This is a genomic window from Subtercola sp. PAMC28395, from assembly GCF_018889995.1.
Lineage (GTDB): Bacteria > Actinomycetota > Actinomycetes > Actinomycetales > Microbacteriaceae > Subtercola.
In genome coordinates this window covers 2,922,683-2,980,353 of the sequence record NZ_CP076547.1, presented here as the reverse complement: position 1 = coordinate 2,980,353, position 57,671 = coordinate 2,922,683, and the positions used below count along the sequence as shown (strand labels likewise).

Below are 57,671 nucleotides of genomic sequence, written 5' to 3'. Positions count from 1 at the left end.
CGCGAGGCCACAGGGATCACTGTCGACGATGTGGCCAAGAGGCTCATCGACTACGGCTTTCACGCTCCGACGATGAGCTTCCCCGTCGCCGGAACGCTCATGGTCGAACCGACCGAGAGCGAGGACCTGCCGGAGATCGATCGTTTCATCGACGCCATGATCGCGATCAAAGCCGAAGCCGACGCCGTGGCGGCCGGGGAGTGGCCGGTCGACGACAACCCGCTGGTGCACGCTCCTCACACTGCCGCATGCATCGCAACCGGCGAATGGGCCCACGCCTATTCGCGTGAGCGCGCTGTCTTCCCGGTTGCAGGCCAGGCCAGGCACAAATACTGGCCGCCAGTGCGTCGCGTCGACCAGGCATACGGTGACCGCAATCTGTTCTGTGCATGCCCGCCACCTGAAGCATTCGAGTAGGAGGGCGGCGGTTGGGTCGCAGCACCCGGCCCCTCGAAAGCGAGACAGGCTCACTACAGTACGATCGAGTGATGAATGGTTCTGCTCGTTCTCGATGGGCGATCGGGGTGGCGGCCCTGGTCGCCCTGCTGGTGTGTGGTTTCTCGATACTCGCAGTGCCGGCCGTCAGCGCTCAGGCGTTCACCAGCGGCACGTGTGTCATCAATCGCAGTGTCGATGGCCCTGTTGCAGGCGGCAGCAGGTGCGCAGGTGCAGACCTGAGCGGTGAACACCTGGCGCAGTCGGATTTTGATGGCGCCGATCTGTCTGGTGCGAGCCTGAAGAATGCCGACGTTCAGGCTTCGACATTCGCGGGTGCCACCCTCACCGGGTCGGATTTCACCGGAGCAAGGGTGGTCGGTGCAGACTTCACTGGGGCCGGAATCGTACCGGGGCACCTCGATGTCGATGCCACCGACACCAGCGGGGCGGCCGCGTCGTTCGACCCGGCCCTTCCCGCGGGCCTCACGCTGGTGGGCTGCGGAATCGCGGGGGAGCCGGTGGCGTCTGGTGCGATCTTTCCCCTCGGCACGACCGGGGTGCTCTGCTCGTTCGCCACCTCACGAGCGAACGAAGTCGCAACAGCAGTGATCACGATCACGGTGGCATCGCCGCACACCAGCGCGCCGCCCGTTCCCATCTTCACCCAGACGGCATCGGCGGCCCCCGCTGCACCTCCGACCCGCGGAATCAGCGGTGACACGATGACCGTGCTCCTCGTGGGAGCGGGGGCGGTCGTTCTGCTCGGCATCGTGGGGTTGATCATCCGCGCCGTGCTGGCTCGTCGTGCGCTCCGCAAGCGCCCGCCGGGGGGAAGAAAGTCTGGCCGAGGCGCCTACTGAGCCATCGGCACCGGATCGGCAGTGCTTGTTCGCCAGTGCTGTTTCGCCAGTGCAGTTCTTTCAGTGCAGTTCTGTCAGTACGGTTGCTTCACCGCAGTTCTGCACTGACGTTCTGCACTGAAGTTCTGCACTGTCGGTCCGTCAGCTCTGCCGTTCCGTCCGTGACGCTGTTTCGCGACTACTTCGGGCTGCCGAACAGACCGGGGAAGGTCGACACGGCCCACGCGTAGCCGACGAATGACGCGATGTCGAGAATCCAGTGCGTGATCACCAAGGGCACCGTTCGGCCCCAGCGCGTGTAGAACCATCCGAAGACGACGCCCATCACGAAGTTGCCGAAGAACGGCCCGATGCCCTGGTAGAGGTGATAGCTGCCCCGCAGAGCTGCCGAACTCACGATGATCGTCCACTTTCCCCAGCCGAGACGCCCGAGGCGCTCGTAGAGGTAGCCGACGACGATGAGTTCCTCGGTCAGTGCGGCGCGAAGGGCTGAAAGTACGAGCACCGGCACCGTGTACCACGCAGCGTCGAGGGGAGCGGGAATGACGTCGACGGTGAATCCGAAGGCGCGACCGGCGAAATACAGGGCAAGGCCCGGAATACCTATCAACACGAGCAGGAAAAGACCTCGGCGCAGGTCGCGAAGAGGTTGCGAGGCGTCGAAGCCGAGCCTGGTGAACGGATTCGAGCCCGAGAGCCAGAGCAGATAGAACGCCAGGGCGACAGGGATCAGCGCGAAGAAGATCGCCAGGAGCTGGTATGTGAGATCGAGCCACGCGCGGTCGCTCAGGGTGCCGTTGATGGTGGCGGTCTGCGAGCCGAGCGGCGTGTCTCGGGTGAGCCGGTCGAGAAGCTGAACGACGGAGTAGACGGCCGAAGCGCCGAGCGAGAGCCCGAGAACGATGAGGATTTCGAGCCCGAACATCGGGCGTCGCTGGGGGCTCCCGGTGAACCCACTTCGGGGGTCAGGAGGGGTTTGGGCCATGCCGCCGCTTTCTTGCGTCTGGAGCTATGAATCCGCAGAGATTGTGCAAAGAGCACAACAATCCGGTGATTTTAGTTTCTAGTATGTAACTTTTTTCACACGCATTTGGTTCTTCGCGCCACCCCTTTTAGGGTACTCGGTAGTCATCGAGCGCGCCGATCACCTCAGCGTGCCCGATTTGCGAGGCTTCACACGCATCGTGAGCGACACATTCGATTCGAGACTTCGGCCACGAGCCGCGGATTCGAAATTCCCAGTTTGCACAGGAGGAAACCTTGAGAATCAGTCGTATTGGAGTGGGCGTCGTCGCTCTGGCAGCAGCCAGCGCGCTCGTGCTCACAGGATGCGCAAGCGGGGGCAGCAGCACGCCCACCGCGAGTGCCAACACGTCAGCGATCATCACCACGAACGGCTCTGAGCCGCAGAACCCGCTGATCCCGACCAACACCAACGAGACCGGTGGCGGCAAGATCACGGACAACATCTTCGCTGGACTCGTCTACTACGACGAGAAGGGCGCTCCGCAGAACGATGTCGCCGATTCCATCACGACGACCGACTCCACCACGTTCACGATCAAGATCAAGCCGAACGAGAAGTTCACGAACGGTGAGGCCGTCACCTCTGACTCCTTCATCAATGCCTGGCAGTACGGCGCGCTCCTCAGCAACGCCCAGTTGAACAGCTACTTCTTCGAGGACATCGTGGGCTTCAGCTACGACGCAGACTCACCCCTCACCGGTCTGAAGAAGGTCGATGACACGACCTTCACGGTCACCCTGAAGGCGCCGCACTCGGACTTCCCGCTCCGCCTCGGCTACACGGCCTTCATGCCGCTGCCCAGCGTCGCGTTCACCGACCTGAAGGCATTCGGCGAGAACCCGATCGGAAACGGCCCCTACATGCTGGCCAAGGCCGGCGCGTGGCAGCACAACGTCAAGATCGACCTCGTGTCGAACCCCGAGTACACCGGTGGCCGCAAGCCGCTGAACGGTGGCCTGACCATCACGTTCTACCCGACGGCAGACGCGGCCTACGCCGACCTGCAGGCGAACAACGTCGACGTGATCGACCAGATCCCCGACAGCGCCTACGCCACGTACAAGAACGACCTCGGCGACCGTGCCGTGAACCAGCCGGCTGCGATCTTCCAGTCGTTCACGATTCCGGACCGCTTGGCTCACTTCGGCGGCCAGGAAGGCCAGTTGCGTCGCCAGGCGATCTCAGAAGCGATCGACCGCGCGACCATCACGAAGGTGATCTTCGAAGACACCCGTACGCCGGCCGCAGACTTCACGTCGCCGGTCATCGACGGCTGGTCGGACTCGATCTCGGGCTCAGATGTTCTGAAGTACAACGCTGAAGACGCCAAGAAGCTGTGGGCACAGGCGGACGCCATCTCACCGTGGACCGGCACCTTCCAGATCGCGTACAACGCAGACGGTGGCCACCAGGGCTGGGTCGACGCAGTTGTGAACAACCTGAAGAACAACCTCGGTATCGACGCCTCCGGCGCTCCGTCACCGACGTTCAAGCAGGTTCGTACGGCCATCACCGACCGCTCGATCCAGACCGCGTTCCGCACCGGATGGCAGGCCGACTACCCCGGCCTGTTCAACTTCCTCGGCCCGATCTACGCGACCAACGCCGGCTCGAACGACGGGGACTACTCGAACCCGGCCTTCGATGCACTGCTGACGAAGGGCTCGAGCGAGACCGACTCGGCCGCTGCGATCAAGGACTACCAGGACGCCCAGACAATCCTGTTCAAGGACCTGCCTGCAATTCCGCTGTGGTACTCAAACGTGACCGGTGGCTTCAGCACCGCAGTGTCGAGCGTGCACTTCGGCTGGAACTCGGTACCGCTGTACTACGAAATCACCAAGGGCTAACACCAGCCCAGACATCTGCAGGGGCGGTGGCGTTGAGCTACCGCCCCTGCGGTGTGATTCCGACAGTTATGCCGGCCGCGGGGTTTCGAACGAGTAGCCTGTTCCAAAGCCCGTGGCCCGTCACAGTAAGGTCAACTTCTCCATATGTGCATCCAATCCGAAGTCCAGGCCAGTTAGGCCATGGCCGGTTATATCTTCCGCCGCGTTCTGCAGGCGATACCCGTCTTCCTGGGAACCACGTTCCTCATCTACTTCATGGTCTTCGCGATGCCCGGCGACCCCATCGTCGCTCTGTTCGGGGACAAGACTCCGAACCCCGCCGTTGTCGCCCAGCTCCGCGCGCAGTACCACCTCGACGATCCCTTCCTGATCCAGTACTTCCGCTACATCGCGGGCATCTTCCAGGGCAACTTCGGTATCTCCTTCTCGGGTGAACCCGTGAGCCAGGTGCTCGCGAGAACCTTCCCCGTGACCATCCGGCTGGCGATCATGGCGCTGCTCATCGAGACCATCGCCGGTATCTTCGTCGGCTTGGTCTCCGGCCTCCGCAAGGGCAAGCTCTTCGACAACTCGTCACTGGTGATCAGCCTCATCCTGATCTCGCTGCCGATCTTCGTCATTGCTTTCGTCGCGCAATTCGTCTTCGGTGTGCAATTGGGCTGGGCCCGAACCACTGTGAGGCCAGATGCACCGATTGTCGACCTCATCCTGCCCGCCATCGTGCTGGCGAGCATCAGCTTCGCCCAGATCATCAGGCTGACCCGATCATCGGTGATCGAGACGTCGAGCCTCGACTTCGTTCGCACGGCCTACGGCAAGGGGCTCGGGCGACGGCGCATTGTGCCGGTGCACATTCTGCGCAACTCCCTGATTCCCGTCGTCACGTACCTCGCCACCGACTTCGGAGTCCTGCTCGTCGGTGCGACAGTCACCGAAGGTATCTTCAATGTTCCAGGCGTCGGCAACACGCTCTATCAGGCCATCATCAGGGGTGAGGGGCCCACGGTCGTCTCCTTCGTCACCGTGATGGTGCTGATCTACCTCGTCGTCAACCTCGTCGTGGACCTGCTGTACGGCCTGCTCGACCCAAGGATCCGCTATGTCAAATAACATCATCGACACACCCGAAGCGCCCGGCTCCGACGCCCCGCGCTCTGCAGACCACTTCGTCGCGCCCCTCGAGGAGACGCCGCTGGTCGCCATCGACGTGGTGAACGTCGCCGAGAAGCCCAGCAACCTGTGGATCGACGCCTGGCGTGACGCACGGCGGCGCCCGATCTTCTGGATCTCGGGCGCGCTCATCCTGCTCGTGATCGTCGTCGCTCTGTTCCCGTGGCTCTTCACTCAGACGCCTCCCAACAACGGCTGCGATCTTCACTTCAGTAATGGCGGCCCCACCGACGGGCACCCCCTCGGCTTCACGAAGCAGGGCTGCGACGTCTACTCGCGCATCATCAACGGCACCTCGACGTCTCTCGCGGTCGGCATCATCGTCATTGTTCTGACGACAGTGCTCGGCATCGTCTTCGGGGCGTTCGCCGGTTTCTACGGTGGCGCGATCGATGCGACCCTGTCTCGCGTCGGTGACATCTTCTTCTCGATTCCCTACATCCTCGCGGCGATCGTCGTCATGTCGGTTCTCGCGCAGTACCGGAGTGTGTGGACGATCTCGCTGGCGATCGGTATCTTCGCGTGGCCCTCAACGGCCAGGGTGCTGAGAGCCGAGATACTCCGGGTGAAGAACTCCGACTTCGTGATGGCGTCGGAGGCGCTCGGTGTGTCGAGATTCCGGATCCTCTGGCGCCACGTCATGCCCAACTCGATCGCACCTGTCATCGCCATCACGACGATCTCTCTCGCGGGAGCCATCGTGGCCGAAGCGACACTGTCGTTCCTCGGCGTCGGGCTCGGCAGCGACATCATGTCGTGGGGCAACGACATCAACCAGGCCCAGCGCGACATCCGCACCAACCCGCAAACCCTGATCTACCCCTCGATCGCTCTCTCTGTCACTGTCTTCTCGTTCATTCTCATGGGCGAAGTCATCCGAGATGCGCTCGACCCGAAAGCGAGAGCACTCCGATGAGTTCAAGCCAGGCTTCACAGAAACCGGATGCCCACGCCCCGCTGCTCGAGATCAAGAACCTCCAGGTCGGCTTCCGCACGACCGGCGGTATCGTTCCTGCGGTTCGTGGTGCAAGCCTGACCCTGCATGCAGGCAAGACCCTCGCCATCGTGGGGGAGTCGGGGTCAGGAAAATCGACGACCGCTCACGCCATCATCAACCTGCTTCCCGGCTCTGGTCTGATCACAGGCGGCGAGATCCTCTTCGAGGGTCGCGACCTCACTACGTTCAGCGAGCGCGAGATGGAGGAGGTCCGGGGCAAGCTGATCGGTTTCGTGCCTCAGGACCCGATGTCGAACCTGAATCCCGTCTGGAGCATCGGGTTCCAGGTCGAAGAGGCCATCAAGGCCAACGGCGTCGCCAAGGGCCGCAAGGAGATCAAGAAGCACGCCATCACGGTGCTCAGAGAGGCGGGCCTCGCCGACGCCGACAAGCGACTGCGCCAGTTCCCGCACCAGTTCTCGGGCGGTATGCGCCAGCGCGTCCTCATCGGCATGGGGCTCTCGTCCCGGCCGAAGCTGCTCATCGCCGACGAGCCGACCTCGGCCCTCGACGTCACAGTGCAGCGCACCATTCTCGACAACCTCGAGAAGCTGACGAGGGAGACCGGCACAGCGCTCCTCTTCATCACACACGACCTCGGCCTCGCAGCTGAGCGTGCCGAGCAGCTCGTGGTCATGTACAAGGGCCAGATCGTCGAATCGGGCCCTTCGCGCGAGATTCTCGCCAACCCGGTCCACCCCTACACCCAGCGTCTCGTGGCCGCGGCCCCCAGCCTCGCCTCGCGTCGCATCCAGTCGTCGGTGCACAAGCTGACCGATCTGGACTACTCGGCGACGAAGGTGACAGAGGGTCTCGACCTCATCGAGACCGCCGAGGCTCGCGCAGAAGCGGTGGCCGCAGCCCCGGCGAAGGCGCCGGCCATCGTTGTCGAGAACCTGACCAAGGTCTACAAGATCCGTGGAAGCAAAGAGCCTCTCACTGCTGTCAACGATGTCTCGTTCGCCATCGAGCGCGGCACGACGACCGCTCTGGTCGGCGAGTCGGGCTCTGGCAAGTCGACTGTCGCCAAGATGCTTCTGCGCCTTGAAGATGCCACGGCAGGGAAGATCCTGATCGATGGAACCGACACGGCTCCGCTCAAGGGGCGCGAGTTGCTCGCCCTGCGCAGAAAGATGCAGCCGGTCTTCCAGGATCCATACGGCTCGCTCGACCCGCTCCGTAACATCGGCAATACCATCAGTGAGCCGCTGCACACCCACAAGGTCGGTGACGCTCAGTCGCGCCGCGATCGGGTGCATGAGCTGCTCGACCAGGTCTCGCTGCCCCGCACGTTGTCGTCACGGTACCCGAACGAGCTCTCCGGCGGCCAGCGCCAGCGTGTTGCGATTGCCAGGGCCCTCGCACTCAAGCCCGACATCGTCATTCTCGACGAAGCTGTGTCGGCGCTGGATGTGCTCGTACAGGCCCAGATCCTGCAGTTGCTGTCTGACCTCCAGACCGAACTCGATCTCACCTATCTCTTCATCACGCACGACCTCGCCGTCGTCCGGGTGATCGCAGACAACGTCTGTGTCATGCAGCGCGGAAAGATCGTCGAGAAGGCCACGACAAACGAGGTGTTCGACAACCCGCAGATGGAATATACTAAAGAGTTGCTGAACGCGATCCCCGGGGCCGGTATCGCCCTCGGAGTTTAACGCCGCGTTCACAACCTGCGTGTATTCTCCTGCTGGGCGAGCCCCGGCGAAGAACACATTCCTGAGGGCGTCGCTGCCCCAACCCGTTTATTCGTCGGGCTCGCCACCAGTTTGAGTCCGCATTACATTGAGGACGATCATCCATGGCGTCAGCCACCCGCGATGACCTACGTAACGTAGCCATTGTTGCCCACGTCGACCACGGCAAGACCACGCTCGTCGACGCGATGCTCAAGCAGACCAACTCATTCGACGCCCACTTCGAGGGCGAAGACCGCATGATGGACTCGAATGACCTTGAACGCGAAAAGGGCATCACCATCCTCGCGAAGAACACTTCGGTGCTCTACAGCGGAAAGCACGCCAATGGCAAGAACATTGTCATCAACGTCATCGACACCCCAGGCCACGCCGACTTCGGTGGTGAGGTCGAGCGCGGCCTCTCCATGGTCGACGGTGTCGTGCTGCTCGTCGACGCTTCGGAGGGCCCACTGCCGCAGACGCGATTCGTGCTGCGCAAGGCGCTCGAGGCGAACCTCCCGGTCATCCTGCTCGTGAACAAGACCGACCGGCCCGATGCGCGCATCGACGAGGTCATCGCTGAGTCCCAAGACCTGTTGCTCGGCCTTGCATCTGACATGTCGGATGATCACCCCGACCTCGACCTCGACGCCGTGCTCGACGTGCCGATCGTCTACGCCTCAGGCCGTGCCGGCGCCGCGTCGAACAACAAGCCCGAGAATGGCACTCTGCCCGACAACGACGACCTCGAGCCGCTCTTCGAAGCGATTCTGAAGCACGTTCCGGCTCCCGTCTACGACGACGAGCACCCCCTGCAGGCGCACGTCACCAACCTCGACGCTTCGCCCTTTCTCGGCCGCCTTGCGCTGCTGCGAATCTTCAACGGCCACATCAAGAAGGGCCAGCAGGTCGCCTGGGTGCGCCACGACGGCTCTGTTCAGAACGTCAAGCTCACCGAACTTCTCATCACGAAAGCCCTTACCCGCTTTCCGACAGAGACTGCCGGCCCCGGGGACATCGTCGCCATCGCCGGTATCGACGAGATCACCATCGGTGACACGATCAGCGACCCCGAAGATGTTCGGCCCCTGCCGATCATCACGGTCGACGACCCTGCGATCTCGATGACGATCGGCACCAACACCTCGCCGATGATCGGTCGCACCAAGGGGTCGAAGGTCACCGCCCGCATGGTGAAGGACCGCCTCGACCGCGAACTCGTCGGTAACGTCTCGCTGAAGGTCGTCGACATCGGCCGCCCCGACGTCTGGGAGGTGCAGGGCCGCGGCGAACTCGCCCTCGCCATCCTCGTCGAGCAGATGCGCCGCGAGGGCTTCGAGCTCACCGTCGGCAAGCCACAGGTGGTCACCAAGCAGGTCAACGGCAAGACCCACGAGCCGTTCGAGCACCTTACGGTCGACGCTCCCGAGGAGTTCCTCGGCGCGATCACCCAGCTGCTCGCCTCCCGCAAGGGCATGATGGAGACCATGCAGAACCACGGCACCGGCTGGGTTCGTATGGAGTTCATCGTTCCCTCGCGTGGGCTCATCGGGTTCCGAACCGAGTTCCTCACCACGACCCGTGGTACCGGTATCGCCAACGCGATCTCGCACGGCTACGCAGCGTGGGCCGGCCCCATTGTCACCCGCAACAACGGCTCGATCGTTGCCGACCGCTCCGGTGTCGTCACACCGTTCGCCATCGTCAACCTGCAGGAGCGCATGTCGTTCTTCGTGGAGCCGACGCAGGAGGTCTACGAAGGTATGGTCATCGGTGAGAACTCGCGCGCCGACGACATGGACGTGAACATCACCAAGGAGAAGCAGCTCACCAACATGCGCCAGTCGACGTCTGACACGTTCGAGCGCATGACCCCGTCGCGCAAGCTGACCCTCGAAGAGAGCCTCGAATTCGCCCGCGAAGACGAGTGCGTCGAGGTCACGCCCGAGTGGGTGCGCATCCGCAAGGTCGAGCTCTCCGCCCAGGCCCGCCAGCGCAGCGCAAGCCGCGTGAAGAGCCAGAACGCGAACGCCTAACCGGCACCTGCGCGTCCGCTCCACTGTGTGAGGCGGTTGCGACGCGGTGAGACACGTCTACGTGCCTCACTTTCGTTGCAACCGCCTCACAACTCGTTAAACCCCACAGCGCGAGCCGGATGACGAGACTGCGTCACGCGCGCCAAAGGCACGTCGGCTGGTCCTCGATTGTCAGGCCGCGTCGGCGTAGGAGTCGACGATGGATACGTCGAGCGGCACAGTGAGCGGGAACTCGCCGAAGAGCAGCTTCGTGGCGCTGGCCGAAGCGGAACGCAGGGCATCGGCCACGGCCTCGGCCAGAGACTCGGGCGCATGCACGATGACCTCGTCGTGGAGGAAGAACACGAGGTGCGGAACTGTGCCGAACGGTTCGGCGGCCCGGCCTGGTCCATGCGCTGTTGCGAGGGCCGCTGTTCCGAGTGCCGCTGTTCCGAGTGCCGCTGTTTCGAGGGCCGCTGTTCCGAGATCCGCTGTTCCGAGTGCCGCTGTTCCGAGAGCCGCTGTTCCGAGAGCGCAGAGGCGCCGCCGCAGGTCGGCCATCCAGCACAGCGCCCAGTCTGCCGCGCTGGCCTGCACGACGAAGTTGCGAGTGAAGCGGCCCCAGTCCCGCGCCTGTTGCCGAGCGCGCTGCCGCTCACGCTCCGACCCGGCACCTTCTCGCGCCGCAGCCTGCGCTTCCCACCAGTCTTCCCCTGGCCGAGGTGAACTCCGGCCCAGTCTCGAGGTCACGACTTCGCCGCGTTCGCCTGCACGGGCCGCGTCTTCGACGAACGTGAGAGCCGCAGGAAATGCCGCAGCCAGTCGCGGCAGCAGCCGGCCACTCTCGCCCGTCGTGGCACCGTACATGGCCCCGAGCATCGCCACCTTCGCTTGTGCTCGGCTTTCGACTGCCCCGCTCGCGACGATTCCGGCATAGAGATCAGCCCCCTGGCCCGCACGAGCCATGATCAGGTCTCCAGAGACGCCGGCGAGGATGCGAGGCTCGAGCTGGGCGGCATCGGCCACGACCAGCTTCCACCCCTCGTCGGCGGTGACCGCCCGTCTCACCTGTTTCGGCAGCTGCAGGGCGCCGCCCCCGCGAGTGGCCCACCGGCCGGAGACGACCCCGCCCGGCACATACTCGGGAGAGAACCGGCCGTCGGTGACCCAGGACTCCATCCACGACCATCCGTTGGCGCTCAGCAGGCGCGAGAGCTTCTTGTATTCGAGCAGCGGCTCGATCACCGGATGATCGAGCGCTTGCAGCTCCCACGACCGCGTCGTCTCGGCTGAGAGCCCGGCGGCTCTGAGTGCCTTGAGCACCTCGGCGGGTGAGTCGGTGTTGAGGCCGGGGGAGCCGAGTTCGTGCTGGATGATCGTGGCCAGCTGTTCGAGGCGGGCTGGCCGAAGTCCCGGCGCAACACGGGGGCCGAGAAGCTCGGTGAGCAGGGCGTCATGCACGTCTTCTCGCCACGGTAGACCGGCGTGCGTCATCTCCGCAGCAATGAGGGCCCCCGCCGACTCGGCTGCAATGAGCAGGCGAAGGCGGTTCGGCTCGGTGGCGGCCCTGACGGTCTCGAGCTGGAGCCGAAACTCGTCGATTGTGGGTTGGGCCACGCCAGATGCGTTGCCTTCAGCGTTGTCGCTGCCAGCATCGTCTTCGCCAGAGCTGTCTCGGCCAGTGCCAAAGCCCTCTGGCTTGTCGTCGTCAAAACTCAGTTCGTTGCCTGACCGATTCCCTGCAACGCTCGGCTTCGGAGAGGTGATTGCCGTGTCCCATGGGCCAGGGGGTGACATCGCCAGGCCCGTGCCGGAAGTGAGGCTCGACAATCTCAGCAGGGCTATTGTGAGTCGCAGGTCGTGGCAGCGTTCGACGCGGACTCCCGCCTCGAGGATCTGGGAATATGTTGCGGCCGTGTCGTGCCAGACCCAGCGAGGGGACTCGAGCTCGATCGCTTCGACGGCTTCGCCCAATTCGTCGGTCGCGACCAATTCGCCCTGCTGTTCTTCTTCGCCGGAGTCATCGAGGAACGACAGCGCATACCCGTCGGGGCCGGCGGGAGAAACAACGACGTACATCTCTCCATTGTCGCTGCATCCACTGACGGCGACGCACCCCCGGTTGTTCAGCGACGGTCATTCGCCGGCTCGGCCGAAATCCATGAAGCAAGGTAGCCCTAAGTAAGTGTAGGCTTACCTACGAAGAACTGACCCGCGTTCTACCACCCGCCCCGCTTGGAGAGACCCTGTGCTAGCCACGTTCGTCATCGGCCTTCGCGAGGGGCTTGAAGCCGCGCTCATCGTGGGCATCATCGCCGCCTTCCTGAAGCGCAACGGGCACTCGCTGAAGTCGATGTGGGTCGGTGTCGGAGCCGCGCTCGTATTGAGCCTCGCGGTGGGAATCATTCTCGAGGTGATCTCCGTCGGCCTGCCCCAGGCCCAACAAGAGGCCATGGAGTCGATCATCGCGGCGGTCGCCGTCGTCATGGTCACCGCGATGATCATCTGGATGAGCAAGCACGCCCGCAACATGCGGAGTGAACTCGAATCCACCGCCGGTCGCGCACTCGGCAACGGTTCCGTTCTCGCTCTCTCGGGTATGGCCTTTCTCGCCGTACTGCGTGAAGGTTTCGAGACTTCGGTCTTCCTCCTCGCGGCCTTTCAGTCGTCGGTGAGCCCCCTGGCTGCGGGTATGGGAGCGATCATCGGCATTCTCGTCTCCGTTGGTATCGGTTACGCGATCTACCGCGGCGGGGTGAAGCTCAACCTCGGCAAGTTCTTCACTGTCACCGGCGTGTTCCTGGTGTTCGTCGCAGCCGGTCTGGTGATGAGCGCGCTCCGCACCGCCCACGAGGCCGGCTGGATCACGCTCGGGCAGCAGAGCACCGTTGACCTGGAGTGGCTCGCTCCTGCCGGTTCTGTGCAGGCCGCCCTGCTCACCGGGGTGCTCGGAATCCCCTCTGACCCCCGCGTCATCGAGGTTCTGGGCTGGGCTCTCTACCTCGTTCCGGTGCTGTTGTTCGTGCTCTGGCCACGCACGCTCCGCCCCGGGCTCAACGCCTACCGGCTGCAGCTGGGGCTCGCGGGCGGATTCGCTGCGGTTGCGCTCATGCTCGCCGTTGCTGTGCCGATGCCGGTTTCGCCCGGCGCTGCCGGCACCACAACCACAGGCAGTGCGCCGATCGTTGCGGCCGACGGCCAGCCACTCGGTTCTACCCAGCTGGTGACCTCCAACGGCGTGCTCGCGCTGGAGACCACAGTGTCGGGCGTAGAGTCCACGACCATCCTCGATGCCTCCGCTTCTGAGCCCGACACCCACATGGGTCTGGATGCCCGGTCCTGGTCGGTCACGTCCAACGCAGACACCACGGGCCTGTCCACCTCGCTCACGCTCGACCAGCTTGCGGCGCTGAATGGCGGTCGCACTCCGGTGGGTGTCAACCGAGCACTGAATCCCGGCCCGTTCGATGCGGCCTGGAATGTGGCGGTGACCGACCAGGTCTGGGTCGCCAGCGATACGCTGCTGGATGCCACGCACCAGTCGGTGAGCACGGTGACGCTGTCAGGTGGCGGTCTCACTTCAGCGCGAACCGTTGCCGTGGCTTCTGCGAGTGCTGCTTCGGCCGACACCGCTACAGGGTCGCTGTCGTGGGCCGTCGACAGCACACATTCCGAGGCCGTGGCAACGACTGTGACCGACTGGCGTTCGGCTGCCGACGAAGCAGCTCTCTTCAGGTACTACCTGCCACTTGCACTCCTGCTCGCTGCTGCGGTACTCGCCGCATTCGGGGTACGTGGTCTCCGCTCGGCGAGGAGAGTGCGCACCGTCGCTGGGAACGCAGCTTCCTCTCAGCAGCAGCCGCTTCCCCAGCAGCAGTCCCTTCCCGAACAGCAGTCCCTTCCCGAACACGCACCCAGCGCTCAGAACCAGGAGCTTCACCTTCATGACGCCTAGCACCAGCCACAGCACGGTCCGTCTCACTCTCCTCGCTGCGGTTGTTGCCGGCAGCATGCTGCTCACCGGTTGCACAGCGGGGTCGTCTGCGGGGTCGTCAGTGTCGTCAGGGTCAAGCGCGGCACCCGTTGCCAACGGCGCAGCACAGGTCGCCGTCACTCTCACGGGCTCGCAGTGCACGCTCGACCACACCACGGCGCCCGCGGGCCCGGTCACGTTCACGGTGACGAACACCGACGCCGCCGGGCTCAGCGAGGTCGAGTTGATGAGCGACAAGCGGATCCTGGGCGAGCGGGAGAATATCGTCGCGGGGCTGAAGCCTGCCACGTTCACGGTGACGCTCTCCGGCGGCACCTATGCGCTGAACTGCCCGGGAGCCACCTCGGAGAACACGACCTTCACCGTCACCGGTGCGGCAACCACGCCAGCCAGCGACGTGCAGGGCCGCCTCACCGAAGGCACCTCCGGCTACGGCTCATTCATCGAAGACCAGGCCGCCGGGCTCGTTGCGGCGGTCGCCACCTTCGACGCCGCCATACAGGCCGGCGATGTCGCCGCAGCGAAGAAGGCGTACGCCGCAGCGCGCCCGTTCTACGAGCGCATCGAACCGGTCGCCGAGAGCTTCGCCGACCTCGACCCCCAGATCGATGCCCGGGTCGCCGATGTGGCCCCGGGTACCGCGTGGACGGGCTTTCACCCCATCGAGAAAGACCTGTTCGACACCGGCGCCATCGCCGACACGACCAAGGCGCTGAGCACGAAGCTCGTCGCCGACATCGCCCAACTGCAGACCCTGACCACCGGCCTCAGCTACAAGCCGGAGGAACTCGCAAACGGCGCTTCGAGCCTGCTCGAAGAGGTTCAGTCCTCGAAGATCACCGGCGAAGAAGAGGCGTACAGCCACATCGACCTCGTCGACTTCGCAGCGAACATCGAGGGTTCTGAGCAGGCGTTCGAGTACCTGAAGCCAGCCCTGACCACCATCGATCCCGACCTGACCACGACGATCAGCGGGCAGTTCGAATCAGTGGATGCCCTGCTCGCCAGTTACGCAGACACGAGTGCGCTCGGGGGCTTCGTTCTCTACACCGACACGCTGAAGGCATCGGACGCCACGAAGCTCACGCAGGCCATCCAGGCGTTGCAGGCGCCGCTCGCGCAGCTCGCCGAGAAGGTGGCAACGGCGTAGTGGAGGCTTCGGAACACGCCGCAACTGAACCCTCAGCACCCCCAGCTCCAGAACCTCCAGCCCTACAGACAACCGAACCCGGCATCTCGCGCAGGGCGTTCTTCGGTGGGGCGGTCGCGAGTGCAGCGGCCGGTGCGGCCGTCGGCATCACCACGACCGGACTGGCGTCGACTGCAGCGAACGTGGGGTCAGCGGTCGTATCGGCGTCTGACAGCGCATACGACTTCTACGGGCAGCACCAGGCGGGCATCCGGACGCCCCCGCAGGACCACCTGGTGCTCATGGTCTTCGACGTCACCACCACTTCAGCTGCCGAGCTGCAGGTCATGCTCGCCAAGTGGTCTGCCGCCATTGCCCAGTACACCGGTGGCCTGGCCGTCGGTGCGGTCGAACCCGAGCGAGACCTCGCCGTGCCGGGCGACACCGGAGAGGCCGAGGGCATGGGCCCGAACCAGCTCACGGTGACGGTGGGCTTCGCGCCGTCGATGTTCGACGAGCGTTTCGGCTGGAAGTCACACCGGCCGGCGGCTCTCGTCGACATTCCGGCATTCGCGAGCGACGCGCTCACCCCGGGGTACACCGGCGGTGACATCTGCGTGCAGGCCTGCGCGAGTGACCCTCAGGTCGCCTACCACGCGATACGCAATCTCGCGAGAATGGCCAGGACCACCGCGGCCACACGGTACGTCGTGCAGGGGTTCGGCCGGGCATCCGCCGGCGCTGGCCAGCCGACGCCCCGCAACCTCATGGGTTTCAAAGATGGCACACGAAACATCACCACCGATGACGACTTCGAGAAGTTCGTCTGGGTCGGCGACGACGCAGACCAGCAGTGGATGATCGGCGGCAGCTACCTCGTGACCCGCAAGATCCACATGCTCATCGAGACGTGGGACGCTGACTTCATCGGCGACCAGCACGCGGTGTTCGGGCGCACGAAGGTCGAGGGCGCGCCGCTGGGCGGGGCACAGGAATTCGATACTCCGGATTTCACCGCGAAGGCCGCCGACGGTTCGCCGGTCATTCCGGCGACGTCCCATGTCGCCCTCGCTGCGCACGAGAACAACGGCGGGGTGAAGATCCTGCGGCGCGGGTACAACTTCACCGATGGCATCGACAGCGTGGGCCGGCTCGATGCAGGCCTGATGTTCCTCTCGTACCAGAAGGACCCGGCGCAGTTCGTCGCCCTTCAGTCGAAACTCGGCGCTTCTGATCGTCTCAACGAGTACATCAGGCACGTCGGCTCCGGCGTCTTCGCTGTGCCACCCGGTCTCTCTGGCGCGGGGGACTACTTCGGCAAGGCCCTGTTCGGAGCCTGACGCTGATCGAGGAGCGAGGCGTATCGAAGGCCAGCTTCGTAACTCAGAGACCCATCGTGGGCTCCACGCGGGCGAGGGAGGCCGCAAGGTCCGCGACGTCGGATCGCAGGGATCTCGCCTGGCTCTCGGTGAGCTGGTCGTACGTCATGAAGGTCACTCCGACACGATAGGAGTTGAGAGCATCCTGCACGGCGGCGAACTGGTGGTCGAGCCGTGTCGCCAGGGCCGCGTCCTGCGTGACAAGCACCGCACGAATGCCGTCGAAGACGACTCGGGCTCCGTCGACATAACCCTGCAGATCGGAGACCGCGCTCTTCGACAGGGAGTCCTTGGTGCCGCTCGCTGCCTCGTTCGCGAGGGTGGCGATGAGCGCAGCCGCGCCGGCGGTCTGTTCATCTGTGGTGAGACTCAGGCCGTAGACGACCTCGGAGAGAGAATGCGTGTCTGTGGTGAGGGCTGTGGCGAGTGCCGTTCGTTGTTCCACGGTCAGAGCTGGCTGGCCGGCGACCGGGTACAGGTCGCTCTCGATCGCCTGCCACCCGTTCAGCACCGTGCCGGCTGTTGTGGAGGTGGTCAGCGAACCGAGTGCCGGGTCTGGCCCGTCGATGCGGGCGGCCAGATCGGAGAATTCGCTCCTGGCGACGAGCATCCGGTTGTAGAACATGCGGGTCGGGGCATAGAGCGCCTGGGCGAGGGCCGTGTCTCCGGACTGGAAGGCGGCGGCGAATTCTGCCGTGCCTCCGTCGAGCTGTTCGGCCTGCTGGCGCAGGTACAACGCGAAGTCGCTCGTCGACTCCCTGAGCTGCAGGGTGATGAACTGGGCCTGGGTGACGGGCTGCGCCGCAGACTTCATCGACGTGGATGTGTGGGCAGTGCATCCGCTCACGACGAGAGTCACCGCCACGGCGATGAGGGCCAGGGCGGAATGGTGTTTTTTCACGAATGGTCTCCGTGGGTCGTCAAGACAGAAAGTTGTCGCGGCTGCAACGCGGCACCTTCGCCGCCTCTACGGTACCCGTTCGCAGAATTGCTTGCGCTTGCTGAACTACATTGGGGGCATATCGAAAGGTAATCGTGATGTCGTACGAATCATTGGCAGCGAACAGTCAGGCAGTGAGCCAGGCACCCCATCCAGACGAACCTGACGTCGGCGAGTCGATGATCGTTCGGGTTGGCAGCTGGGCGATCGGCCTGCTCCTCGGTGTGGTCTACGGGATGCTCGGCACCGTCGTGAACCAGGCGACGTTCAGTTTCTTCGGTCTCTTCGACGTGCCGATCGGGTTGATCTTCGCCTGCGTCGGTCTGGCCCTGCTGCTGGTCGGGCTCCGTCTGATACTGCCGACCCGAACGGTGGCTGTGCTCGCGGCTGTGGGCTCGGTGGGCATGGTGGCCGTTCTCACCCTGCCGAGCCCTGGCGGGTCGGTGCTGATCCCGGCGAACGTCGCTGGCTACATCTGGACCTTCGCACCGACGATCATCGCTCTGGTGGTGCTCGCCTGGCCCAGCAGGCCGCTGCGACGGGCCACAGCCGAGCACGGGGGTGCCGGGCGTCTTTCGGGAACCGGGCGTCCAATAGAATAGAGCTGTTCTTTCGAAGGGATTTCACCACTGTGACCTATGTCATCGCCTTACCCTGCGTCGACGTGAAAGACCGGGCCTGCATCGATGAGTGCCCGGTCGACTGCATCTACGAGGGCGAGCGCTCGCTCTACATCCATCCCGACGAGTGTGTGGACTGCGGCGCCTGTGAACCGGTGTGCCCCGTCGAGGCGATCTACTACGAAGACGACCTGCCAGAGGAATGGGCGGACTACTACAAGGCGAATGTCGAGTTCTTCGACGACATCGGCTCCCCGGGTGGAGCTGCGAAGGTCGGCGTGATCGCGAAGGACCACCCGGTGATCTCAGTGCTTCCGCCGCAGGGAGCATGAGCCCAGCATGAGCCTGAGGGCACTGCCCGACTACCCGTGGGACCAGATGCTTCCCTACGTCGAGCAGGCGAAGAGCCACCCGCGCGGAATCGTCGACCTGTCGATCGGGTCTCCTGTCGATCCGACTCCCGCGCTCATCCGTGAGGCGCTGGCAGCAGCCACCGACGCACACGCCTACCCTCAGACAGCCGGTACGCCGGAGCTTCGGAACGCGATCGTAGCGTGGTACGCGCGCCGGCGCGGAGTACCCGGCCTGACTCCAGGGCAGGTGCTCCCGACCATCGGGTCGAAAGAACTCGTGGCCTGGCTGCCCTTCATGCTCGGGCTCGGCGAGGGCGACGTCGTCGTGCACCCTCGCGCTGCCTACCCCACCTACGAGATCGGCGCCCTCATTGCCGGTGCGCGTGCGTTCGCCTCCGATGACCCTGCCGAATGGCCGGCCGAGACGAAACTCGTCTGGCTGAATTCTCCGGGCAATCCCGACGGCCACGTTCTCGGTGTGGCCGAGCTCCGGGTCGCCGTCGCCCGCGCCCGGGAGCTGGGCGCCATCATCGCCAACGATGAGTGCTATGCCGAACTGGGGTGGGAGGGGGAGTGGGCTGACCAGGCTGTGCCGAGCATCCTCGACCCCCGGGTGACCGGTGGCGACGCAACGTCGGTGCTCTCGGTCTACTCGCTCAGCAAGCAGTCGAACCTCGCGGGCTTCAGGGCCGCGTTCATCGCTGGCGACGCTGAACTGATCGCCCGGCTCCTGAATGTTCGCAAACAGACCGGCATGATGCCGCCGGCGCCGGTGCAGGCCGCCATGACGGTCGCTCTCGGTGATGACGAGCACGTCACCGCCCAGAAGGAGCTGTATCGCGCTCGGCGCGAGATGCTCAAGCCGGCTCTCGAAGGGTATGGCCTTCGAATCGACCGGAGCGAGGCGGGGCTCTACCTCTGGGCAACCGCCGGAGTCGACGCGTGGCAGACCATCGCCGAACTTGCCCGGTTGGGAATCGTCGCGGGGCCGGGCACCTTCTATGGCGAGCACTTTCCCCAGCACGTCAGGTTCTCCCTCACGGCGACCGACGAGAAGGTCGCAGAGGCGGTGCGGCGGCTGGCCGAAGTATCTCGGCGCGAAGCTACCCCCGGCGTCGTTTAGGCTGAGGGGTGGTACGACATCACAACGTTGAGCATCACACAACTCCAGGCATCGTCATGCCGATAGTCATCTCGTAGGAGGAGCGCCATGGGCGAAATCGACCCGGACATCCAGAAGGCCACCCTGTCGTTCCCCGGCGGCTCTGCTGAGTTTCCGATTCTCCAGAGTGTTGACGGCGCGTCATCGATCGACATCTCTACGCTCACCAAGCAGACCGGGCTGACGACGCTCGACTACGGGTTCGTCAACACCTCGGCCACGAAGTCGGCGATCACCTACATCGACGGCGACAAGGGAATCCTGCGGTATCGCGGGTATCCGATCGACCAGATCGCCGAGAACTCGACCTACCTCGAGACGGCGTGGTTGCTCATCTACGGCGAACTGCCGACTCCGACAGAGCTGGCGGAGTTCGACGACAAGATCCGCCACCACACCCTGCTGCACGAAGATCTCAAGCGCTTCTTCGACGCGCTGCCCCACAATGCCCACCCGATGTCTGTGTTGTCTGCGGGAATCTCGGCACTCTCAACGTATTACCAGGACTCCCTCGACCCGCGGAACCCCGAGCACGTCGAGATCTCGACCATCCGCCTTCTGGCAAAGTTGCCCGTGATGGCGGCGTACGCACACAAGAAGAGCCTCGGGCAGGCGTTCCTCTACCCCGACAACAGCCTGAGCTTCATCGACAACTTCCTGCGGCTCAACTTCGGCACGAATGCCGAGCCCTACGTGATCAACCCGGTGCTGTCGAAGGCGCTCGAGCGCCTTCTCATCCTGCACGAAGACCACGAGCAGAATGCGTCGACGTCGACCGTGCGGCTGGTCGGTTCGACCGAGGCCAACATCTTCGCGTCGATCTCGGCCGGCATCAATGCCCTCTACGGGCCTCTTCACGGCGGCGCGAATGAGGCCGTGCTCACGATGCTGGCGCAGATCCGCGATTCGGGTGAAGGCGTCGAGAAGTTCGTCGAGCGCGTCAAGAACAAAGAGGCCGGCGTCAGGCTCATGGGGTTCGGCCACCGGGTCTACAAGAACTACGACCCGCGTGCGAAGCTCGTCAAAGAGGCGGCCGACGAGGTGCTCGCGGCCCTGGGCGTGCAGGATGACCTGCTCGACATCGCCAAGGAGCTCGAAGCGATCGCCCTGGCCGACGAGTACTTCATCTCACGCCGGCTCTACCCGAACGTCGACTTCTACACCGGCGTGATCTACAAGGCGATGGGCTTCCCGACGCGCATGTTCACCGTGCTGTTCGCAATCGGTCGGCTTCCCGGCTGGATCGCCCACTGGCGGGAGATGCAGATCGACCCGGCCACCAAGATCGGTCGGCCCCAGCAGCTCTACATCGGCAGCCCTGAGAGAGATTTCCCCCAGAGCGCGCTGGAGCTGTAAGCGAGCATCCAGTGGATGCTCGCTGCGACGCCAGCGCCGACGAAGCTGTGCTTTGTCGGCGGCCAGAGTTGGGGCGAAAAGGACCTCAGGCGTGGAGCGTCTCATTCAGGGTCACTCCCGCGCCGGTGCGTGAAAGCACTTCGACGGCACCCGAGATCGAATTGCGGCGGAACAACAGGTTCGGCATGCCGGAGAGTTCTACGGCTTTCACCGATGGCACGGTTCCGTCGGCCTTCGGTGCGCTGCCCACCAGCAGAACCTTCGTGCCCGCAGTGACGTAGAGGCCCGCCTCCACGACAGAATCGTCGCCGATCGAAATCCCGATCCCGGAATTCGCGCCGAGAAGCACTCGTTGCCCGATGGAGACACGCTGGGTTCCGCCACCCGAGAGGGTACCCATGATGGATGCCCCGCCACCGATGTCGGATGCGTCGCCCACGACGACGCCCTGCGAGATACGCCCCTCGACCATCGACGTGCCGAGGGTCCCGGCATTGAAGTTCACAAACCCCTCGTGCATCACCGTGGTGCCCGGCGACAGGTAGGCACCGAGTCGCACGCGAGATGCATCCGCGATGCGCACCCTGTCGGGGCTGACATAGTCGAGCATCCGGGGGAACTTGTCGATACCGTGGGCGGCGATCCCCTGTCGCTGCAGCGCTGGGCGAAGCCGGTCGAAGTCGGAGGGCAGGATGGGGCCGGCGTTGGTCCACACGGCGATGGGCAGGTGCCCGAAGATCCCGTCGAGGTTGAGCGAGTTCGGTTCAGCCAGAAGGTGCGAGAGCAGGTGCAGGCGCAGGTAGGCATCGGACGTGCCCTGCGGAGGCCGTTTCAGCTCGATCTCGACCGTCACCAGTTCGATGCGTACATTGCGTCGCGGATCGGGGCCGGCAACTTCTTCCAGTTCGGCGGGAACAACCCATGGTTCTGCGGCGTCGCCGGGTCGACCCAGTCGAGGGGTCGGAAACCAGGTGTCGAGCACGGTTCCGTCGCCGGCGATGGTCGCGAGACCGTAGCCCCACGCATGGCCGGACAAGGGAGTTTCACGGGTCGGTTCCGAAGTCATGCATCAAGGCTAGTTGAGATGAGAGTTCTGCCCGATCACCCGCCGGTGGTGAGCACACTGACGAGCACACCGGCAAGCACGCCATCCTGCGTGCCCACAAACAGTGCACATAAACTACAAGCTATGCCGACGCACGATGCAGCCCCCGCCATCCTCGACCTGACGGCTTCGTCGATCGACCTGACCCGCCAGATCTGCGACATTGAATCGGTGTCGGGCAACGAGAAGTCTCTTGCCGACGCCATCGAAGCAGCACTTGCTCCGTTCACGCACCTGGAGATCACCCGTGACGGCGACACGGTCGTCGCCCGCACGAACCTCGGGCGTGCCCAGCGGGTCGTGATTGCCGGCCACATCGACACTGTGCCGCTGAACCACAACCTGCCGACCCGTTTCGAAACGATTGACGGCCTCGACTACCTGTGGGGCCGGGGAACCGTCGACATGAAGGCGGGTGTCGCCGTGCAGGTGAAACTCGCGGCTGAACTCGTAGCGCCCGCCGTCGACATCACCTGGATGTGGTACGACCACGAAGAGGTCTCCGCAGAACTCAACGGTCTCACCCGCCTGGCCGCGAACAGGCCGGATCTCTTTGCCGGTGATTTCGCGATCCTCGGCGAGCCGACCAGAAGCCAGATCGAGGGCGGGTGCAACGGCAACCTGCGCATCGAGGTGCGTACCTTTGGTCTGCGCGCTCACTCGGCCCGTGGCTGGGTCGGGGAGAACGCCGTGCACAAGCTTGCGCCGATCCTCAACACTCTTGCTGCCTACGAGGCCCGAGACGTCGAGGTCGACGGACTGGTCTACCGCGAGGGCCTGAACGCAGTGGGAATCAGCGGGGGAGTGGCAGGCAACATCATTCCCGACGAGGCCATGGTGCACATCAACTATCGCTTCGCCCCGAACCGCTCTGGCGACGAGGCGATCGCCCACATGCACGAGCTGTTCGGCGACTATGAGATCACCGTCGTCGACCTCGCCGAGGGGGCACGACCGGGTCTGGATGCTCCGCTCGCCCAGCACTTCCTCGCCGCGGTCGGCGGGGTGGCGTTGCCCAAGTACGGCTGGACCGACGTCGCCCGGTTCTCAGCGCTCGGTATTCCGGCCGTGAACTACGGACCGGGTGATCCCCTGAAGGCGCACGCCGACGATGAGCGGGTGCTTCTCGAACAGATCACCGACTGTGAGCGGGGCCTGCGGGCCTGGCTGAGCGCCGACAACGCCCCTCGGCATGGGTAGCGCGGGCACAGGCAACGCCGGCATGGGCAGCGTCGGCACAGATAGCGTCGGCACAGACAGCGTCGGCATGGGTAAGGTCGGCACAGGCAGCGTCGGCACAGACAGCGTCGGCACAGGTGCGGCAGCCGAGGTGGGCACACCCCCACAGGTAGCTCAGAGCCCGGGCTTGGCCGCATCAGGTGAGGCGACGAGCGCGTCGGCGGCGGGCATCCAGCAGTCAACCGGGCACCGCCCAGGCTGGCGACCGCCGTGGTGGCTGAGCGTGATCGGCATCTACCTGGCAGCACGCGCGGTGACGACGGTGATGCTGCTCGTTCTCGCCAGCGTGCAGGGCAAGAACCCGTGGACGGGTGCCCAGCCTTCGTATTGGGACTACGCGTCGATCTGGGATGGCACCTGGTACAAGATCATCGCCTATTGGCCGTACCCGAGCCAGCTGCCGCTCACCACGTCGGGTCACGTGAGCGAGAACGCCTGGGCCTTCCTGCCGGGCTATCCGTACGTCGTTCGCGGGCTCTCGACCCTGACCACCGCGCCCTGGGAGTACGTGTCGGTTGCGGTGTCGTTCGTCTTCGGGCTTGGCGCGGCGCTCGTCTTCTACAAACTGATGCGGCTCACGCTGCCGAACGGCACCGCACTCTTCGCAACCGTTCTGCTCTGCATTGCGCCCGTCTCGCCGATGTTCCAGGTGGCCTACGCCGAGTCGATGGCGTTGTTCCTGCTCATGCTGGCGCTCTGGTTCCTCATCAAGCGGAACTACTGGATGCTCTTCCCGATCGTTTTCGTCATGGCGCTCACGAGACCGAGTGGTCTGGCTTTCGCCCTCTGCCTGGCTGCGTACTTCGGGTACCGGTGGTGGACGCGCGCGAAAGACCCGTTCGAGACGAAGGAGCGGGTGCTCGTCGGTGCGGCGACCGTATTCAGTGCCTTCATGGGCTTCGCGTGGACCCTCGCGGCGTGGGCCGGCACAGGCTACTTCTCGGCCTACACCGACACGGAGCTCGCCTGGCGGGCCAGCTACATCGGCTACACGAAACTGATTCCGTTCACGGCCTGGTTCCAGGGTGGCAACTGGTGGCTGGGGGCCCCTGCAGGGGCGATCGTGGTCGTGCTGCTGGCTGTAGCCTTCGCGCTGGTCATGGCGACGAAGGCGGTCAGGCGCATCGACCTCACTCTGCGACTCTGGGTGATCGCCTATGCGGTGTACCTCTTCGCAGTGTTCTTTCCGCAGTCGAGCACCTTCCGGCTGCTCATGCCCCTGTTCCCGCTGCTCGGTGTGATGGCGCTGCCGAAGTCGCGTGTGTACCGAGTCGCCCTGGTGATCGTCTTCGTCGCCGCCCAATGGGGCTGGCTCCTGATCTGCTGGGGCGTGGACGGCTCGGATTGGACCCCGCCGTGATGCTGGACTTCTGACGCCGAGACAGTGTCAGTTTTTGACCACGGCACCAATGCCCGATAATAGAAGAACGACACCACGAAAGGGGATGCCGCATGGCCGCCATGAAACCAAGGACCGGTGACGGCCCGATGGAGGCTGTTAAAGAAGGACGCCTCATTATCGTTCGGGTACCTCTCGAGGGCGGTGGGCGACTCGTCGTCTCCGTCAACGACGCTGAAGCACGCGAACTGCACGACGCTCTTGCTGGTGTGGTGGCGCCCGCCTAGCTGACAGACGAAAAGGCCCTCTCCAGTGGTTGTGGAGGGGGCCTTTCTCGTTCTCGAAACCCCTGCTAGCCGACGATCTTCGTGACCTGGAGCAGCCCGTCCCCGATCGGCGACAGTGCGGTGATCACCGCTGTCGACCCCGACAGTTCGTTGATGAGGGTGCGGAAATCGGTGACGGTCTCGTCGCGCTGCACCGGGTCTGCGACGCGGTCACGCCAGAGCGCGTGGGGAACCAGTACTGTACCGCCGACGCGCACCAGTCGCAGACCGTGCTCGACGTACTCGATGACCGACTCCGGGTCGCCGTCCACGAGGACGAGGTCGTAGGAGTTCTCGTTCATGCGGGGCAGCACGTCACGGGCCCGGCCCGTGATGAGCCGGATACGGTTCGGAGTGACGCCAGCTTCAAGGAACGCGGCACGGGCGGACTGCTGCCTGTCGACCTCGGTGTCGATCGAGGTGAGGGTTGCGCCGGGGGCTCCCGCGAACATCCAGAGCCCGGAGACACCGAGGCCGGTTCCGATCTCGACGATCGATTGGGCCGCAGAGGTGCCGGCAAGCACCGCGAGTTGGGCTCCGATGCCGGGCGAGACGGATTCGACACCGAGCTCGATGGCGTGTGCGCGCGCCGAAGCGATCACCGCCGGTTCGGTGACGATGTCTTCGGCGTACTTCCAGTTGGTCTCTTTCGACACGGGTTCATATCCTCCGCGGCCCAGTTTAGGTTGACGAGCCCGGGGCTTGCGGCAGGCTCGCAGAAACCGCGGCAGAACAACCCTGTAGTCTGGTGCCATGTTCGGGTTGACCTTCGAGAAACTGATAATCGTGGGAGTCATTGCGGCTTTCGTGATCGGTCCTGAGCGCCTGCCCCACTACGCCTCGGTGCTTGCCAAATTCGTGCGCCAGCTGCGCGGTTTCACGAACGACGCCAAGTCGCGCATGAAAGAGGAGATGGGCCCGGACTTCGACGAGGTCGAGTGGAAGAAGCTCGACCCCCGTCAGTACGACCCCCGTCGCATCATCCGGGATGCCCTGCTCGAAGACCCCGAGACTGTCGGCACGACTCCCACGAAGCCTTCCGCAACGATGGCGGCAGCCGGAGCTGCAGCCTCAGGTGCTGCATTGATTTCCGACCCGCTCACCGCGGTACCCAATACCGCCACAGACGTCGACACGACGGTCATGCTCAAACGCCCAGAACCTGCCTACCTGCAGCACAAGCGCCTTCTCGAAGAGAAGAACCTCGCGGCGGCAGCTGGCGCTGGTGGCAGCGGTCAGGCGGCTCCGGTCGTGGCTCCGTACGACTCCGAATCGACCTGAACCGCCCTGAACTGACCCCCCTGACCCCGCCGGTCGCCCTAGCGGGATCGTTCCCCGACAGCAGCCGTCTCGCTCCCCGGTAAGCTTGGTTGATGGAGCTGGGGATCTATGCGGTGATCGGTGTCGCCGTCATCGTGGCTGTTGCGGCCTTCTCCAAGCGGCTCGGAATCGCAGCCCCGATCATCCTCGTCGTCGTCGGCGTAGGCCTCTCGTACCTGCCGGGTGTGCCCGACATCGAGATCCCGCACGAGTACATCCTGAACGGCTTGCTCCCGCCGATCCTGTACGCCGCGGCCATCAGTGTGCCGATCGTCGACTTCCGGCGCAACCTGGGAACCATCACGAGCCTGTCGGTGGTGCTGGTCGTCATCACCGCGTTCGGCACGGGTTTTCTGCTGTACACGATGCTGCCCGACCTCAACCTGGCGGCGGCGATCGCCCTGGGTGCGATCATCAGTCCGCCAGACGCTGTCGCTGCGACATCGGTGGGCAGACGGCTCGGCCTGCCGCCTCGTCTGCTGACGGTGCTCGAAGGCGAAGGGCTCGTGAACGACGCCACCGCCTTGGTCCTGCTCCGGTCAGCCACAGCGGCGGCGGTGGGGGCCCTGGCGAGCCCGTGGGCGGGCGTACTCGACTTCGTCTTCGCGGTGGTGGTCGCCATCGCCATCGGGCTCGTGGTGGGCTTCGTGACTGTATTCATCAGGTCGAAGCTCAATGACCCCGTCCTCGATACGGCGATCTCGTTCGCAGTGCCCTTCGCCGCTTTCATGCCCGCGGAGGGTGTCGGCGCCTCTGGGGTACTCGCCGTGGTGATCGCAGGGCTCTACACCGGGCATGCCGCCCCGAGCGCTTTCTCTGCGCAGTCCCGCATCAGCGACCGCATCAACTGGCGCACCGTGCAGTTCTTTCTCGAGAACGGCGTCTTTCTGCTGATCGGACTCGAGATCCGCACGCTGATCGACAATGTCAACGACGAGTCGTCGCCCCTTGGCGTCTGGGAGTCGATCGGAATAGGTTTGCTCACCACAGTCGCCCTGATCCTGCTGCGATTCCTCTGGGCCGGCCCTCTCGTTCTCGGCCTGCAGTGGCGCGCCCAGCGTGCCGAGAAGACGACGCTCCGCTCGCGACTCGCCCTCGACTACGTGCAGAGCCAGCCCGTGACGAGCCCTCGACAGGCCCGAAGACGCAAGATCGCCGAGCGCTCCTACACGCGTCGGCGATCAGACCTCCAGCAGTTGCGGAATGAGGGTATCGACTGGCGTGGCGGCGTGGTCATCGGCTGGTCGGGCATGCGCGGGGTGGTCACGCTCGCTGCGGCCCAGTCCCTGCCTGAGAACACGCCGTACCGGGACCAGCTCATTCTCATCGCCTTCACCGTGGCCGTCGTGACCCTCGTGGTGCAGGGTGGCACCCTGCCGTGGGTGATACGACTGGTGGGCATCCAGGGCATCGATGTCGCCGAAGACCGGCGTGAACTCGCGCGGCTTCTCGATGAGATCAGTGGCGAGGGTCTTCAGGTGCTGGATGATCCGGCCAGGGCCCTCGGCGAAGAATCCCCGGTCGACCCCGATGTGGTGGAGCGTGTGCGCCAGACGTCGTTCCTCCGCACCGAATCGGCCTGGGAGCGCTCGATGGAGCTGACGGCCGGAACCGACGAGACTCCTCACCGCGTGTACCGGGAGCTGCGGCTCGCGGTCGTGGAGGCGGAACGGGCGGCACTGCTGGACGCACGCAGCCGGGGCGCCTATGCGTCACGAATCCTCGCAGAGGCCCAGGCCATGCTCGACGTCGAGGAGACCCGCCTGCGACCGCGCACCGGCACGGGTCACTGACGGGCAATTCGGCCTGCCGTCCAACCGTTCCCTGCCCGAGCGTGCCGACAGATCGACGATTGGTCGATGAACCGAGCGACTGCGGGAGGCGTCTTCGGAAATCCGGCGAACGTGAGCCTGACCGTCGAAAATAGCGAGGCGGTGGGGCTGAGGTTCGTCCGTTTCTGCCCGCGCGTCAGCGCGGCGAGACGCCGAGCGGGCGCCGGGCGAGGCCGCGGGGGCGCGAGGCCAGCGTTTCGGCGATGGCCAGGATTGCCACGCTTGCAGGGTCGGTCGGGTCGCTCAGTACGATCGGCGCACCAGAGTCGCCGCCGGTGCGCAGCGCCACGCTCAGCGGGATCGAGGCGAGCAGGGGTACGGCAGCATCCTGGCCGGCTGAAAGGCGGCGCGCGACCTCCAGCCCACCGCCTGAGCCGAAGAGCTCGATCACGGTGCCGTCGGGCTGGGGCAGCCCCGCCATGTTCTCGATGACGCCGACGATCTTCTGGCCGGTCTGGCGGGCAACGACGCCCGAACGCTCTGCCACGTCGGCGGCGGCAGGCTGGGGAGTCGTGACGACCAGTACCTCGGCGTGGGGGAGCAACTGCCCCACCGAGATCGCCACGTCGCCGGTGCCGGGCGGCAGGTCGAGCAGCAGAACATCGAGGTCGCCGAAGTACACGTCGCTCAGGAACTGCGTGATGGTGCGGTGCAACATCGGCCCGCGCCACGCCACGGCGGCGTTGTCGTCGACAAACATACCGATGGAGATGACCTTCACGTCGTAGCCGACCGGCGGCAGGATCATGTCGTCGACCCGCGTCGGTTTCACCGCGACCCCGTCGTGGACGAGCCCGAGGATGCCCGGGATCGAGAACCCGTACACGTCGGCGTCGACGATGCCAACTGCGAGCCCGCGGGCCGCGAGGGCGACCGCCAGGTTCGCGGTCAGGGTCGACTTGCCGACACCACCCTTGCCACTGGTGACGGCGTAGATGCGGGTGAGCGAGTCAGGGCCGAACTGCATCTGTCGAGCGCCACCGGCCCCCCGCAGCTTCTCGGTCAGGGCCGTACGTTCGTCTCGCGACATCACGGTGACATGGATGCTCGCGGCCGTCACACCCGCGACACCCAGGGTGGCCGCCCGAACGTCTCGTTCGATCGCTGTTGCGGCCGGGCATCCGGTGATCGTGAGCTTGACGACCACCGAGGCCATGCCGTCTGCGTCTACAGAGACGTCACCGACCATGTCGAGTTCGGTGATCGGCTTGCGGATCTCGGGGTCGATCACCCGGGCGAGGGCGAGCAGTACGTCGTCGGCGAGGCCGGAATCGGCGGTACTGACCGGATCCTCAGGCACTGCCAGGCTCGACTCCGGCGGGCTGAGGATCGCCGGTGGGCGCTGCAGCACGAGTCTCTGCGCCCTCAGGTCGACCGACCTCCGGTTGTCGGGCGCTTCGGGTCTCACTTGATCGGGTCTCACTTGATCGTGATTCGCCTGGTCGTGATTCGCCTGGTCGTGATTCGCTCGGTCGTGTGTCGCTCGGTCGAGGCTCGCCGGTCTTGCGTTTGCCGCTGCGTTTGTCCGGCCGCTTCGAGCCAGGGCCGCCCTCCTCGGCAGAGAGTTCCTCGAGGAGTGCGCGGAGCTCGCCCCTGATGAAGTCCTTGCTGGCCATGTCCTGCATCGCCAGGCGCAGGGCGACCACCTCGCGGGCGAGGTACTCGGTGTCGGCGAGGTTTCGTTCGGCGCGCTGGCGATCCTGCTCGATCTGCACGCGGTCGCGGTCATCCTGCCTGTTCTGGGCCAGAAGGATCAGCGGGGCCGCGTACGACGCCTGCAGCGACAGGATGAGTGTCAGGGCGGTGAAACCGATCGCTGCGGAGTCGAAGCGCAGGTTGTCGGGCCCATAGGTGTTGAAACCGATCCAGAGAACCACGAAGCCAGTCAGGATGATCAGGAACCACGGCGTTCCCATGCCGCGGGCGATGGCCTCGGTCGACCGGCCGAAGCGGTCGCGGCTGGCGCGGTTGCGGCCGGGAAGCACGCGAGAACGCAGGCCCTTGGGGGAGTCGAGCCGGGCGTCAGGGGTCCGGGTGATGGAGCTACGAGCCATTGCCGACTCTCCTTCCGCGTAGTGGTGTTGCGTTGATCACCGTGCCGTCGTGACTTCGCCAGTCGTCAGGCAGCAGGTAATCGAGAACATCGTCAATGGTCACCACCCCGACAAGACGGTGGTTCTCGTCGACGACGGGCACCGAGACGAGGTTGTAACTGGCCAGGATGCGCGACACCTCGGCGGCGGAGGTGTCGGCCTTGACCGGCTCGAGGCCGTCGTCGAGCAGGGCGCCGAGGCGTTCGTGCGGCGGGTAGCGCAGCATCCGCTGGAAGTGCACCATGCCAAGGAACCGTCCGGTCGGGGGTTCATACGGGGGCAGCGTGACGCAGATCGCGGCCCCGAGCGCGGGAGCGAGCTCGTGCCGCCTGATGAGGGCGAGTCCTTCGGCGACGGTCGCGTCGGCCGACACGATGATCGGCTCGGTCGTCATGAGGCCGCCCGCCGTGTCTGGTGCGTAGGCGAGCAGCATACGCACGTCGTCGGCTTCTTCGGGCTGCATGAGCTTCAGCAGTTCTTCACCGCGGGCCTCGGAGAGCTGCGCGATGAGGTCGGCCGCGTCATCCGGCTGCATCTGGTCGAGCACGTCGGCGGCGCGGGTGTCGTCGAGTTGGTTCATGATCTCGACCTGGTCGCTCTCGGGCATCTCCTCGAGAACGTCGGCGAGCCGGGCATCCGGTAATTCTTCTGCGACTTCGAGCCTGCGCAGGTGCGGCAGGTCGAGCAGGGTGTTCGCGAGGTCGGCCGGCTTCATGTCGCCGTAGGTGGCGATCAACTGTTCGGCGGACTGCGACTGGCCAGTCTGGTTGCGCTCTCTGACCTCTGCCCACGTCGCGAAGACGGTGGGGCCCTTGCCGAACGGGCTGGCACTCGTCTTTGGGCGCCGCAGGAAGAGCTGGGAGACTGCCCACTCGCCGGGGCCGGACTGCTCGATGGCGACGTCTTCGATGGTCGCCTCGCCGGAGCCGTCGGTGAAGACCACCTTGCGACCCAGTATCTCGGCGATGACCCGCACTTCGCCGCCGCGCTGTTCGAATCGTCGCACGTTCATGAGGCCCGTGGTGATGATCTGGCCGCTGCCGATACTCGTCACTCGCCCGATCGAGACGAAGACCCGCCGTTTGCCGGGAATCTCGACGATGAGCCCGACGAGCCGGGGCGTGTCTGGACTTCGGTACACCACCAGTACGTCACGCACCTTGCCCAGGCGGTCACCCGCGGGGTCGAAGACGGTGCACCCGGCCAATCTGGCAACGAAGACTCTGGTGGCACTCACGCTACTAACTTAGACCGTCTGTGTGAACAGACCCTCCGTGCCGGCACCCTGCGCTGCAAACCGTGAGCTGCGAACTCTCTGCTGAAACGCGTGCTCTGCAAACCCCGGAGTGCCCGTTGGCCCTGGCACTTCGCCCTGCCACCCCCACGCTGCCGGATGCCCGTGGAAGAATGGGTTCGTGACGAATCAGATGCCCGGCATGGGACGCAACCCCCGAACAACCCCGCGGATTCCCCGGGGCGAGGTCGTCGAGACCTTCGAGACCTACGAAGATGCGCAGCAGGCCGTCGACGTGCTGGCGCGAGCGGATTTCCCGGTCAACCAGCTGGCGATCATCGGTAGCGACCTCAAGACGGTCGAGAATGTGACGGGCAAGCTGAGCTACGGCCGGGCGGCACTGGCGGGGGCATTCAGCGGTGCGTGGATGGGCCTGTTCTTCGGCCTGCTGCTGGTGATCTTCTCACCGAACGCGACGTCTTTCGGCTTCGTCGCTGCTGCGATCCTGATCGGCGCCGGGTTCGGCATGCTCTTCGGAATAGTGTCGTACACGATCACCCGTCGCCGACGCGACTTCACCTCGACCATGCAGGTCGTCGCCACGAGCTACTCCATTTTGGCTGACCCCGAAGTGGCGAACCGGGCCCGCAACATCATCGCTCCCGACGCGACCTGGGGCCAGGCGCCAGCACCGCAACACCCCTCAGACCCACTCTCCGCGCCCTGACCCCCCCCGTGGCCCAGGCGCCGAGATCGAGTTGCCCGAATGTGCAGGATTCGGGTGAGTTCTTCGCACCTTCGGGAAAGTCGCTGGTGCTCGTGCTCGTCCTCAGTTCCGCAGCGTTGTGCCGGGCTGTGAGCGAGCGGCCGTTATAGGCCGCCCGCCGCCCTCACCGTGCCGGGGTGTGAGCGAGCGGCCGTCATAGGCCGCCCGCCGCCCTCACCCATGACTCGACATCGTCAGCCGAGCGCGGGATCGCAACCGACAGGTTCTCGGCTCCGGTGGGCGTGACAAGGATGTCGTCCTCGATGCGCGCGCCGATGCCGCGGAAGTTCACCGGCACCGTCAGGTCGTCTGGCTGGAAGTAGAGCCCAGGTTCGATCGTGAAGACGTTGCCGGCTTCGAGTACACCGTCGAGGTACATTTCACGCCTCGCCCTGGCGCAGTCGTGCACATCGAGGCCGAGGTGATGGCTCGTGCCATGTACCATGTAGCGTCGGTGCTGCTGGTTCTCGACTTTGATGGCCTCTTCGGCACTCACAGGCAGCAGGCCCCACTCGGCCGTTCGGCGGGCGATGACGGCCATGGCGGTCTGGTGGATCTCGCGAAACCGGATGCCGGGGCGCACGATGGCGAAGGCGGCGTCGGCGGCCTCGCGCACGGCTTCGTAGATCATCCGCTGCTCTTCGCTGAAGGTGCCGGAGACAGGCAGGGTGCGCGTGATGTCTGCGGTGTAGTAGCTGTCGGCTTCGACACCAGCGTCGATGAGAATCAGGTCGCCGGGGACCACGGGGCCATCGTTGCGGGTCCAGTGCAGAATGCAGGCGTGCGGGCCGGATGCGGCGATCGTGTCATAGCCGAGTGCGTTGCCGTCTGAGCGCGCGCGGCCATAGAACACACCCTCCACGAGACGTTCTCCGCGCTCGTGAGCGACGATCCGTGGCAGGTCGGCGATGATGTCGTCGAAGCCTCGTGCGGTTGCAGCGATGGCAAGGCGCATCTGGGCGATCTCGTACTCGTCTTTCACGAGCCGCAACTCAGCGAGGTCACGTTCGAGCAGGTCGGAGGACGCGCTCCTGTTGCCCACCGTGTCGAGTTCAGCGAGTTCGAAGGCTTCGCCACGGCTCGCGTCGACCAGGGCTGTGAGCGCGGGATCGGCCTCGCGGACGATGCGGGTGTTCTCGTCGGAGGTCTCGACGACCTCGTCGAGTTCGGCGATTCCGAAGGTCTGCAGGCCGAGGTCACTGGCGACCTGCGCAAGCGAGGGGCGTGGGCCGATCCAGAATTCACCGATCTCGGGGTTCGCGTAGAACTCGTCGGAGTCGCGGCCGGCGCGCTCGCGGAAGTAGAGGGACGCCGTGTGGCCTTCGCCGCCGTTGCCGGCTTCTGGGCTGTCGATCGGTTCGAGCACCAGCACCGACCCTGGCTCGCTGTCTGAGCCCCACCCGGTGAGGTACGCGAAGGAGGTGTGGGCTCGGAAGGCGAAGTCGGTGTCGTTCGAGCGCTGCTTCAGTCGACCGGCGGGGATGATCAGCCGCATGCCCGGGTACATCGCCGAGATGCGTGCGCGACGGTCGGCGGCGAAGGGGGCCTGTTCGCGGGCGGGCGGCAGAACATCCGTTCGCTCGGCCCACCCTTCGGAGATGTAGTGCTTGAAAGCCTCAGAGCCGGGGGTCGTCGAGCGGTTCGAGGTGGCGCGAGGGGCGGGGCTTGCCGGATCGGTGCCTGGAGAAGCGGTGCCTGGTGAAGCGGTCGTTGAAGCGGTCTCTGTCACTGCAGTGTCTGTCGAATCAGCCATACTCCATTGTCTCGCTCGTGACAGGCGATTGCGACTCGGGCGCCGGAGGTGCGCCAGGGGCCTCTGGTTACCTCAGCGAAGCATCGCGGCAAAGGCGATCATCGCGTCGCGCACGTACCGGGCGCCGTCGATGCCGCCGTAGTTGACGCTGAACCGTTCGTCTGCGACATACATGTCAGCAATGCCGACGAACTGCTCAGAGGTGGGACTGGCACCGCCCCAGGCCGCCGTGATCCAATCGAAGTGTCGTTTCACGATCTCGTGCACGGTGCTGCTGTCGACGCCGAGAGAGGCCCCGTGGGCAGCCGTGAATGCGTCTTGGATGCTGTGTTGTTCGCGCGCGTGGTCTGTTCGGCCATCGGTCGTCAGGGAGTTCCACCACCGGCTCGACTGCGCATATGCCTCGGCGCCCCAGTTGTGCTCGACCTCGATCTTGTACTGGGTGTGTTCAAAACCCTCGAACATCTCTTCTGCCACGAGTTCTTCGCCTCTTTCCATTCTTGAGATTGTGAGTTCGACCGAGTCGATCTGACGGTCCAGCCGTTCCTTTTGCTGATGAAGCCCACGGAGGTGGCTTCGCAGAGCGTCTCCGTTGTTGCCTCGATTGGCGAGGATCTCAGCGATCGAGGGGAGTCCTACGCCCAGCTCCCGGAGGAGCAGGATCCGTTGCAGCCGGGCCAGCGCTGCCTCGTCGTAGTAGCGGTAGCCGTTCGACCCCACCCGGCTCGGTGCCAGCAATCCGAGGGAATCGTAGTGGCGGAGAGTTCGCGACGTCGTGCAGGCAAGGCGGGCGACGTCGTTGATCGACCACTCCATCCCAGGATCTCCTTCCACGTTTTCATCGACAACTGAACTGTAGAGATTGACGTCGCGTCAATGTCAAGGGCGCGGATGTGAGGTGGCCGGGTCTGTCACGACCACCATCCGGCCAGCGCAACGCCACCCGGCATGCGGCAAGCGTATCGATCGCACGCCTTAGCATGGGGGTATGCCTGACGTTGCACCCGCGTTCCGCGGTCCTGTCGATCTTCACACTCACAGCAGTGCGTCCGACGGAACGGAAACCCCGTACGAGGTCGTGCGGTCTGCACACGAGGGAGGCCTCGGAACGATCGCCCTGACCGACCACGATACGACGGCAGGATGGGCATCCGCCTCGAAGGCCGCCCGCCACTACGGCCTGTCGCTGATCCCCGGAATGGAACTCAGCACCCGGCAGGAGTACACCAGCGTTCACCTTCTGGCCTACCTCTTCGACCCCACAGACGAAGCGCTGCTGGCCGAGACGACCACGATCCGCAGCGCCCGAATGAAGCGTGCCGAGAGCATCGTGGCCCGCATTTCAGAGGACTACGACCTCAGCTGGCAGGACGTCCTCGACCAGACCACCGAAGGGGCGACCATAGGCCGGCCGCACATCGCCGATGCCCTGGTTGCCAAAGGCCTCGCACCGACGCGGAGTCATGCCTTTCAGGGCATATTGCACTGGAAGGCAGGCTACTTCCAGCCGCACTACGCCCCGACGCCGCTGATCGGCGTGCAGCTGGTGGTGGCGGCCGGGGGAGTGCCCGTGCTCGCCCACCCGGGAACGAGTGGTCGCGATCGGGTGATTCCCGAATCCAACCTGCGCCGGCTGGTGGATGCTGGACTCTTCGGTCTCGAGATCGAACACAGCCTCAACACAGCCGACGGCAAGACCAGGCTCTACGAGCTGGCGAAGAAGTTCGGGCTCGAGGTCACGGGTTCGAGCGATTATCACGGCTCCGGGAAGCCGAACCGGCTTGGCGAGAACACGACGCCCCTCGAGGTTCTGCAGAAGATCGTCGATCGTGCGACGGGTTCGCAGCCGATCCACGCGTAACCTCGGGGCCCAAGCGTGACGGCTGATCAGCCACGGCCGATGCGTCAGTATCGACGCTCTCGATCAGCTGGTGAGTGTAACCACGGCCTGGGCGACCGTGAAGATCGCCAGGCCTGCCAGCGAGCCGACGACGGTCCCGTTGATGCGGATGAACTGCAGGTCTTTTCCGACCTGGATCTCGATCTTCTGGCTGGCCTCGCGGCCGTCCCACCGCTCAACGGTCTCGGCGATGACGGCGGCGATGTCGTGGCGATAGTTCTGCACGAGGTGGGCGGCGGCGTTGCCGACCCAGGTGTCGACGGTGAGGGCGAGCCGGGCATCCGAAACCAATCGCGCGCCGACGTCGGCGAGGGTGGATTGGATCGACAGGCGGAGCGGGCTTCCTGGGGTGGCCAATGACGATTGCAACGCCGACTTGATCGCGTCCCAGGCCAGACCGGCCAGTTCGCGCAGTCGCGGGTCGTCGAGCAGGTTCTCCTTGACGCTCTCGAGACGGCGCATCATCTCGGGGTCGTGCTGCAGGTCTGCGCTGAGCTGCAACAGGTAGGTGTCGAGGGCAAGGCGGAGCTGGTGCGTGGGGTTCACCTGCACCGACTGCACGAATTTCAGCGCTTCACGGTAGACGCGCTCGTCGACCAGCTTGTCGACGAATGACGGCAGCCAGCTGGGAAGGCGCCGCGACACGAGCTCGGTGAACGAGTCGGGGTTGGCAGCGAGCCACTGTTCGGTCTTGTCGACAAGGAGGTCGACAGCGAGGTGGTGATGGCCGGATTCGATCACCTTCTGGGCGAGCTCACCGATCTGGGCAGACCAGTCGCGACCGACCAGATGCATTCGCGCCAGGCCTTCGATCACCTCGCGGATCTCGTCGTCGCTCAAGAAGGTGAGGGCGCCCTGCAGCCCACTGGCGAGTTCCTTGGTGATGCGCTCGGCGTTCGCTGGTTTCGAGAGCCAGCTGCCGACCACCCGGGAGACACCGACGTCGGCGAGTTTCTGGCGCACGATCGCCTCGGAGAGGAAGTTCTCTTCGACGAACTCGCCGAGGCTGGCCCCGATCTCGTTCTTGCGGGTCGGGATGATCGCCGTGTGCGGAATCTTCAGCCCCAGCGGGTGCCGGAACAGCGCGGTCACGGCGAACCAGTCGGCGAGGGCACCGACCATGCCGCCCTCGGCGGCCGCGCGCACGTACTGCAGCCACGGGTAGCGTGACTGCAGGGCGAACGCCACCGCGAAGATCACGGCCATCACGAGCAACAGGCTTGTTGCCAGGAGCTTCATGCGGCGAAGCGCCTGCAGCTTCACGATCTCGTTCGGGGTGAGCGAGTTCGGGGTCAGCGGATTCGGTTGCCCACTGCTCACTGTGGGGTCTGGCTCACTCGGGGCGTGGTGCGCGGTTGCGCGACCGGGTGCGCCGGCGTGGAGCGCTGTTGCCATCGTGGTGTTCGTGGCCCGCGTGTGCCTGGCCGCCTACCGGGGCATCACCTGCTGCGTCCACTGCGCCCGAGAAGCTGACTGCCGTCGTGTCGCCGGCCAGGCCGCTGGCCGCGACCTCGGTGGTGGTGGTAATGGATGCTCCGCTTCCGTTGGGGCGACGGTTGCGCGACCTCGGCGGGCGCTCGCTGCCGCCTTCACGGGGAGCCCGACTTTCACCCGAGCCGCCAGCGTTCGAGTTGCCGCCGCGTGACCCGCCGGTAGAGCCCTCACGCGGAGCGCGTGGCGGCCGATCCGCAGCGTCGACACCCTTTGCCGGGGGAGTCGGCTTCAGGCGGCCCTTTACGCCTGCCGGGATGTCGAGGTCGGTGAAGAGGTGCGGGGAGGAGGAGTAGGTTTCGACCGGCTCCGGCTGGCCCATGTCGAGTGCCTTGTTGATGAGCGCCCACTTGTGCAGATCATCCCAGTCGACGAAGGTGACCGCGATACCGGTCTTGCCCGCGCGGCCGGTGCGGCCGGCGCGGTGCAGGTAGGTCTTCTCGTCTTCGGGAATGGTGTGGTTGATGACGTGTGTCACGTCGTTGACGTCGATACCGCGGGCGGCGACGTCGGTGGCGATCAGAACGTCGCGCTTGCCGGCCTTGAACGCGGCCATGGCGCGTTCACGCTGCTCCTGGTTGAGATCGCCGTGCACGGCAGCGGCATTGAACCCGCGGTCACCGAGCTCTTCGACCAGCCGGGCAGCCGCACGCTTGGTACGGGTGAAGATGACGGTCTTACCGCGGCCGTTCGCCTGCAGGATGCGCGCGATGACCTCGTCTTTGTCGAGGTTGTGCGCGCGGTAGACCACGTGCTTGATGTTCGCCTGGGTCAGGCCTTCGTCGGGATCTGTCGCGCGGATGTGGATCGGACGCGTCATGAACCGGCGTGCGAGCGCGACAACCGGGCCGGGCATCGTCGCGGAGAACAGCATCGTGTGGCGGCCGGCCGGCGTCTGCGAGAAGAGCTTCTCGACGTCGGCGAGAAAGCCGAGGTCGAGCATCTTGTCTGCCTCATCGAGCACCATGACGCGAACGTTGGCGAGCGACAGCAGGCGTTGGCCTGCGAGGTCGAGAAGACGGCCGGGGGTGCCGACCACGACCTGCGCGCCGGCCTTCAGCTGCTCGATCTGGCCCTCGTACGACTTGCCGCCGTAGATGGCGATGACCGTCGTGGGCCGGTTCTTGGCTGCAAGCTGCAGGTCTTCGGTGACCTGTACGGCGAGTTCACGGGTCGGAACGACCACGAGCGCCTGCACTCCGGGAGCCGGGTTCTGCCCGAGGCTCTGCAGCAGAGGGAGGCCGAAGCCGAACGTCTTGCCAGTACCGGTCTTGGCCTGGCCGATGATGTCCTGGCCCTCGAGGCCGAGCGGGATGGTCTGGGTCTGGATCGGGAAGGGGTGGATGATGCCTTTCGACGCCAGCGCATCGACGAGGTCCTGGTCGACTTTGAGATCGCTGAAGGTCGATTCATCGATGACCGCGTCGGGAAGTGTGGGGTCCGGTGCGATCACATCGATGACCGCGACCGCATCGATCTCGACAGCATCGATTGCGTCCGCATCGATTACGTCTGCATCGATGCCTGTATTTGTACTGGATTCGGTGTTCGGTTCAGAGAATGTCATTGGGGGTGCCCTGTCGTTGTGTGGGCTACGCCTGAAAGTGAAGAGTCCTGAGAAGTGCACCTGGAGTGAAACTGAGCTGCACACCGTGTACTGCTCGGACACGATGTGCCCGGATACGCGATCTTCGACAGAACTAGGGCCGGCGATGGCGCCTGGCTGGGGGCGTAGACGCCCCGATTCGTGTCAGGGCTGCGTTCAGTTTAGCCGAGCATCCGGAATTCACCGCCGTGGGGCGCGCTTCGGCGTTCGAGTGTCACCGAAGTAGTCGATCGGTAGCCCACTGCCAGCCGGTAGACTCGCCGGGTGTTTGATGTTTTCAAGCGCCCAAAGGTGCGCATCGAGGTTCCGCGGCTGAAGCCGCGTCGGCCTCCCGCGCTGACCGAGCGCGTCAACCTGGCTGAGCTCACGCCGGAGATCGTGCCCTATCTCGGTCAGGCGGCCTACATCCAGCTCTCGGTGTTCGAGTCGCTGGCGCGAGCGGTGATGCTCGCGCCGAACGTCGGGGCGAAAGAGTTGCTCGGGCCGGCTGCGGGGTTCGCCCTGGCCAAACACGAGAAGCTGACGGCCGAACTTCGAAGGCTCGTCGCCGAGCCATCGAACGTCATCGAGCCGTTTGCGCCCGCCATCGACAGGTATTCAGCGGAGATCCGCGGCGGGGATTGGTTCGAGTCGTTGACGAGCATCTATCTGACCGCCGGGATTCTCGACGATTTCTTCGTGTTGCTGGCAACGGGTCTCGAGGGCGATGTCGGCCCACGTTCGGCCAGGATCGTTGCAGGTGACGATGGCCGCCAGGTGATCGTGACCCTGCTCTCCGACGCGATGTCGGCCGACCCCCTGCTCAGCTCGCGCCTTGCCCTCTGGGGGAGGCGACTCGTCGGCGACACGCTTCTGGTTGCCCGGTCAGCCATTCATCACAGCGGGAACCCGCAGAACGATGAACAGCGGATCGAGCCGGTGTTCACGGAGCTGATCGCCAAGCACAGCCGGCGCATGGACGGGCTGGGGCTGACCGCCTGAGCGGTGCGGTGACCCGAGGAGTTGCCTAGACCGCTCGCGCTTTGGGAGACAGAAGGGCACTCAGCTGGGCCCGGTCCCTGCTGCGCCTGGAACGCCCGATGGTCACGGCCGAAACCGAGACGACGGCTGCGGTGAGCAGGAGCGTCGTCGTCCAGATCCAGCCGCCATTCCAGGCCCAGCCGAGCCAGGTCAGGGCCTCCCACACGACCGAAGCGGTGACCGCCCCGATCGCGGGGATGAGGAACGCCCCATGCGTCTCCCTCAACGGAAAGAGGTAGCGTGCTGCCAACCCCAGAATGATTCCGGCCAGGACGACGAAGAGAAGTTCCATAGTGAGCTGACCCTAGCCGACGAAGCCGATTCGGCGGGTGTCTTCTGAGCCGATCTCGACGTAGGCGAGGCCGGTTACGGGAACGAGGTAGAGCTTGCCCTTGCTGTCTTTGAGCGACAGGTGACCAGTGCCGGAGGCGAGTGCGTCAGAAACCAGCTTCTCGATCTCGTCGGGAGTCTGGGTCGACTCGAAGCTGAGTTCTCGGGGAGTCTGTGTGATGCCGATACGAATTTCCACCAGGTGCGCCTTTCAACGGTTGAGTGATCGTGTGCTCTGATCACCACAGCCCAGATTACGACAGTTCCCCTGTGCCGAATCGCCCCTGCGCGCCCGCAGGCCCTCAGCCCTGAGCGAACACCTGTCGAGATCGTGCGGCGGTGGGTGTCGCCGGCGGTTGCTAGCGTTGCAGGCGTGGACGACGAACCCGAAGCGAAGCGCACCCGGCCAGACGCATCCCCGCAGCTTCCGGCATCGCTCGAACACGACACATCTCTGCTGCTCGACGAATCACTGGGCCTCGACGAATCACTGGGCCTCGACCAATCACTGAGCCTCGACCAATCACTGCGCCTCGACGAATCACAACAGGCAGTCCTACGCCTCCCGCACGGCTCATCGGTCGCTGTCATCGGTGCTCCCGGCTCCGGGAAGACGACGGTACTCGTCGAACTCGTCGCCGATCAGGTCACGCGACGTGGATTTGCGCCGTCTGAGATTGTGGTGCTCACTCCCACAAGGCAGTCCGCTACACGCTTGCGTGACACGCTCGCGCTCAGAATTGCGTCGCCCACGAACGGTCCGCTCGCCCGAACGGTGAATTCGCTGGCCTTCCAGATCGTGCAGGCGCAGGCCGCGCGCACGGGGGCCGCCCCGCCTGCGCTCCTGACCGGGGCAGAACACGACAGAATCATCGCTGAGCTCATCGAGGGTCACCTCGAAACCGACACAGGCCCCCAGTGGCCAGACCCATTGCGCCCCGAAGTGCGGGTGCTTCGCGGCTTCAGAACAGAACTGCGCGAACTCATGATGCGCGCAACAGAGGAGGGCATCTCACCCCGGCAACTCAGGGAGCTCGGGAAACGACACGATGTCGCCGAATGGGTGGCTGCTGGTGAGTTCGCGGAGGAATACCAGCAGGTCGCCTCGAGCTTTCGCGATTCGTACCTCGACTCTGCTGAGTTGATCGCAGAGGCTCGCCTCGTTGTGGCTCGCGGCGAGGCCGAGGTGTTGCGCGGGGTGAAACTGGTGGTCGTCGACGACTTTCCCGAGCTCTCGAGCGGGGCCGTGAACTTTCTCTCGACCCTCGCACGCAGCGGAGTTGCGATCGTCGCCTTCGGGGACCCCGACGTAGCCAGCGCGAGCTTTCGTGGCGGTTCGACCGACAGCCTGGGGCGCCTGGGTTCGGTACTCGCCGTTGCGACGGAGCCCACGATGTACCTGCAGGGTGTGTACAGGCATGGCCCGGGCATCCGGAGTCTGGTTCAGCGAGCGACAGCGCGCATCGGTGCTGCAGCGGCCGGGCGCCAGCGGGCAGCACTGAGTGTTGGTGGCGGCGATGACCCGCAAGCGAACCCGAGGGCTGAAGAGTACGAGGGTGCTGGAGCGGCAGCAGCGCCGGCCGGGATCGACCACCCTGTCGTGCGTATCGAAGCGACCTCGCCTGCCGCCGAGGTGGCACAGATCGCCCAGCTTCTGCGCGAACACCACCTGCTGCGAGGGGTCCCGTGGCGAGAGATGGCGGTCGTCGTGCGATCGGGCGGGGCGATCTCGTCGTTCGCCAGGGGGCTTGCGCTGGCCGAAGTGCCGACGGCCACCACGACGGGCGGTCGTGCACTGCGCGACGACTACTCGGCCCGTCATCTCGTCACGGTCATCTCGGTCGCGACGGGAGTGCAGGAGCTCGATGACGAGACCATCACCGAGTTGCTGCTGGGGCCATTCGGGGGCCTCGATGCCGTTTCGCTGCGCCGGTTGCGGCTCTCACTCCGCCACGAAGAGCTGGCGGGTGGAGGCAATCGTTCGGCCGAGCTGCTGTTGCGGGAGGCGCTTGATGCACCCGGTCGACTTGTCACCATCGACTCGTCGCCCGCGCGCAGGGTCGCCCGCCTGGCCGACAGCCTGGGTGTCGTCAGGAGCATGCATGCGAGCGGAGCCAGCATCGAGGAGTTGCTCTGGTCGGCCTGGAGCCGGAGCGCACTTCCCGATCTCTGGCTGGCCCAGTCCAGGGGGTCGGGAATTCTGGCGGACGAGGCCAACCGCAACCTCGACGGTATCGTCGGCCTGTTCACTGCGGCAAAGCGCTTCGTCGAACGCAGCCCCCATCGCCCCGCAACCGAGTTCCTGATCGACGTGCGCGAGAGCGAAGTGCCAGAGGACTCTCTCTCACCACGCGCTGCCGGTGATTCTGTGTTCGTCTCCACTCCGACGGGCGTCGTCGGCGTCCAGGTGAAGATCGTCGTGATCGCCGGCCTCCAGGAAGCGGTCTGGCCGAACCTTCGTCTGCGCGGCTCGCTGCTGCACCCCGACCGGCTGAGCTCTGTGGTGGCTGGTCTTCCCTCCGCGGATCAACACTCCGCGGATCATCGCGCTGCCGATCAACACTTCGCTGGGCAGGGGGCCGGCGCAATCGATGACCGCGCCGAAGTGATGGGTGACGAACTCCGGATGTTCGTGCTCGCGGCCTCGCGGGCCACCACCCAGGCCGTGCTCAGCTGCGTCGCGAACGACGACGAACAGCCGTCTCCGTTCCTGCGGCTCGCTCCCGAGGCTCCGGTGATCGGCCGGGCTGAAACCAGTGGTTCACCCGCTCTCACACACCCGTTGACCTTGCGAGCCTTGACGGGCACCCTCCGCCGGGAACTCGCAGTAACGGGGCGCCCAGAGGCGGCGACAGCACTCGCTCGTCTCGCTGCCGAAGGAGTGCCCGGCGCGCATCCGGCCAGCTGGTTCGGGTTGCTCGACCCGTCGACGGTTGAGCCGCTGGCTGATCTCGACGACCCTGAGGTGTTCGTCGATGTCTCGCCGTCGAAGCTCGAGACTTTCGAGAAATCACCCTTGGCGTGGTACATCGACAAAGTCTCCGGCAGTACCTTCGGCATGGCGGCCAGCATCGGCACGATCGTGCACTCAGTGATGGAGGAAGTGGCGGCCCAAACCCAGCCAGACCTGAGTGTGACTGCACTCTGGGGTCGACTCGAGGAACGCTGGAATGAGCTCGACTTCGAGTCACTGTGGCTCGCCGAGAGAGAACGTCGGCGCACATTCCGGCGCGTGGAGGGTCTCTCCGAGTATCTCAGGGAGTTCGAACGCAGCGGAGGGGAGCTGGTCGGCGGCGAAGCCGGGTTCGTCGTAGAGGTCGGTCGCGCGCGGTTGCGCGGAACGATCGATCGCCTCGAGCGTGGTCCGGATGGCGTCGTCAGTGTCGTCGACCTGAAGACCGGTGCATATGCTCCGTCTGCGCTCGGCGTGACCGAACACGCACAGCTCGGCAGCTACCAGATCGCACTGCTCGCAGGGGTGGTCAACCCCGCGCCGAAGGAGACTCCGGCAGAATCCTCAGCTGAATCCTCAGCAGCGTCCCGAACCGAGTCCCCAACTGAGTCGCGAACTGAGTCGCGAACTGGGCCCATCGTCATCGACCCGTCGCAGAACGGCGGTGCCGTTTTGCTCTACGTGGCCCTCAGTGCGGGCGCCGGATCGAAGAAGGTGCTCTACAAACTGTTGACCCAGCCACCCCTCGACGAAGAGTCAGAGCAGTTCTTCCGCGGCCGCATCGAGCGTGCCGCGCTCGGCATGGCCGGAACCGTCTTCCCTGGCCGCGACGGCCTCGGCGATCGCGACCCCCACGGATCCTGGCGCTATCGGATCCACCTCGTGAAGGCAGTCTCATCATGATGATCAGCGCGCTCGAAATCGCTGGGAAGCTCGGTCTGCCGGCACCCACTCCGCAGCAACAGGCGGTGATCGAGGCCCCTCTCTCCCCGAGCATCGTGATCGCTGGCGCTGGCAGCGGCAAGACCGAGACGATGGCCAACCGGGTGGTCTGGCTCGTGGCCAACAATCTCGTTCCGGTCTCGGAGATCCTCGGCCTCACTTTCACACGGAAGGCGGCAGGGGAGCTCTCGCAGCGCATCCGGTCACGCCTCGACCAGCTCGCGGCAGCGCAGCGCGGTGATGCAGCCCAGCGCAGTGATGCAGCGCAGCGCGTTGCTGCAGCCCAGCCCAGCGCCGGCGTGCAGCCCAGCGACGCCTCGCAGCCCACGATCGCCGCATTCGATCCGTTCGACGCGCCGACCGTGGCCACGTACAACTCGTTTGCCAACAGCATCTTTCGAGACAACGCCCTTCTCATCGGCCGCGAGGGTGATTCGGGCATCCTGAGCGAAGCATCCGCGTGGCAGATGGCGCGAAAGATCGTGACGAGCAGCACGGATGATCGGCTCATCACCCTCGACAAGCCCATCGACTCGCTCACCGAGGCCGTACTGTCGCTCAGCCGTGCCATGAGCGAGAACGTGGTCACGCCTTCCGAGGTCATCGCGCTCGCCTCCGACTTCGAGCAGCTCGCCGACCTGCCGACGGGCTCGACACGCGTGAAGACACTGAACGCCTCCCTGCGCGATGCCATCGTCTCCGTGCAGGCGCTGCCGGTGCTCGTCGATCTGGCTGAGCAGTACTCCGCCGAGAAGATCCGGCGCGGCTTCGTCGAGTACTCCGACCAGGTCGCCCTCGCCCTTGCCATCACCGAGCGAGTGCCCCGAGTGATCCCCGACTATCGCGGCCGATTCCGCGTCATTCTGCTCGACGAGTACCAGGACACGAGCGTCGTTCAGACAAGGCTCCTGTCGCAGCTCTTCGGTGGTCAGCCGGTCATGGCTGTGGGCGACCCGCACCAGTCGATCTACGGCTGGCGCGGCGCAAGTGCGGCAAACCTGGCGACGTTCGCGGTGGACTTCACCGGAAAGCGTGACGGCGCCAGGTCTTTCGCGCTCTCGACCAGTTGGCGAAACCCGCTCCGCGTTCTCGATGTCGCCAACACCCTCGTTGCGCCCCTCACGGCGGCATCGGCCGTTGCCGTCGAACGCCTCGAGGCGCGCCCCGATGCTGGCACGGGCATTGTCGATGCCTTCTACGGCGAGACGGTCACCGATGAGGCCGAGGCCGTCGCCCGATGGCTCAAGCACCAGCTCGCGATCCCCGATTCCAGGGGCGCGGTCAGGTCGGCAGCCATGCTGTGCCGTTCGATCAAGAAGATCGACGCCTTCACCAACGCGCTGGCCGAACACGGCGTGCCGTTTCACGTGCTGGGGTTGGGGGGCCTGCTCGAAGAACCCGCCGTCGCTGACCTCGTTTCGGCGCTCAGGGTCATCTACTATCCGGCGGCCGAATCCGAACTGGTGCGACTGCTCACCGGAGCCCGATGGCGTGTCGGCCTTCGTGATGTTCTCGTTCTCAGTCGTGTCGCATCATGGCTCGCCGAACGCGATCATCATTTCGCCACTCTCGATGCGGGCGTGAAACAGCGTCTGCGCAACTCCGTGGTTGCCGACGAGACCCGGTCTCTGGTCGACGCTGTGGACTTTGTGGCGACAGCGCCTGCCGGTCACCGCATGCTCGAAGGCTTCAGCGAGGCGGGGGTTGCCCGCATCCGCCAGGCGGGGTCCCAGCTCGCGTTCCTCCGCACCCGCACCGGTCTCGACCTTCTCGACCTGGTGAATCTCGTCACCCAGGAGCTCCTGCTCGACATCGAGGTGGCAGCGAACGAGAGGTCGTACCTCGGCCAGGCCAGTCTCGACGCTTTCTCCGAGCAGGTCACGGCGTTCGTCGCCGCGGATGCGACCGCGGGCCTCGGCGTCTTCCTCTCGTGGCTCGAAGAGGCCGAGAAACGCGACAAGCTCTCCCCTCGGTCCGAGGAGCCAGAACCCGGAACCGTGCAGATCCTCACCATCCACGGCGCCAAGGGCCTGGAGTGGGACGTCGTTTCAGTGCCGCGAATGGTCGAAGACGAGTTGCCCGGCAAGGTCCAGAGCAAGCAGGGGTGGCTTGCGTTCGGCGAACTTCCGTTCGAATTCAGGGGCGACGCCGCCGAACTGCCCTTTCTGCCGTGGCGCAGCTGCGACACCCAGGCCGAGTTCGCCACCGCGAAGTCGGAGTTCAACGATGAGATCGTCGACCGTTACGCCGAAGAGCAGAGGCGACTCATCTACGTTGCGGTGACCCGTGCCAGGCAGAGCCTCCTCCTGAGCGGCTCGTTCTGGTCGATCCAGACGCAGCACCGCGGCCCTGGCCTGTTTCTCACCGAGCTAGCAGGTCACGGGCTCATCGCACCCGATGCCCTTCCCGACGCCCCTCAGAACGAACAGAATCCGCTGCCGGAGTCGGTGCGGCTCGTGCCATGGCCGAGTGACCCGCTGGGTTCACGACAGGCCAGGGTGGATGCTGCGGCAGAACTCGTGCTGAGCGCTGACCCCACGCTCGAGACCGAGTGGTCGAACGACATCGACCTGTTGCTCGCCGAACGCGCAGCCTCAGCAGCGGGGGAGCCCCTGGCCGTACCCGTTCGTGTAGCCGCCTCCCGGTTCAAGGACTACGTCGGAGACACGCCCGCGGTGCTGCGGCAGCTCCGACGCCCGATGCCTGAGCGCCCCTACCGCCAGACCAGGCTGGGCACGCGCTTTCACACCTGGGTGGAGAACCGGTACGGCATCATCGGCGGGTCTGAGCAACTCGATGCATCACTGCTCGAGCTCGACGCCGACGAAGCGCTCGACAGTGACGGGCTGCTGGTCGCCACCAGGGTCGCAGACACGGCTGAAGACGAAGCCTTGCGAGCGCTCCAGGCAACGTTCGAGGCATCGGAGTGGTCAGGGCTTGCGCCGGTCGACGTCGAAATCGAGATCCACCTGGCGCTGGGCGGCCACATCGTGGTCTGCAAGATCGATGCCGTCTTCGACAGAGTCGGCCGCTATCAGATCGTCGACTGGAAGACCGGGCGTGCCCCGGTGGACGCAGCCGATCTCGAGGCGAAACAACTGCAGCTGGCGCTGTACCGACTCGCGTACTCGAAATGGCGCGGAGTCGAACCCGAACTCATCGACGCCGTCTTCTACTTCGTGGCCGTCGACGAGGTCATCGCACCCGCGCGGGTCTACTCCGAGACTGAACTGCTCAGACTCTGGGAGGCCGTCGAGGCGCAGGTGTAGTGCTCACGCGCCGGCAGTGCTCATGCGCCTGCAGTTCTCAGGCGCCTGTAGTTCTCGGGTGCCTGCATTACTCGGCAGGCCCGAAGAATCAGTCGGCCTGCCGAGTGGGAAAGACGGCTCAGTCGTCTTCGGAGATGCGAGCTGCGTTGGCGTGGTCTCGAGCAGTGACGGTTTCGGAGCGCGGTGTGCGCGCCAGCATCTCTTCGACCTCGTCGACGGCCATGATGCGCCCGGTGTCAGTCGACAGGGGGTTCAGCAGGTCGGACTGGGCCGTGGAGGCGAGACCGGCGAGCATGCCCACCGCGTCGTCGACGATCAGGGAGTCCCTGAGGTCATAGCCGTGCACAAGCCACTTCGCTATCTCGAGCTCGGCGTAGAGCCGGGCCCGCTTTCGCAGTTGTCGGTCGACGGGCCCTGAGCGGGCGACGTTGTAGCCCGAGAACACCCGTGTGGCCGACTCCTCACGCGAGACCGAGCTCAGCCAGTAGAGATCGCTGGCTGGGTCGCCGACCTTGAAATTCGACCAGTCAAGGATGCCCGTGACCCTGTCGCCGGCGACCAGGAACGATTCCGGGCCGAGCGAGCCATGGATGACGGTGGGCTGGAACTGCCACAGGGCGCTGTCTTCGAGGGCGAGCGACCATCGCGTGAGCAGCTCGGTGGGCACTTTGCCGGTAGCAGCCGCGCGGTCTTTCGCCGTTCGTGCAACCCGGGCCGATTCCGTTGCGCTGAAGACGGGCAGCCCGGCGTCGGTGACGACGGAGGTCGGCAGCGAGTGAATCGAGGCGATGGCGCGGCCGAACGACTCGGCCAGCTCGACACTGTCGTCGAGGCTTGCGAGTGTGGCAGGCCGACCCTCGATGTAGTTGTAGACCATTCCGCGGGTCTGGCCGCTTGACGTCTGGGGGCTGGGGACCTGGGCAATGGGGGCCTGGCCGACGAACTCCGGGGCGGCGAAGGGAAGACGGCTCCGTGACCCGCCGGTCAACGCACGCAGGGCCACGAGATCGCCTGACTGTTCGCGCTCTGCCTCATCGGCCGTCGGAACCCGCACGACATACCGGTCTCCGCCCCTGGCCTGCAGCAGCGCTGAGTCGTACCGGCCGGACTGCCCGGTGGAGAGAGGCGAGGTCGACACGACGTCGAGCCCGGCGACGGCCGCGGTCGCTAGCGCGGCTAGAGTGAGAGAGGATCTGGCCATACTCTCAGGGTAGGGCTGGCATCTGCACTCGATGGCTTTCGCCACGCATGATTGGTCAACCCTTGCATACGACTTTTCTCTCTTCGCTGCCGCTCTCCCGTTTCGAGATCGACCGCGATCACGAGTTTCGCGGCACGCCGCAGCTGTTCGACACACTCTGGGCAGACGAGGCTACGCGCGTTGCGGTGTTCTGGAACGGGCTGGCGCTTCTGGGCACTGGCTCTGCCGGGCATCCGGAGCTGGCTTTCCTGCCTCCAGCGAGCATCGGAGCAGTCAGTGGGGCGGGTGTGACCGGTTCTGCTGGAGTGGAGGTCGCGGTGTACCTCGGGCGCTCGCTGGCCACCGATGTCACCGAGCCAGTCGGAACCCGACTCGTCGCGCTGTCGCTCACCGACGACGCAGCACGCGCACTCGAGCCAGACGAAAGCCGGTGGGTGAACCTGCGTATGGTCGCGCCGGGGCTGACCGACCGTGACGCCGGTGTCTTCACCGAGGCGCTCGGCATCATCAACTGGCACAACTCCCACACCCACTGCCCACGCTGCGGAGCAGAGACCGTGCCAGAGATGGGCGGCTGGGTGAGGCGATGCCCCGTGCAGGACATCGAGATCTTTCCCCGGACCGACCCGGCGGTGATCGTCGGGATCGTCGATGAGCATGACCGCATCCTGCTGGGCTCGAACGCCCTGTGGGAGAACAACCGGTACTCGCTGCTGGCCGGCTTCGTCGAGCCAGGCGAGTCGCTCGAGGCCGCGGCGATTCGCGAGGTCTACGAGGAGTCAGGAGTCCGGATTCTCACGCCCGAGTACCTCGGTTCGCAGCCATGGCCGTTTCCGGCGTCGTTGATGTGCGGGTTCCTCGCCCGCGTCGACCCTGCCTCCTCGACTGATCCGCTGGTGCCCGACGGTGAAGAGATCCTCGATGTGCGCTGGTTCAGCCGCGAAGACCTGGCCGACCCGGCCCAGACGGCGATCCTGCCCGGATCCTCTTCGATTGCGCGTGCGATCATCGAGCACTGGTACGGCGGTTCCATTCCCGGGCGGGATTGGTGAGACCGGGCCCAGACGACGCTGGAGACCACGCCGCGGAATACAGCGTCGAAGACGGCCTGGGTGAGCGGAGTGAGCCGGCAACCGGTGCTGAGGCGCTGTTGTCGGGTCTTGACTCAGAACAACGAGTCGTCGCCAGCACCCTTCTCGGCCCGGTCTGTGTTCTTGCCGGGGCTGGCACCGGTAAGACCAGGGCAATCACCCACCGCATCGCCTACGGCGTTGCAACCGGTGTCTTCCCTCCGAGCAAGGTGATGGCCCTCACCTTCACCGCCCGCTCGGCGGCGGAACTCCGCTCGCGCCTGCGGTCCCTGGGAGCGGGCGGAGTCTCTGCACGAACGTTCCATTCGGCCGCCCTCGCCCAGCTGAACTTCTTCTGGCCCCAGGTGATCGGCGGTGACGTGCCGCGGCTGCTCGAGGGCAAGGGCCGCCTGCTCGGGCAGGTCGCAGAGAACCTCAAGTTGCGGGTCGACACTGCGACCCTCCGCGACCTCGCCGCAGAAATCGAGTGGCGCAAGATCTCGAACCTGTCGCTCGACGCCTATGGGCTCGCTGCGCGAACCAGCAGGGCGCAGCCCGGCTCCTTGAGCGTCGAACAGGTCATCGACCTCCAGCGCGAATATGAGAAGGTGAAAGACGAGCGTCGGCAGCTCGATTTCGAAGACGTGCTGCTGGCGACTGCAGGGATGATCGAGACCGAGCCTTCGGTCGCCATGCAGGTTCGCGAGCAGTACCGGTTCTTCGTCGTCGACGAATACCAGGACGTCTCGCCCCTGCAGCACCACTTGCTCTCGCTCTGGCTCGGCGACCGCCGGGACCTCTGCGTCGTCGGCGATGCGAGCCAGACGATCTACTCCTTCGCAGGTGCCAACTCGGACTTTCTCCTGTCGTTCGGTCGTGCGTACCCCAATTCGAAGATGGTTCGGCTCGAGCGCAACTATCGCTCGACACCCGCGGTTGTCGACGCGGCGAACCGCCTCATGCGTGGGCGCACCGGCGCACTGAGCCTTCGATCTGCAGGGGGCGGCCCAGGCGACGGCGCCGCGCGTGAGATCGGTGCGCGGGCAAGTGATGCGCGAGCCAGTACCACCGCCCGGGGCGCAGAACCGACGATCACGGCATACGCCTCCGACGCGGCAGAGGCGCGCGGAGTCGCTGCGACCATCGCACGCCTGATCGTCGACGGCACGAAACCCGAAGACATCGCCGTGTTGTACCGGATCAATGCCCAAGCCGCTGCGCTCGAAGGCGCCCTGGCCGAAGCGGGTGTGACCTACCAGATAAGGGGATCGCAGCGCTTCTTCGACCTGCCGGAGGTCAAGCAGGCGGTCATGAGCCTGCGAGCGGCATCGGTATCCATCTCGGGCGAGCCCCTGTTCAAGTCGGTGAGCGACGTTCTCCGTTCGCTCGGCTGGTCGCAGAGTCCTCCCGAAGCCAGAGGTGCAGTTCGCGATCGCTGGGAATCCCTGAATGCCATCATGGGCCTCGCCGAACAGCAGCCGGCACGCACCTCGTTCCGCGCCTTCACCGATGAGCTGCTCGAGCGTCAGGCGGGCCAGCATGAGCCGACCATCGCTGCGGTGACGCTGGCTACCCTGCACTCGGCCAAGGGGCTGGAGTGGGGGAGCGTCTTCATTCTCGGCCTGAGTGAGGGGCTCGTGCCGATCAGCTACGCCACTACGCTCGATCTGGTCGATGAAGAACGACGACTTCTCTATGTGGGGGTGACGCGGGCGCGCCGTCTTCTGGCGTTGTCGTGGGCCCAGACGGGTGCCAGTCGCTCCCAAGTGCGACAACCATCGCGCTTTCTGGCAGAGCTTGGCACGCGCACTCCGGATGCACCTCCGCTTCGCTCTCGGTGACGACACCCGTGAACGAGTCGAGGTGAAGGGTTCGCCCCGGCCGGAGGGCGATGGAGGCCCCTGAGTCGTCGCCCATGATGAATTCGGCGCAGAGTCGACCGACCAGGGAACTCACCGTTGCGATCGTCAGGGGGTCGGTTGTGGCCGCCGATCGCCCGAGCAGCTGCCCGGCGATCGCCGGCCACGTAGGGTCGACGTCGATGTGCCATCGATCGATGCAATGCAGACAGGGCCCGAGGCCCGGGCGCACCAGGGGCCCGATGCGAACGTCACGATCCCCGAAGACGACCGCCAGATGAGCCCTGTCTCCACTCATCCATCGTGCCGCACGCACGGGAGACACACCCCATGCCGCGACGAGTACGGTCAATGCGGGTGCTGTTGCCGGGGCCGGCTGGTCATCGGCGGCGTCGACGACGACATGCTCGCTCAGGGCCATGTTCCGAAGCAGCGAGCGGATGGCTGCGGTTGCCGTCCCGAGGCTCGTCGCCGAGGAGGGTGTCGGCAGAACCGGGCCGGCAGCCCGATCGTGCGGCGCTGGTCGTGCATCGAGGGCGGGCGAGACTGCCGCGAGAAGAGCTGCGAGCTGCTTTCCGGTCGTTCTGAACCTCTGCCCGATCATCCGGAGGCCTTCGGGGCTCACGCCGCGCTGGAGTGCGTGCAACAGCCGCTCTTCAGCCTGACTCACCTCGGGGAGGACCACCAGAGGCCGGTCGATTCCGATCTGGAGTGAGCTGGGCGTGCGCCAGACCAGCGGGTAACGCTCGTCGAAGCGGAGGGTGGTCGAATCCATCGCACCATGATGCACCGAATCGCCAGAGTGCCTGCAGAGTTATCCACAGGAGGCTGGTGCTGCGGCGAACCGCTCAGACGGCCGGCGGGGTGTCACCCTCTTCTGCGCGAAAGAAGTCCTCGATGGCCTGATCCATCTCGTCGGGCTCCGGTTCGCCCGCAAGGAGCCGCGCCACGAGAGCTGCGGGGTTGTCGAGGTCTTCAGTGGTGGGCACCACGTCGGGGTGTGACCACAGGGCATCCCGTGCTTCGGGGCCCACGGCGTCAGTGACGGCCTGCCACATCGCTGCCGCTTCGCGGAGGCGCCGCGGCCGGAGCTCGAGGCCGACGAGCGTTGAGAATGCCGACTCTGCAGGCCCCCCTGTCGCGCGGCGACGACGAACCGTCTCGGCGACGGAGTCGCGTTTCGGCAGGCGAACCGTTGCCGCCGCGGTGACCACGTCGACCCATCCCTCGACCAGTGCGAGAGTGGTCTCGAGGCGCGCCAGTGCCTGCAGCTGCGTGTCGGTCTTCGGCGGGATCAGGGCGCCGCTCATCATCGCCTGGCGGAGTTCTTCGGGGTTCGAGGGGTCGAACCCGCTGGCCAGGTCTTCGAGGCGACTGGTGTCGATCGAAATGCCGCGGGCGAACTCGGTGATCGAGGAGATCATGTGCAGTCGCAGCCACTTCGCGTGCCGGAACAGTCGGGCGTGCGCCAATTCGCGCACAGCCAGGTACAGCTGCACCTGGTCTGCGGGAATGTCGAGGCCTTCACCGAACTCGGCGAGGTTCTGTGGGATGAGTACGGCCTGTTGTTCGCTCATCAACGGAATTCCGACGTCGCCGCCCGAGACGACTTCGGTCGAGAGCTGCCCCACGACCTGGCCGAGCTGCATGGCGAACAGGGCGCCGCCGATGTTGCGCATCATCTGGCTCGCGCTGGCCATCATCCCCGAGAGTTCCTCGGGTGCCTGGTCTTTCAGGACCTCGGTCAGGGCGTTTGCGATGCTCAGAGCGACGGGCTCTGCGAGCTCCGTCCACACCGGCATGGATGCTGTGACCCATTCCTTGCGCGACATCAGCTTCGGCGAAGCCGCCAACTCGGCGACATACGTGACTTCGTCGAGCCATAGCTCGGCCACGTGCAGGGCCTGCTCGAGGGCGGACTTGGCGGCGGGGGAGGAGACGACGGTCTCGGCTGAGGCGATCTCCTGGGCTGCGTTCAGTGCGACCTTCCAGTCCACGCCATCGGTGGTGTTCTGCATGGCGCTCTGCAGTTGCTGCATCAGCGCCGCGACAGCAGCGGGGTCAGACGGCAGGCCGGCCGCGCTCGCGAGTTTCGAGGGGTCGAGCTCGGAGTTTCCCGACAGAAACTGCCGGAGCATCTCGGCGAACTCGTCTTCAGGGTTCTGCCCCTGGCCCTGTTCTGGAACGTCGCTCACGGTTCTACCACTCTCGATCTTCTGCCGAATTCACTTCTGCCGAACACATCGTGTGCCGTTCTCTGGCACATGTCAGCATCGACTTCTACGCTAGCCGGTGGCCCGTTCGGCAAGCTGAGTTTTCTCATAAGCTGGTCGCTTGGCCGTGCGCCCGTGGCGAACACTTCGGCGAATACTTCGGAGCAGACCCCGCGAACGCGCTGGCCGGACCTTCGGCTCACAGCCCGTACGATCATCCCGTGCGGTCATTCGGGCGCAGGAGAACCACCAACCCAACTGAAATCACCGTGAAAGGTCGACGTGAGACGGCGCAGGAATATCGGCTGGGTCAGCCTCATCGTGGCCCTCGGGTTGGCGCTGGGAATGAGCTTCATTCCCTCTCCCTACGTGATCGAGCAGCCGGGGCCGGTGTTCAACACGCTCGGCACAACCACGCACGACGGTACAGAGGTGCCCTTGATCTCGATCACCGGTGCGCCGACCTACCCGACTGCTGGTGCACTTGACATGCTCACCGTCTCGGTGGTGGGCACGCCGCAGAGCCTGCCCAGCTGGGCAGAGGTCATCTCGGCGTGGTTCGACCCCTCCCGGGCAGCCGTGCCAGTCGACGCGGTCTACCCACCGTCGGTGACCGTCGAGCAGCGCGACCAGGAGAACACCGCGATGATGGTCGACTCGCAGCAGGAGGCCATTGCGGCGGCGCTCACCGACCTGTCGATCCCGTTCACCACGACCGTCACTGTCGCCCAGCTCGCCGACAACTCGGCGGCGACCGGCGTGCTGGACGTGGGCGATGTGATCGATTCGGTGAACGGAACACCGGTGACGACTGTCGACGGCCTGCGCAAAGCGGTCACAGCAAACGGCGACGCGTCGCCGGCAACGCTGGTGATCACGCGCAAGGGCGCCCAGCAGACCGTCACCGTCACGCCGAAGAAGGCTGACGACGGAACAATTCTTCTCGGTATCGCGGCGTCGGCGAGTTACCAGTTCCCGTTCACTGTCGACATCCAGCTCGACAACGTCGGTGGCCCGAGTGCAGGGATGATGTTCGCTCTCGGAATCATCGACCAGCTGACGCCGGGGCAGCTCAACGGCGGAAAGAACGTTGCGGGCACCGGCACCATCACCGCAGACGGCACGGTGGGACCGATCGGCGGAATCCGCCAGAAACTCTTCGGCGCCAAACAGAACGGTGCATCGTATTTTCTGGCACCCTCCTCGAACTGTGACGAGGTCACCGGCCACGTGCCGGGTGGCCTGACCGTCTACGCCGTGTCGACTCTCACCGACTCGCTCACCGCACTGAACGACATCTCGTCGGGAACAGGTCTTGATTCGTTGCCAACTTGTGACTCGGTGCAGGCTTCGAAGTAGCGGGCGACAGGCTGTTCTCAGCGTGGGTTGTCTAGTATGAGGCAGACATCGCACAGCCAGAAACAACACACACAGCTAACACAAGAGGCACACCGTGACTTCCTCCACCGCCCAGAACTCCGGCCAGAAGCCCGCGCGTAAGTCGCGAACAGTGATCGCGGTCGCGATTGCCGTAATCGCGGTTCTCGCCATCGCCTTCTTCATCTTCACGAACCTCTACACCGAAGTGCTGTGGTACAACCAGCTCGGGTTTGTCAGCGTGCTCACCACCCAGTGGGTGGCCGGAACAGTGATGTTCTTCATCGGCTTCTTCGCCATGGCCATTCCTGTCTTCGCGAGCATCGAGATCGCCTTCCGCTTCAGGCCGGTCTACGCGAAGCTGAACTCCCAGCTCGACCGTTACCAGCAGGTCGTCGAACCGTTGCGTCGCCTGGCGGCGTTCGGCATCCCGGCGCTTCTCGGTCTCTTCGCCGGTGTCGCCACAGCCACGCGCTGGCAGGTCGTGCTGATGTACCTCAACAGGACGTCGTTCGGCAAGACCGATCCGCAGTTCGGGCTCGATGTCTCGTTCTACGTCTACGACCTGCCGTTCTGGCAGAGTGTCGTCGGGTTCGCCTCGGCGGTCGTGATCCTCTCCGGTATCGCTGCAGTCTCGACGAGCTACCTCTACGGCGCCATCAGGTTCGGGCAGCGTGAAGTGCGGATTTCCAAGACCGCCCGCGTACAGGTCGCGATCACCGCCGGCATCTATCTCCTGCTGCAGGCCGTCAGCATCTGGCTCGACCAGTACGCGACCCTCACGAGCAGTGGCGGGCTCCTCACCGGGGCCTCCTACTCCGACGTCAATGCCACCATCCCCGGCCTTCAGATCCTCTCCGGTATCGCTGTCATCGTCGCGATCCTGTTCCTGATCGCTGCCTTCATCGGCCGGTGGAGGCTGCCGGTCATCGGCACGGTGCTGCTCATCATCAGCGGTCTCATCCTTGGCTCGCTCTACCCGTGGGTCGTTCAGCGCTTCCAGGTCGACCCGTCTGAGAAAAGCCTCGAGCAGCCCTACCTTCAAGACAACATCAATGCGACAAGGGATGCCTACGGGGTCTCCGATGTCGAGACGATTCCGTACGACGCGAAGACGACGGCTGAGGCAGGGGCGCTCCGGGCCGACGCAGCGACCACCTCGAGCATCCGGATTCTCGACCCTGCCATCGTGAGCGGAACATTCGCGGCGCTGCAGCAGTTCCGGCAGTACTACCAGTTCCCGACCGACCTCAACGTCGACCGGTACACCATCGACGGCAAGAGCCAGGACACGGTCACCACCGTACGTGACCTGAACCTCACGCAGCTCGGCACCTCGGCGAGCTGGTACAACCAGACCGTCGTGTACACGCACGGGTACGGGGTGGTCGCCGCCTACGGCAACCAGCGCTCGGCCGACGGCCAGCCGGTCTTTGCCGAGTCGGGCATCCCTAGCACCGGTGTACTGGGCGCCTACGAACCGCGCATCTACTTCGGCAAGACATCACCGGACTACTCGATCGTTGGTGCCGCCCAGGGCGCGTCGGCGGTCGAACTCGACTACCCGTCGGGCACTGACAGCGCGTCGCAGGCCTACAGCACGTTCACCGGCGACGGCGGGCCGAAGCTCGACAACGTCTTCAACCGCTTGGCTTATGCGCTGAAGTTCCAGTCGGAGCAGATCTTCCTTTCTGAGGCCGTCAATGCGAACTCACAGATCCTCTACGACCGCGATCCGGCGACCCGCGTGTCGAAGGTCGCGCCGTACCTGACGATCGACTCTGATCCCTATGCGTCGGTTGTCGACGGCAAGGTGGTCTGGATCGTCGACGGTTACACCACTTCGTCGAACTACCCGTATTCCAAGACCGAGGGGCTGAGTGCGGCCATTGCCGACACGAACACTCCCAAGCTCGGGTATGCGGTCGACAACAACATCAACTACATCCGCAACTCGGTGAAGGCCACCGTCGATGCCTACACAGGCAAGGTCACGCTCTACGCCTGGGATGACACCGACCCGATGCTGCAGACCTGGGAGAAGATCTTTCCCGCCACGGTGAAGCCCATGAGCGAGATGGGCTCGCAGCTCATGAGCCACGTGCGGTACCCCGCAGACCTCTTCAAGGTGCAGCGTGCCATCCTCGGGCAGTACCACGTCACCGATGCCGGTTCGTTCTACTCGCGTGAAGACGCCTGGACGACGCCGAACGACCCGACGTCTCTCGCGGCAAGCCCCACGCTGCAGCCTCCCTATTACCTGACCCTGCAGATGCCGGGCCAGACAGAGCCGCAGTACTCGCTGTACACGACCTTCATTCCACTGACCGGCGAAGACACGTCCAAGAGCCTCAACGGGTATCTCGCGGTCGATTCCAACGCGGGGGCCACGGCAGGGCAGAAGTCTGCCGACTTCGGCAAGCTTCGCCTGTTGACTTTGCCCAAGGCCGGCACGGTGCCCGGC

At 65.1% G+C, this 57,671-nt stretch carries 44 protein-coding genes (2 of these 44 running past the window's edge); 28 read left to right on the top strand and 16 right to left on the bottom strand.

Annotated features, from left to right (window positions below; genetic code table 11):
• Window positions 1–417: the 3' end of an aminomethyl-transferring glycine dehydrogenase gene (gene gcvP, locus KPL76_RS13625; RefSeq protein WP_216334015.1), read on the top strand. Its footprint begins 2,460 nt before the window's first position; 417 of the gene's 2,877 nt are visible here — the last part of the coding sequence; its start codon lies off the left edge, out of view; it ends in the stop codon at window positions 415–417.
• A 71-nt stretch (window positions 418–488) separates the two neighbouring features.
• A complete protein-coding gene (locus tag KPL76_RS13620) occupies window positions 489–1,298 on the top strand; it encodes a pentapeptide repeat-containing protein (protein WP_216334012.1) in 810 nt (269 codons plus the stop codon).
• Window positions 1,299–1,476: 178 nt separating this feature from the next.
• On the opposite strand, the gene KPL76_RS13615 is transcribed toward KPL76_RS13620, so the two are convergent.
• Window positions 1,477–2,283, bottom strand: a complete 807-nt coding sequence (locus KPL76_RS13615) for a CPBP family intramembrane glutamic endopeptidase (protein WP_216334010.1) — start codon at window positions 2,281–2,283, stop codon at window positions 1,477–1,479.
• A 275-nt stretch (window positions 2,284–2,558) separates the two neighbouring features.
• Here KPL76_RS13615 and KPL76_RS13610 point away from each other — a divergent pair, with 275 nt between their 5' ends.
• The 5 genes from KPL76_RS13610 to typA all read left to right on the top strand — a co-directional run bounded on the left by KPL76_RS13610 (window position 2,559) and on the right by typA (window position 10,057).
• Window positions 2,559–4,175, top strand: coding sequence for an ABC transporter substrate-binding protein (locus tag KPL76_RS13610; protein ID WP_216334009.1), 1,617 nt, complete (start codon window positions 2,559–2,561; stop codon window positions 4,173–4,175).
• A gap of 180 nt (window positions 4,176–4,355) precedes the next feature.
• Window positions 4,356–5,285: an ABC transporter permease gene (locus tag KPL76_RS13605; RefSeq protein ID WP_216334008.1), complete on the top strand. Its 930-nt coding sequence runs from the start codon at window positions 4,356–4,358 to the stop codon at window positions 5,283–5,285.
• Window positions 5,275–6,261 (top strand): ABC transporter permease, encoded by a 987-nt coding sequence (locus KPL76_RS13600; RefSeq protein ID WP_216334007.1) that lies wholly within the window; start codon window positions 5,275–5,277, stop codon window positions 6,259–6,261. Before KPL76_RS13605 ends, KPL76_RS13600 begins: the two co-directional genes overlap by 11 nt.
• Window positions 6,258–8,000 carry an ABC transporter ATP-binding protein gene (locus KPL76_RS13595; RefSeq protein WP_216334006.1) on the top strand — a complete coding sequence of 581 codons (1,743 nt, stop codon included), beginning with the start codon at window positions 6,258–6,260 and terminating at the stop codon, window positions 7,998–8,000. Before KPL76_RS13600 ends, KPL76_RS13595 begins: the two co-directional genes overlap by 4 nt.
• Window positions 8,001–8,143: 143 nt before the next feature.
• A complete protein-coding gene (typA, locus tag KPL76_RS13590) occupies window positions 8,144–10,057 on the top strand; it encodes a translational GTPase TypA (RefSeq protein WP_216334005.1) in 1,914 nt (637 codons plus the stop codon).
• A 171-nt stretch (window positions 10,058–10,228) separates the two neighbouring features.
• Here the strand turns inward: typA and KPL76_RS13585 are convergent, their stop codons facing one another.
• Window positions 10,229–12,115: a bifunctional 3'-5' exonuclease/DNA polymerase gene (locus tag KPL76_RS13585; RefSeq protein WP_216334004.1), complete on the bottom strand. Its 1,887-nt coding sequence runs from the start codon at window positions 12,113–12,115 to the stop codon at window positions 10,229–10,231.
• 169 nt (window positions 12,116–12,284) lie between these two features.
• Between KPL76_RS13585 and efeU the strand changes: the two genes are divergently transcribed.
• From efeU to efeB, 3 genes are read left to right on the top strand one after another with little or no spacing between them, the layout of a single operon-like run.
• Entirely contained in the window at window positions 12,285–13,991 is a 1,707-nt protein-coding gene (gene efeU / locus KPL76_RS13580; protein ID WP_216334003.1) for an iron uptake transporter permease EfeU, read from the top strand.
• The gene (efeO, locus tag KPL76_RS13575; protein WP_216334002.1) at window positions 13,981–15,180 is read left to right on the top strand and encodes an iron uptake system protein EfeO; all 1,200 of its coding nucleotides are present in this window, start codon (window positions 13,981–13,983) and stop codon (window positions 15,178–15,180) included. Before efeU ends, efeO begins: the two co-directional genes overlap by 11 nt.
• A complete protein-coding gene (gene efeB, locus KPL76_RS13570; protein WP_216334001.1) occupies window positions 15,180–16,499 on the top strand; it encodes an iron uptake transporter deferrochelatase/peroxidase subunit in 1,320 nt (439 codons plus the stop codon). The genes efeO and efeB overlap by 1 nt, the downstream gene beginning before the upstream one ends.
• A gap of 43 nt (window positions 16,500–16,542) precedes the next feature.
• Here efeB and KPL76_RS13565 read toward each other — a convergent pair whose 3' ends face one another.
• On the bottom strand, window positions 16,543–17,439 hold the full coding sequence (locus KPL76_RS13565; RefSeq protein WP_216334000.1) for an EfeM/EfeO family lipoprotein: 897 nt from the start codon (window positions 17,437–17,439) through the stop codon (window positions 16,543–16,545).
• Window positions 17,440–17,612: 173 nt separating this feature from the next.
• Here KPL76_RS13565 and KPL76_RS13560 point away from each other — a divergent pair, with 173 nt between their 5' ends.
• The 4 genes from KPL76_RS13560 to KPL76_RS13545 all read left to right on the top strand — a co-directional run bounded on the left by KPL76_RS13560 (window position 17,613) and on the right by KPL76_RS13545 (window position 20,969).
• Window positions 17,613–18,080, top strand: a complete 468-nt coding sequence (locus tag KPL76_RS13560; RefSeq protein ID WP_216333999.1) for a hypothetical protein — start codon at window positions 17,613–17,615, stop codon at window positions 18,078–18,080.
• Between the two features lie 29 nt (window positions 18,081–18,109).
• On the top strand, window positions 18,110–18,430 hold the full coding sequence (gene fdxA, locus KPL76_RS13555) for a ferredoxin (protein WP_205107970.1): 321 nt from the start codon (window positions 18,110–18,112) through the stop codon (window positions 18,428–18,430).
• A gap of 7 nt (window positions 18,431–18,437) precedes the next feature.
• Window positions 18,438–19,574, top strand: a complete 1,137-nt coding sequence (gene dapC / locus KPL76_RS13550) for a succinyldiaminopimelate transaminase (RefSeq protein ID WP_216333998.1) — start codon at window positions 18,438–18,440, stop codon at window positions 19,572–19,574.
• A gap of 87 nt (window positions 19,575–19,661) precedes the next feature.
• The gene (locus KPL76_RS13545) at window positions 19,662–20,969 is read left to right on the top strand and encodes a citrate synthase (protein ID WP_216333997.1); all 1,308 of its coding nucleotides are present in this window, start codon (window positions 19,662–19,664) and stop codon (window positions 20,967–20,969) included.
• Between the two features lie 85 nt (window positions 20,970–21,054).
• Here KPL76_RS13545 and dapD read toward each other — a convergent pair whose 3' ends face one another.
• Window positions 21,055–22,035 carry a 2,3,4,5-tetrahydropyridine-2,6-dicarboxylate N-succinyltransferase gene (gene dapD / locus KPL76_RS13540; protein ID WP_216333996.1) on the bottom strand — a complete coding sequence of 327 codons (981 nt, stop codon included), beginning with the start codon at window positions 22,033–22,035 and terminating at the stop codon, window positions 21,055–21,057.
• Window positions 22,036–22,158: 123 nt separating this feature from the next.
• Here dapD and dapE point away from each other — a divergent pair, with 123 nt between their 5' ends.
• The 3 genes from dapE (at window position 22,159) to KPL76_RS13525 (ending at window position 24,939) form a co-directional block, all read left to right on the top strand.
• A complete protein-coding gene (dapE, locus tag KPL76_RS13535) occupies window positions 22,159–23,274 on the top strand; it encodes a succinyl-diaminopimelate desuccinylase (protein ID WP_216333995.1) in 1,116 nt (371 codons plus the stop codon).
• Window positions 23,267–24,673: a hypothetical protein gene (locus KPL76_RS13530; RefSeq protein ID WP_253202054.1), complete on the top strand. Its 1,407-nt coding sequence runs from the start codon at window positions 23,267–23,269 to the stop codon at window positions 24,671–24,673. Before dapE ends, KPL76_RS13530 begins: the two co-directional genes overlap by 8 nt.
• 92 nt (window positions 24,674–24,765) lie before the next feature.
• Window positions 24,766–24,939: a DUF3117 domain-containing protein gene (locus KPL76_RS13525; protein WP_104244821.1), complete on the top strand. Its 174-nt coding sequence runs from the start codon at window positions 24,766–24,768 to the stop codon at window positions 24,937–24,939.
• A 65-nt stretch (window positions 24,940–25,004) separates the two neighbouring features.
• Here the strand turns inward: KPL76_RS13525 and KPL76_RS13520 are convergent, their stop codons facing one another.
• Window positions 25,005–25,634 (bottom strand): O-methyltransferase, encoded by a 630-nt coding sequence (locus tag KPL76_RS13520; protein WP_253202053.1) that lies wholly within the window; start codon window positions 25,632–25,634, stop codon window positions 25,005–25,007.
• Window positions 25,635–25,731: 97 nt separating this feature from the next.
• Between KPL76_RS13520 and KPL76_RS14995 the strand changes: the two genes are divergently transcribed.
• A complete protein-coding gene (locus tag KPL76_RS14995; protein WP_371733906.1) occupies window positions 25,732–26,259 on the top strand; it encodes a Sec-independent protein translocase TatB in 528 nt (175 codons plus the stop codon).
• Window positions 26,260–26,351: 92 nt separating this feature from the next.
• Window positions 26,352–28,091: a sodium:proton antiporter gene (locus KPL76_RS13510; protein ID WP_216333993.1), complete on the top strand. Its 1,740-nt coding sequence runs from the start codon at window positions 26,352–26,354 to the stop codon at window positions 28,089–28,091.
• Window positions 28,092–28,266: 175 nt separating this feature from the next.
• Here KPL76_RS13510 and KPL76_RS13505 read toward each other — a convergent pair whose 3' ends face one another.
• The 3 genes from KPL76_RS13505 to KPL76_RS13495 are packed head-to-tail and all read right to left on the bottom strand — an operon-like array spanning window position 28,267 to window position 31,460.
• The gene (locus KPL76_RS13505; protein WP_253202261.1) at window positions 28,267–29,430 is read right to left on the bottom strand and encodes an Mrp/NBP35 family ATP-binding protein; all 1,164 of its coding nucleotides are present in this window, start codon (window positions 29,428–29,430) and stop codon (window positions 28,267–28,269) included.
• The gene (locus KPL76_RS13500) at window positions 29,423–30,184 is read right to left on the bottom strand and encodes a DUF1003 domain-containing protein (protein WP_216333992.1); all 762 of its coding nucleotides are present in this window, start codon (window positions 30,182–30,184) and stop codon (window positions 29,423–29,425) included. Before KPL76_RS13500 ends, KPL76_RS13505 begins: the two co-directional genes overlap by 8 nt.
• Window positions 30,174–31,460, bottom strand: coding sequence for a magnesium transporter MgtE N-terminal domain-containing protein (locus KPL76_RS13495; RefSeq protein WP_216333991.1), 1,287 nt, complete (start codon window positions 31,458–31,460; stop codon window positions 30,174–30,176). Before KPL76_RS13495 ends, KPL76_RS13500 begins: the two co-directional genes overlap by 11 nt.
• 178 nt (window positions 31,461–31,638) lie before the next feature.
• Here KPL76_RS13495 and KPL76_RS13490 point away from each other — a divergent pair, with 178 nt between their 5' ends.
• Window positions 31,639–32,184 (top strand): general stress protein, encoded by a 546-nt coding sequence (locus KPL76_RS13490; protein WP_253202052.1) that lies wholly within the window; start codon window positions 31,639–31,641, stop codon window positions 32,182–32,184.
• Between the two features lie 193 nt (window positions 32,185–32,377).
• On the opposite strand, the gene KPL76_RS13485 is transcribed toward KPL76_RS13490, so the two are convergent.
• Together KPL76_RS13485 and KPL76_RS13480 are read right to left on the bottom strand one after the other, a co-directional pair.
• Window positions 32,378–33,976: an aminopeptidase P family protein gene (locus KPL76_RS13485; RefSeq protein WP_216333990.1), complete on the bottom strand. Its 1,599-nt coding sequence runs from the start codon at window positions 33,974–33,976 to the stop codon at window positions 32,378–32,380.
• Window positions 33,977–34,048: 72 nt separating this feature from the next.
• Entirely contained in the window at window positions 34,049–34,792 is a 744-nt protein-coding gene (locus tag KPL76_RS13480) for a MerR family transcriptional regulator (RefSeq protein ID WP_216333989.1), read from the bottom strand.
• A 172-nt stretch (window positions 34,793–34,964) separates the two neighbouring features.
• On the opposite strand from KPL76_RS13480, the gene KPL76_RS13475 reads away from it, so the two are divergent.
• A complete protein-coding gene (locus KPL76_RS13475; RefSeq protein WP_216333988.1) occupies window positions 34,965–35,837 on the top strand; it encodes a PHP domain-containing protein in 873 nt (290 codons plus the stop codon).
• Between the two features lie 63 nt (window positions 35,838–35,900).
• Here the strand turns inward: KPL76_RS13475 and KPL76_RS13470 are convergent, their stop codons facing one another.
• Together KPL76_RS13470 and KPL76_RS13465 are read right to left on the bottom strand one after the other, a co-directional pair.
• Window positions 35,901–37,271 carry a DUF445 domain-containing protein gene (locus KPL76_RS13470; RefSeq protein ID WP_216333987.1) on the bottom strand — a complete coding sequence of 457 codons (1,371 nt, stop codon included), beginning with the start codon at window positions 37,269–37,271 and terminating at the stop codon, window positions 35,901–35,903.
• Window positions 37,210–38,934 carry a DEAD/DEAH box helicase gene (locus KPL76_RS13465; protein WP_216333986.1) on the bottom strand — a complete coding sequence of 575 codons (1,725 nt, stop codon included), beginning with the start codon at window positions 38,932–38,934 and terminating at the stop codon, window positions 37,210–37,212. Before KPL76_RS13465 ends, KPL76_RS13470 begins: the two co-directional genes overlap by 62 nt.
• A 303-nt stretch (window positions 38,935–39,237) precedes the next feature.
• Between KPL76_RS13465 and KPL76_RS13460 the strand changes: the two genes are divergently transcribed.
• Entirely contained in the window at window positions 39,238–39,954 is a 717-nt protein-coding gene (locus tag KPL76_RS13460) for a ferritin-like fold-containing protein (protein ID WP_216333985.1), read from the top strand.
• A 25-nt stretch (window positions 39,955–39,979) separates the two neighbouring features.
• Here the strand turns inward: KPL76_RS13460 and KPL76_RS13455 are convergent, their stop codons facing one another.
• Together KPL76_RS13455 and KPL76_RS13450 are read right to left on the bottom strand one after the other, a co-directional pair.
• Window positions 39,980–40,285 (bottom strand): hypothetical protein, encoded by a 306-nt coding sequence (locus tag KPL76_RS13455; protein ID WP_216333984.1) that lies wholly within the window; start codon window positions 40,283–40,285, stop codon window positions 39,980–39,982.
• A gap of 12 nt (window positions 40,286–40,297) precedes the next feature.
• Window positions 40,298–40,522, bottom strand: coding sequence for a DUF3107 domain-containing protein (locus KPL76_RS13450; protein WP_216333983.1), 225 nt, complete (start codon window positions 40,520–40,522; stop codon window positions 40,298–40,300).
• A gap of 174 nt (window positions 40,523–40,696) precedes the next feature.
• Between KPL76_RS13450 and KPL76_RS13445 the strand changes: the two genes are divergently transcribed.
• Window positions 40,697–44,179 (top strand): PD-(D/E)XK nuclease family protein, encoded by a 3,483-nt coding sequence (locus KPL76_RS13445; RefSeq protein ID WP_253202051.1) that lies wholly within the window; start codon window positions 40,697–40,699, stop codon window positions 44,177–44,179.
• Window positions 44,176–47,487: an ATP-dependent DNA helicase gene (locus KPL76_RS13440; protein ID WP_216333982.1), complete on the top strand. Its 3,312-nt coding sequence runs from the start codon at window positions 44,176–44,178 to the stop codon at window positions 47,485–47,487. The genes KPL76_RS13445 and KPL76_RS13440 overlap by 4 nt, the downstream gene beginning before the upstream one ends.
• 118 nt (window positions 47,488–47,605) lie before the next feature.
• Here the strand turns inward: KPL76_RS13440 and KPL76_RS13435 are convergent, their stop codons facing one another.
• Complete coding sequence (locus KPL76_RS13435) at window positions 47,606–48,688, bottom strand: phosphotransferase (RefSeq protein WP_216333981.1); 1,083 nt, start codon at window positions 48,686–48,688, stop codon at window positions 47,606–47,608.
• Between the two features lie 47 nt (window positions 48,689–48,735).
• Here KPL76_RS13435 and nudC point away from each other — a divergent pair, with 47 nt between their 5' ends.
• Together nudC and KPL76_RS13425 are read left to right on the top strand one after the other, a co-directional pair.
• A complete protein-coding gene (gene nudC / locus KPL76_RS13430) occupies window positions 48,736–49,740 on the top strand; it encodes an NAD(+) diphosphatase (protein ID WP_253202050.1) in 1,005 nt (334 codons plus the stop codon).
• 56 nt (window positions 49,741–49,796) lie between these two features.
• Window positions 49,797–51,599, top strand: a complete 1,803-nt coding sequence (locus KPL76_RS13425) for an ATP-dependent helicase (RefSeq protein ID WP_216336517.1) — start codon at window positions 49,797–49,799, stop codon at window positions 51,597–51,599.
• An 866-nt stretch (window positions 51,600–52,465) separates the two neighbouring features.
• Here the strand turns inward: KPL76_RS13425 and KPL76_RS13420 are convergent.
• Window positions 52,466–53,755: a zinc-dependent metalloprotease gene (locus tag KPL76_RS13420; protein WP_216336515.1), complete on the bottom strand. Its 1,290-nt coding sequence runs from the start codon at window positions 53,753–53,755 to the stop codon at window positions 52,466–52,468.
• A 357-nt stretch (window positions 53,756–54,112) separates the two neighbouring features.
• Between KPL76_RS13420 and KPL76_RS13415 the strand changes: the two genes are divergently transcribed.
• The gene (locus KPL76_RS13415) at window positions 54,113–55,189 is read left to right on the top strand and encodes a PDZ domain-containing protein (RefSeq protein ID WP_253202049.1); all 1,077 of its coding nucleotides are present in this window, start codon (window positions 54,113–54,115) and stop codon (window positions 55,187–55,189) included.
• 94 nt (window positions 55,190–55,283) lie between these two features.
• Window positions 55,284–57,671, top strand: partial view of a UPF0182 family protein gene (locus KPL76_RS13410; RefSeq protein WP_216333980.1) — the 5' portion only. 528 nt of this gene lie beyond the right edge of the window; only the first 2,388 of its 2,916 coding nucleotides appear in the window; the start codon lies at window positions 55,284–55,286; its stop codon lies off the right edge, out of view.

Coding starts and splice junctions, on each gene's coding strand:
- KPL76_RS13420 (WP_216336515.1), bottom strand. CDS start 53,755: ATGCTCCGGCAGTTTCTGTCGGGAAACTCCGAGCTCGACCCCTCGAAA.
- KPL76_RS13470 (WP_216333987.1), bottom strand. CDS start 37,271: ATGGCAACAGCGCTCCACGCCGGCGCACCCGGTCGCGCAACCGCGCAC.
- KPL76_RS13480 (WP_216333989.1), bottom strand. CDS start 34,792: ATGGAGTGGTCGATCAACGACGTCGCCCGCCTTGCCTGCACGACGTCG.
- KPL76_RS13620 (WP_216334012.1), top strand. CDS start 489: ATGAATGGTTCTGCTCGTTCTCGATGGGCGATCGGGGTGGCGGCCCTG.
- KPL76_RS13545 (WP_216333997.1), top strand. CDS start 19,662: ATGGGCGAAATCGACCCGGACATCCAGAAGGCCACCCTGTCGTTCCCC.
- KPL76_RS13510 (WP_216333993.1), top strand. CDS start 26,352: ATGGAGCTGGGGATCTATGCGGTGATCGGTGTCGCCGTCATCGTGGCT.
- dapC (WP_216333998.1), top strand. CDS start 18,438: ATGAGCCTGAGGGCACTGCCCGACTACCCGTGGGACCAGATGCTTCCC.
- KPL76_RS13525 (WP_104244821.1), top strand. CDS start 24,766: ATGGCCGCCATGAAACCAAGGACCGGTGACGGCCCGATGGAGGCTGTT.
- KPL76_RS13600 (WP_216334007.1), top strand. CDS start 5,275: ATGTCAAATAACATCATCGACACACCCGAAGCGCCCGGCTCCGACGCC.
- typA (WP_216334005.1), top strand. CDS start 8,144: ATGGCGTCAGCCACCCGCGATGACCTACGTAACGTAGCCATTGTTGCC.
- KPL76_RS13530 (WP_253202054.1), top strand. CDS start 23,267: ATGGGTAGCGCGGGCACAGGCAACGCCGGCATGGGCAGCGTCGGCACA.
- KPL76_RS13585 (WP_216334004.1), bottom strand. CDS start 12,115: ATGTACGTCGTTGTTTCTCCCGCCGGCCCCGACGGGTATGCGCTGTCG.
- KPL76_RS13485 (WP_216333990.1), bottom strand. CDS start 33,976: ATGGCTGATTCGACAGACACTGCAGTGACAGAGACCGCTTCAACGACC.
- dapD (WP_216333996.1), bottom strand. CDS start 22,035: ATGACTTCGGAACCGACCCGTGAAACTCCCTTGTCCGGCCATGCGTGG.
- KPL76_RS13605 (WP_216334008.1), top strand. CDS start 4,356: ATGGCCGGTTATATCTTCCGCCGCGTTCTGCAGGCGATACCCGTCTTC.
- KPL76_RS13440 (WP_216333982.1), top strand. CDS start 44,176: ATGATGATCAGCGCGCTCGAAATCGCTGGGAAGCTCGGTCTGCCGGCA.
- KPL76_RS13435 (WP_216333981.1), bottom strand. CDS start 48,688: ATGGCCAGATCCTCTCTCACTCTAGCCGCGCTAGCGACCGCGGCCGTC.
- KPL76_RS13475 (WP_216333988.1), top strand. CDS start 34,965: ATGCCTGACGTTGCACCCGCGTTCCGCGGTCCTGTCGATCTTCACACT.
- KPL76_RS14995 (WP_371733906.1), top strand. CDS start 25,732: ATGTTCGGGTTGACCTTCGAGAAACTGATAATCGTGGGAGTCATTGCG.
- dapE (WP_216333995.1), top strand. CDS start 22,159: ATGCCGACGCACGATGCAGCCCCCGCCATCCTCGACCTGACGGCTTCG.
- KPL76_RS13595 (WP_216334006.1), top strand. CDS start 6,258: ATGAGTTCAAGCCAGGCTTCACAGAAACCGGATGCCCACGCCCCGCTG.
- KPL76_RS13465 (WP_216333986.1), bottom strand. CDS start 38,934: ATGACATTCTCTGAACCGAACACCGAATCCAGTACAAATACAGGCATC.
- KPL76_RS13615 (WP_216334010.1), bottom strand. CDS start 2,283: ATGGCCCAAACCCCTCCTGACCCCCGAAGTGGGTTCACCGGGAGCCCC.
- KPL76_RS13455 (WP_216333984.1), bottom strand. CDS start 40,285: ATGGAACTTCTCTTCGTCGTCCTGGCCGGAATCATTCTGGGGTTGGCA.
- efeO (WP_216334002.1), top strand. CDS start 13,981: ATGACGCCTAGCACCAGCCACAGCACGGTCCGTCTCACTCTCCTCGCT.
- KPL76_RS13500 (WP_216333992.1), bottom strand. CDS start 30,184: ATGGCTCGTAGCTCCATCACCCGGACCCCTGACGCCCGGCTCGACTCC.
- nudC (WP_253202050.1), top strand. CDS start 48,736: ATGATTGGTCAACCCTTGCATACGACTTTTCTCTCTTCGCTGCCGCTC.